Here is a 57,671-nt window from a genome sequence, read left to right on the forward strand (position 1 = left end):
CGACAGAAAACCGGATATCTGCGTCAATAAAAAGCGGTTCCAACAATTGGAACCGCTTACAAACAACTTGATTGTATGGCTAACCTTCATTCAGTTTAATTCCCTGGTAGAAAAAATTTCAAAACCGAGGAAACTTCGTGCATCATCCAGCTCTCCGCGCTTGCAGGCTTGTTACCCCATTTAATGTCCACTTTTTTCGGCGCGGAAAAGATATGTTGAACGACGCCTTCTTCGTCTTCCTTTTCACCCTTTAAAATATAATAGAGATCGAGATCGTCGAATTCGATTTTGCCTTGAGTTAACGGATTGGGAAAATCGACGTTGGGAGTCATGTGCGCGTAAAAGAATAGGGGATCTTCTTTGACAAGCTGAAACGACTCTTCGATTGTGGCGGCATAGAAACTTTCGGGTTCATCCAGATCGATAGCAGGAGTGAAGGTCGTGATGTAATCGCCTGCTTCCAACTGCTTTTCATCGATCTCTTCGCCGTCCTTGTCATACATAACGATCCAACATTTTTCCACTTCGTCCTCGTCATCGAGGTACAGCCACATGTCGCAATTGTATATTACGCTATCTTCCGGGTCGTAATAGTCGACATTGGGCGCCCAATAAACATTATCGTACGCCACGCCGTCTTCCTCGTAATTGGGCGCATAGATTCCGCAGACAAAAAGAGGAACGCCATTGCCCACTTCCATCCAGAAAACTTTTTTATCCCAGCCGGCGGATTTATATTCGTTATTTCCTAAAGAAACCGTCTCCAATCCAATGATGCAAACATAATACTCCTCGTTGAATTTTTCATCCTTGATCTTGACGCAGACGTATCCGACGACATCGGGCCAATCCCCTTCCAGGGTGTTGGTGAAATCAAAGGTCTCTTCCGATTGGACGAAGGGTTTAGAAACTCGATTATTTCGGTCGATGAGAAACTTTTTCCCTGCACTTTGGGGATGGTTCCCTCTCCTAATGATTTTGGGGAGACCCCCCCTTAAACAACCCCCGCCATCACCTCCAACACTGCAAATACTGGAATAACAATCCGGTTCGGAAAGAAAAAAAAGAACCGCCGCCAAAGCCGCTATGGTAAGTCCTATACTCTTTTGATAATTCTTCATCATTTGACAAATCTCCTAAAAAAATGGATTGAAATGCTTCTTTTTCTGAAGAAAAAAAATAGATATAGCCGATCGCATCCTCCAACTTATCCTCATAATATTATAATGAAATAATATAATAATATAATAAAATGAAATAATAAAATAATAAAGCCGCGCTCCTGAGAACACGGCTAATTTTTTTTCGATTGAATTTTATCGGTTTGTTAATAGATGAAATGCGTCTCTTGCGCCTGGCCGTTTTTCTTTTTGGCGGGGCGGGAGGTATCCACCTTGCCGTAAGGAACGTCGAGGTAAGCCGAAGCGATAAATACGTCGTCTTTGGAGAATCCCAGCGCTTCATAAGAGGTGCGCAGGATTTCCAGCGTTTCGTCAACGGTGCGCCGGTTGGGGAAAATTTCGCCTTGAATCAAGCATTGATCGATAAGATATTGCTTGTTCAAAACGTATCCCTGAGAGATAAAGACCTCCGAGACGCCTAACAGGCGGTTGCGGGTTACGGCATCCTCTTCGCACATGACGGCTTCATGCAAGGGGCGAAGGATGCGGATGCGGCCTTCCTTGGAGTTGGGATCGCTTTTACGGGCGATATCGGCGTCGGTGGCGTCCCGCGCTTGCTGCATCAGGTATTGCAAATCTTTTTCCGTCAGAGCCTGGCGTCTTCTCGCTGTACGTTCCAGCGCCATTTCCGTCGCCCGGCGCAGTAAAATCGGGCTGATCCGTTGTCCGTGGGTCCGTTTATATAAAACGCGGTAGCCTTTGGTAACGGCGCGCATATATTCCACCGCTTCGTTCAAAGTCAGGCCCGGCTGTCTTTGCACGAAACGGCGCGAGGCTTCGGGGGACATGCCCCATTCCCGCACAAGATGATTTTCGATCGCTTCGCGGCAATCTCTCGGCGTCAACTCTCTTTTCTTCTCTGCTGATTCCATCGCCATGCTGCTTCTTCTTTCGCTTTTCCGGCTTGGGTACTTTCGATAGGGTAAGCGAAAGCGCCTCCTTTCTACCCGGCGTTCATTCGTCCGGAAACAGAATAATTATTATTAGTTTGCGTATTTGGTTAATCTTCAAAAGGATCGTAAACGGCGAGTCGATTTTTACGAAAACAATTGTTCAGCGATACGCCTGCAAAAACGAACTTTTGAAAATTGTTCGCTAAGTTATGAATTGAAAGCCCGATGAAGGCGATTTCAACGCAACTATGCGTTCCAATACGATTCCATTTCAAATGGCTAAGGTTAAAGCTATGAAACCTTAGATATTCGCCTCTTCCGGCGTCTTCAAGAAATCCTTGAGATTATGGCGGTCAATGGCGATATGTTTATAACGATCAAGAATCTTCTCGGCAACTAATGCGACCGATCTTTTTACTCCGCGCGTCTTAATCGGATCCGTCGCGGGATCAAGTTTAACGGTGATTTGCCGCAAAGCCTCGTTCATCGACAATTTCAAATAGAAAGATTGAGAATGTCCTTCTTCGACTACCACGACGGGAAGGATGGCTCGGCGGCCTTTGCTTTCGCAATACGCATCCTCGATCTTGATCAGCCAATTCTTATTTTCTTCTTGGAAGGGATTGAAAGATTCGCACCAATCCTTTAACGAAATTTCGCCTTTAAAGATAACGTGCGGCAAATATATTTACCTTCTTTATCCCTTTTGTTCTACTCGCATGAGCGGCGTCCAGGCGGCTCCTGCAATTTAAAATTTAACCATAACAAAAGCAGGGCTAATTCAACCATCACACCCTGCGCCCTGCTGACGAGCATTTTAAGAAACCGCAATTCTTCTTGAATTATTAAGTATAATTGGGAGTAATATTAGTTTTCCCTTAATAATTCGTTTTTTACTAGTTTATACATCATTGGAAAGCCGTCAAGAGGAAATTTTCAAAATTTAACACCGCCATGAGCAAAACGCTTAGAATTCATATTAAATGTAAGTATATAACCTATAATTTATAAGCATAATAAGCTAAAGTGGCACGAAACGCCCACCTACCGGAATATTAAAGCCTTAATCCTGGAAATTTTGCAAGATTAACAAACCGCTCCGCCCTTGACAGCCTTCTCAATTTCGAAAATACGCTTATCATCCCTGCATTATGTCCGAAATCTCCACTATATACGGTCCCGTCCTTTCCTGGCGCGTGGGGTTGTCGCTGGGAGTCGATCTTATTCTTGAAACTTCGGTCTGTTCATTCAATTGCATCTACTGCCAATTGGGAAAGATCCAACGCATAACCAATGAGAGAAAATTATTCGTACCTACGGATCGAATTCTCCGGGATTTTTGCGCTTCTCGTTGGCGGGAAGCGGATATTATCACTTATAGCGGCAGCGGGGAGCCTACGCTGGCTATGAATCTAGGGGAATGCGCCAGGGAAATCGGAAAAATCGCCTCGATTCCCCAACTGACGCTGACCAATGGAACGCTATTAGACCATCCCGCCGTTATGGAGGATTTGCGCGTCATGGATAAGGTATTCGTCAAGCTGGATGCGGGCGAGGAAGAGATGTTCCAAAGGATCAACCGCCCCGTCAAAGGAATCTCCTTGGCGAAGATCATAGAGAATATCCGAATCTTCCGCCAGAAATACGACGGCTATTTCGGAATACAAATCATGTTTCTGCCCGCTAACTTGTCGCAACGGGAGAGGTTGGCGCAAATCCTTCTTGAAATTCAGCCGGACGAAGCGCAATTAAACACACCCAAACGGCCCTATCCCAAACATTGGCATGTCTCTTCGCGAGGCGGGCATAACGAGGAATTGCGGGAATACGATTCCGTTCCTTTGCGCACCATTTCCGTAGAAGAAGCGCATTCCGTCGAAGACTACCTGCGGCGCGAGACGGGGCTGAAGATCGTTTCCGTCTATAAGCATTGCGGATGATGACGCCGCATGATCGATCATCTTAAAAACGGGAATTGGTAAATTGTTTGAGAACAATAATCCTCGTTTTAATTATGATGCGCAATAGCATCCTTATCACCCAAAAGGCGAGTGGATTGTATTTTGTAAGTCGCTGAATTTCTTTTACTAATCGCTCGTCACTTTTCACTAATCACAGTTTTTAAGTTCATGGTTCTTCACGGGTGAGTTCCCCAATTAGCCGCGCCGCCGTTTCGCACCAGAGAACCGGGGTTTCCGGAGCGTATTGGGCGCTGGCGTAAGTGGCTTCATAACCGCCTTCCCGATAGCCGCGAGCATGAGGCATATATCCCATATCGCCGCCCACCAATCCAATCGCAAGCGTGGGGCGGAGCAGGGAATGAACTTTTATGTCTCTGGCGTTTTCCGTAAAAACTTCGGCGGGCAATCCCACCAAACCGATAGGCCCAAGGCGGAAAACAACGATCTCGGCGGGATGGCTTTTCTCTTTCGTTTCCGCCAGGGCAATGATTCTTTCCGGGGTTCGTTCGTTAAACTGCCGTTTGGAGGCGGCTTCCGGATTTTTCTCCATCTCTTCTTTCGCCCATTGGTAATCTTCCGGCGCCACTTTACGAATGGGGCATGGGACGGTTTCGCTCTTGGCGCCTAAGACGCCGATCGAAATCGGCGCGGCGTTTTTATGAGCCGACAGAGCCGCCTTAGCGAGGATTCGTCCGATCCGGCGCGACTCCTCGTAACCGCTGCGTTGGTTGGGATCCTTGACGTTAAAATGATTCACATTGCCGCAACAGGCATTTAAAAAAATTACGTTCCATCCGGCGCCTAACGACTCGCGCACGCCCACCGTTAAATGATGTGGATAATCGGCGGAAAATTTGTCGCCGCCGATGCAATCGAGGTGCAGGCCGTAACTGACGAGAAGAATCCTCGCCGTTTCGAAGGCGAGCGCGGTAACGGCGGGATCGATCTCGCCGATGGGACGTACGATTTCAGGATTGGCATGGCCTGGATTCGTCCTCACCGTTCCATCCTTCATGAGATATCGGCGGATGAAGGCGACGGATTTTTCTTCAACTTCCCCTAACGTAACATGCGTCTCCGCGACTTGTCCATCCAAGGCTTTCCCCACCGTCAGCGCCGCCTGAGCGGGAAGCCTCTCCGCTATTTCCGAAACGGTCGCGCCGGTATGGGTATGAGTGGCGTGGAGAAAAACGCAGTGGGCGGGAATTCCGGTCTTCTCTTGCACTTCATGCCGGATGCGCGCAGCGATCGGAGCGTCGATCCCTATCAGATCCATCGCGATGATGGCCAGCGTAACCCCGTCTTTGGTTAATACCAACGCTTTCGCCATCAATGGATCCAAGACGGCGGAGGCTCTGCGTTCTTCGAAATAGCCGGGCATCGTTACGCCCAGTTCCGGCGTAATATCCATTTCGGCGTATCCCGCCATAAGTTTTTCATGGTTGGGCGCCGCTGCTAATGTTCCATCGATAGGCTGAATCCAACAAATCCATAACCAAAATGCTTTTCGTAAAAACCTTTTCATGGAAAACATCGTTCTTCTCCCTATCGCCCTTAAGGTTGCGAAGCGATGGACTGTCGCTTCTTTACGCTGCTTCAACCGTACGCGACTATCTCATGCTGCGTAATAAGGCCATTATCCCAGAAATTTGCCGTCTTGATAATTGTAGTCTCCATAATTGCCGATCTTTTCCCATTAAACGCAGGGATTCAGTCAAGGGCAGAAAAAATCTTGCCCTTGCCACCCCCAATCCCGAAGGGCGAGGGAATGGCAGTGCACGACATGAATTACTATAACGCCCATTCTGCGCATCGGATTGGCGGCATCGAAATGTAGATTTACGGCGATTATTTTTCTATATTTGCTATATCCATGAGTTTTGACAAGCCTATCAACTCGCGGGATAATGCATTTCTCGATGAACAATTTCCTTTAAGAAATGAAGCCGTTTCGAATGAATCCTTTCTATTCTTTTTTTCAACGTTATTCGTTTTTATTCATTTTCGCATCGTTTTTATGGCTTCATCCCGCGATCGCATTATGCCAAACGCCTGAACGCGGCGTTGCAAGCGGGGCAGAGAATTCTCCATCTATCCAACAAGAATCCAAGGAAGCGGCGCCTCCTGCGGATGTCTATATCGGAATCTTCATTCTGCGCATCAATTCCCTCAGTTTAAGAGATAAACAACTGGGAGTGGATTTCTACATTTGGTTTCGCTGGCGCGACGGAAAATTGAAGCCGCAGGAGACCTTCGAACTGATTAATGGAATGATCGACAAAAGAGAGACGATCGACGAGCGCCGATTCGGCGAATGGTTCTACGCATGCGCCCGGGTTCAAGCCAACGTATTGCAATCGTGGAATATGTCCCGCTACCCGATGGATTCGCATCGAATTCGCATCGAAATCGAAGACAGCAAAGACGATATTTCCGTCCTGAAATATATCAGCGATAACGAAAATTGCAGTATCGACCGGAATTTATCTTTGACGGGATGGCAGTTGGGCGATCTTTACACTCAAGTAATAGACTATTCCTATCATACGAATTACGGAGATTTGGAACTTGGAGGAAACAATGCCAGCTATTATTCGCGTTTTACTTGTTCGATCGAAGTGGATCGTCCCAGCATCAAATTCGCATTTAAGCAATTTTACGGTCTTTATATCGCCGTAATGATTGGACTCGCCACGCTTTTAATCAATCCCAAGCATTCCAGCCCCCGCTTCAGCCTTTCCGTCGGCGCCGTATTTACCATCATGGGCAACCATTTCGTCGTAGCGTCCAATTTACCCGAGACCAGTCAGTTGACGTTAGTGGATAAACTGCACATCTACGCCGGATTTATTATTTTATCCTGCATCCTTGCCTCCGTTGCGTCTCTCAAGTTGGACGATAAAGGATACGCCAATTTATCCCGGCGGTTGGACTATATCAGTTTCGGATTGTTTTCGATTCTCTTTATGGCTTTAAATTATATGGCGATAGCGGGTTGAGAGCGGAAACGCGGCTTTCGATTATTCCCTGGAGTAAGAAAAATCGTCATTTCTTTTTATAGCGACGATGGCGCCGCTGCTATCCTCGTCCAGGGAGCGCAATATTTCGCCGACTAATTTTTGAGGCGTAAAACTATTGAAAAAACGCATAAAAATTTCAATGGTTTCCTCCGCATCGCCTGAAAAAGAATGCAAAATCATATTTTCGCCGGATTTCAGCGTTTGTTCCGAATAATGAAGCGTCTTGTCTTCCTCTTTCCATCGCCAAATCCGGCAAAGGCCGTTTTCATTCGTTGCTTGAACGCAATGAAAGTATTCGATGGCGTAAAGGGCGGAAACCATTTCGTAAGCGCTTTGAGGATCGCCGCCTGCAAGTTGCCCCTTCAAGAGAACGGATAGGGAAGCAGATGAGAGCGCCACGTCCAAGTCGCCTTCGTTCAAACGGATCGGCACGGCGCTCAATCCATCTTTCCCGATTACGAGATCGTAAGTCTCCGAATAAACGCCGCTCAACCGGCAAACCACCGCCCAAAGACCGTTCTCGTTGGCGTCGATATCGAAAAATTCCCTGGAGGAACGTCCAAAAACGCTTCCTTTGGCCGTAAACATCCCGCTGGCGCATTCGCGATCGGGCCAAAAAACGTCGCGAAAAGCCCTGGACAATTCCGTACGGGAAAAGAACTGTTCGCTCTGCACCAGGTTGCGTCCGATGCGGCCTTCTGTTTCGTCCAAGACGCAAACCATTGTGTTGTATGTATTGCCCAAGTCGTAAAATTCGCGAATTCTCTCTTGCTCCAAAGAATGGGCATGCCGTCCCTTGATTCCCGCGAGGATTGCGTTCGTCAGTCTGCGAATGGGTTTGGTAATGACAGTAGTGATCGTTTGCACTACAACCAGGCCGACGATGAGAATAAAGACTGCGGCGATGGCCATTTGCACAATAATAGCCTTCGTTTTGCTAGAAATTTCGCTCACGTCTTTTTCCAGGAAGACAATAGCCGCCAATCTTCCCCGGCCATCCGAAACCGGCGCCAAGGCGTCGATCGCATCGAGAGAACCATTTTCTTTACCTTGCGCGATTTCGCCTATTATGGCGTATTCATCCACTTGAGTTTTTTGTTCGGCGTCGGCGGCCATTTTTGCCAGTTCGGGTAAATGGCCGCGCCATAGCTCTTCGGCGGGCCGAAGGGGAGGCTCCCCGAGAGAATAGAACATTCGTTGGCCGTCTCTAGAATAAATCGCTATATGCCGAAGCGAATTCGAAGCGAAGATGCGTTGAAGGGGGAGAAGAAGACGAATCGAAGTTTCCGAATCCGCAGGGACTTCGCTTTCCAGATTTGGCAGCAGCACCGGATCGATAAACTCGGCGATGGAAATGGCGAAGGAGGCAATTTCATGCCGCGCGCTCCATATCATTTCATCGCGCTCGGAAAAATATTTGCTGATTCCTATTATGAGAATGGCGCCCAAGAAAATGGGAAGAATGGCTATTCTATTCCGAGTAATGAGTTTCATCGTCAATTTTCCGCCATTGGCGCGCAGAAGTCCTCTTCATGAAGAAGTTTCATCAATCCCGCCGCGAAAGAAGGACATTCGTGGATCAGCGTGTAGAAATGACCCTTGTTGATGGTCAGACACAACGCGCCGCTTTTCCCCGAAAGCAGATTTTGCGTCAGAGAATAATCGAAAAGCAGCGACGACATGCCAATGATAGGAAGCAAAACGCGTCCGTCTTCCAATTCGAAAAATCCCTCCAATACGACGTAAAGGGAGGAGAGAGAAGAACCGGCGTTGGCGACGATCCGGCCCGGAGAGAATCGGCGCTCTCGCACAACCTTGACCACCAGCCCCAATTCCGCGTCGCGCAGCTCCGTAAACGGAGGGATTTTCTTAAGAGCGAATATTTTTTGCGCGAGATTCATCCAATGGACCTCGACATGATCGTTATCAACATCGGCGTCCGAACGTCCGGCGTTTGAGAATCGCCGCCAATCTTCAAAACGCCGTTCAGGATGGATTGGGCGTCTTTAACGCCGTTCGAGATCAGAGCGTTTTCCGATTTCTTTAATAGAGAAGCATGATGGGCGGAAATCGCTATCAAGGCTTCCCCTTTCCGAACGGCAAGGGGCCAATGGCCGTCTGGATTCCATTCGGACAAACCATCGGAACCATAGAGAAAAACGGAGGCCGGTTGACGAAACGATGCATGAGAACGGCCCGATTCTCCATCGATCAACAAAAACCAAGCGACTTGTTCCGGATAGAGACGGCTTAATCGACGTTCGATTTGCTCCCAATCGTCGCCATAGCGTTGAAGCAGCGTATTGGCGATCATAATGAGCATCCGTTGGGCAATCGTCGCGTCCAAAGTCTCCCCGGCAAAAGAACCAGCCCACATCAAAAACAGACCGACATGGCTGATGCATCCTGAGATATCCGTCGATTTTTTATCTACATTCCACGCGCCCCCCGCGCAAAGACGGCCATCCCAGGATGCAGCGTAGACGCATTCGTTCTTGAGGACATGGATCAATTTCAAACGATTGGATTTGACTTTCAACTGTTCGTCGGTCCGATTTCTTTCCAGGAAGAAATTTTTCAAATCGAGACTGAGACGATTGAACGCTCCGCAGAGTTCCCGCAATTCGACCGGACCTTGAAGCGGCGCTTCGTCTCCATACCGTCCTGCGGCGACGATCAGCGTCTTATCGATGAGCTGCCGGATCGGTTTCATAAGGGCCAAGGTGATGGCGTATCCCACGACTCCCGCCGCCAGGAAAGCGAACAAGCCGATCGAAATCGTTTTCAACAGAGCGATGCGCGTTTTGGTTGCGATGATCGAAACGTCGATATCTGTTCCTGCCACGCCTCGAACGTTTCCGGTTCGATCGTAAATGGGAGCGTATCCCGATTTCAGCAATCCCCATTCTCCCCAATTCACTACGCCGGAAGTATAAACGCCGCCCACGGCGATCTTGCCGTAAACTTTGTCTCCTTCCCCCTCCTCGAACGATTCTACAAATCCAATGGGGACGTGAGATCCGCCGTAATCGACGTCCAGGACGTAAACTTCGTCGTTCGCTCCTCCGCCTTCAGGCCGGCGAAAGGTGCAAAGATACGTAATATTCAATTTTTTCCAGATGCGGCGCATCGGCAAAACGTAATCCAGGTAATTGTCGCTCGTTTCGCTGCGGTACCCCGGCCACCATCCGGCATCCCAACAAACAGCCGCCGCAGGATCGATTTGCGCGAAGCGATCGGCGCTGGCGTACCATTTCTTGGTAATAGGATTCCAGGCCAAACCGTGGAAAACGGCGGTTTTCTCGCCGGATTGTTTTACATCTTCCGCGTCCGTCTCCGCCTTCCTCACTTCATTCGCCGTGTAGAGGGCGATTTTTTCCACGAGACCGCGGAGGACGGCGATTTCATCCGCATCGCCAATACGCCGCAAACGATCGAATTCCTCGATCCGTTTCAGATTTTCTTTCAATTCATCCTCGTGGGTATTGGATTTCGAGGAAATCTCCGTCTCCGCCTTCTCCTCGGCCCATTCTTTCGGCATCGTTTTCATGACGAGAACGCCGAGAACATCGGCGTTTCCCGTGGCGGGATCGATGGCGAGCAGGTTGCCGCCGTCGCCTTCGATCGCTAAAAAACGGCCTTGGGACTCGTCATAATCCATGCCGGCGATGCGCCCGTAAGCCAGGGGTTGAGCGTCGGCGCAGCGCAGAGGATCCAGATCAATGCGAAGCCAATCCGCTCCTGCGGCGTAGAGGGCGTCTTCTCCGCGATGATAAGCGATGGCGTGGTAAACGCGATCGAGAGCGATAAGGGGCGTCGTTTCGCTTGTCATTCGATCGATAACGACAATCCTCCGGCCATCTTCCTGAAGCGCGTAGAGGAGATCGCGTCGGGAATCGTAAGCCAGATCGGCGACTCCGGTAGCGGAGACGCCGATCGGCTGTAAACTGCCATCGCTCATATTGACGGCGGCAAGCCGCTTTCTTTCTTTATCAATGCCGATCAATTGCCTTCGGGAATCGACGTAGGTCAAACCCAATAGAGTATGCGGCCGCAAGAGGTCATCGTGCACGCCGCCGTCGATGAAAGCGCCTACGGCCAAACTGATGGCGGATAGTTTGCGGTTGAACCCCAGTTCGATTTCCTTATAAAGATCGTCATGAATGAGGAGACCCATGACGACCGTCGTTGCGCCTAACGCCGGCAACAAAAGCAACAGATATACGGCTTGGATGCCGATGGTGAAATTCCGCCTCGCCCGCTCTTTCGGTTCGCTCATCGATCTTGTTTGTCTTTCGTCTCCGGTCAAAGAGTGCCGGATAGAATTTTAAAGGGAGAGAGGCTCGCGCGCGGCGGCGCCGCTGAAGGAGCAACCCATCAATTGCCGGCTTCCCTCTCCATAAATCCCATCGCAATGCGGGGATAGGTTTGCACGCAATAGACGAGAAAATCCCGTTTCCAAAAATAACACGTCATCGAATTCGAATAAGCGTCGCTTATTCGCTCTTTGGCGCCGAACAGAAACTTTTCTCCGAAGGTATGGCCCTTGGACAATATCTCTTCGCCATCGCCGCCGCGGATAACCGCTTCGCCGTTTTTGATGTAATACAAACCGTTTGGAGGCTCTCCCTTTCTAAATATGCATTCGTCTTTCTCGAATTCGGCCAGGGATGATCCCGCCGCCAAGATCGCTAAATCCCGCGTCGAAATCTTGCCGAACAACTCCGATTCGGCGAAAAGCGCGATTTTCTCGATCGGATTATCTTGAACGGTCTTGCCCGCTTCGCGTTGGAGAATGGAGAAAACAGTTTTTTTGACGAGATCGGGAGCCTCGCCGATGCCTCCGGCGATTTGATCCAAGACCACCGTTTTGAACATGTCTTTGAACGCTTCGTCTTCCTCTTCATCCTCTTGCGTTAGGTCCCATTTCGCTTGCGCCGCCGCCGCCCGCTCCAAATCCATTTGGCTGCCCCAGGCGGCGTTGACGACTTGGGATGAAGATAAACTTTCCGCTTTGAAACAACGGAAGTAAAAATGGATTTTATCCTCGACCGGCCGTCCATCCACTAAAGGCATCAGCAATTTGAACGAGTCTCGGTTCACGGCTTGTTCCAGCGTCTCGATCGCATTGCCTCTGGTCTTGGCGCTTTTCGAACGAAGGGAGGAAGCGATCATCTCGTGGTTCGGAATCTGGCCGCCTAGCGCCAATATCTCCAAAATGAATTCCAAGGTAGAAGCATGTTCGTCGCGGTAAAATCGGGAGAGAACCTTGAAGCCGGGGGACGGAGTCTTCACCTCCTCCAAGGCCGCCCGATAGAAAAGGATTTGATAGGCGCGAAGGATTTCCTCCGAAATCAACGCCGGCATAAGCGCTTGAAGTTGGGGAAAAGCCAAACGAGCCAACGCTCGGGCGGCGATGGAGCGGCCCGAGTAAGGATAATAAGCGTTTCGAACCACGCTGACGATGGAGGGGACGCTGCGCAAGCCAAAGCCGATGATGACCTGATTGATTTGCCGGCGTTCGAAAGGCGAAAAATCGTCGGCCCGGGCCAGGAGGGAAGGGATGCAATTGGAATCGCCGATGCGAGACAAGGCGCTAAAGCCAAGCGAACGGATTTCTCCGTCGCCGCGTCCGATCATCTCAAGGATAATGGGAAGAAGCGACGTGGAATCCTCATCGACGACTCGGCAAATGGACAATTTGGCCGCTTTGCGCACTTGGGGGGAAGGGTCCTCCAAGAAGGGGACGAGAAAATTGGCGTATTGGCTGAGTCCTGCGCCTCCGATGGCTCGAATTCCCGCCTCCCGCTCTTCCTCGTTTCCTTTGACGAGGATTAAAGCCGTCCACATCGCATGATGGGCGTTCTCGATATCCCAACTATTCCATAACACCGTCGCGGCGGCGGCGCGATCGTTGGGATCGAGCGAATCCAGCATTCTCAGAACGAATTCGCCTTGAATCAAGTGATGCCGCCCTAATTCCCGAACGATGGAAGAACCCGCCTTTTCGCCGTGTGATAGCAGCCAGGAGATGACGATGCGGACGATTTCGTTGTCCCGTTCGCCCAGCATTTCCGCCAAGACTTCCAGCGCCCGGCCTCGGTCTTGCTCTTCGCAGCGGTCGAGAATTTCAAGAATCGTTTTTACGGCCAGAATCCGGTCGTTCAACCACAAAATGCGGCAAGCGGCGGCGATCTCCTCCATGCTTTCCATGCGCGCGATGCGAACCAGTTCGTCTTTTTCTTCCTGGCTCATGCCGGAAAAGATATCGGACTCGGATCGGGAGAAATCGAGCCAATCCGCCCGCAGATTGTGAATCATGGCGCTGACGTAATAATGCCTTAAGCAAAGCGCGACGGCCAGGAGAACCAACGACAGCCCCGCGCCGAAGACGGAGATATGAAGATGGCTGAGAAGCAGGCGTTGGTTCATGACGAATAAAAGCAAACCCGCCAGCGCGCCGCCTAAAGGATCGACGACTCCTTCCGATATGGAGCGGATGGAGGTTTTCACATTGGCGGGAATGGGATTGAGAAGCAGATTCCAGTTGTTTTCGTCGATGGCCGATTGGGTTCCTTGAAGCGCGAAGAATCCCAAAACGGCGGCAAAATACATCGGATTGGCTTGACCGAAAAAGGCGATGTAGGCCATGAACGAAACGAGATAAACAACGGGTTGAATCAGGGCGGCGTTGCGCACTCCAAGAATGACGATCAGCCGGTTGAAAAGAAAGAACGTCGCGAACATGTTGAAAACGTTGACGATCATAAAAAGACGTCCGAACAAATTCGCCAACGATACGGCGTCCGAATGCCGCTCCTCGAAAATCTGCATGTATTGGAATTCGCAAATATTCGTCATCAACATGGCGATGAAGGCAGTCAATGTGATGAACATAACGTAATTCGTATTTTTGTAAGCGTCGCTCAACCGCCGCAGTTGTTCGCGGAAGGAGGGTTCTTCTTCCTCTTCTCCCTTGATGGAATGGAAGGATTCGATCGCGCGCCAGACGGGAAGCATCGCGGCGGCGGATACGGCGGACCAAACGAGAAAAAGCGAACCGACGCTCCACTCGCATCGCATGAAAAGCGTTACCAGTCCGCCGCCGATGGTGGCGCCGATGGCGGTAGCGCCGCTTAAGACGGGAAACAATCGTTTGGCGCTGAGGATGTCGAAATAGGAATCGACGAAATTCCAAAAAATGGTGAAGCCCGCAATGTGCCACAGGCTGGAATACAATTTGATGACGTAATAGAGCCAAACCGCGCTTTCCCCCGCCGCTTCCGCCGCCGATACGCAAAAGAACAGGGCGACGCCGCCGCCCGCCAACAACAAGCTCACGACGATTTGAAAACGGCTGGCGCCGATCTTCTCCGTAAAAAAGGACATGATCGGCGTCGTGAAGATCATGATCGCCGGAAGGATGAAATAAATATAAGAGAGTTTGTCCGCCCCGATATGCGTTAAGAACAAGGAATCGGACGCCACAGCTCCGATCGAGAATCCGGTTTGATAGAGAATGCCGGCGATGGCGAACGTCAATACTTTGACGCCTTCGCCTTCGTAGATTTTGAATAGTTTAAAAAAAAATTTATTCATCATCGACGCAACGCATCTCGATCCGGTTTCGGCGAAACTTGAATCGGCGTCTTCCGTTCATCCGCATTAAAAGAGGAAGCCCGCGCTGAAGGAGGCGTAGAATTCATCCTCTTCATTCATGGTATCCTCGAAGGACCATTGATAATACAATGCCGGAGTGAAATAGAATTGACCGTATTCGAACGTCGTCGACGCGCCGATGGTTGTATGAGTCCAACTCGAATCGGTTTCATAACATCCGGAATTGTAGGCGATATTCCAACTCAAATCGATCGCTTGCTCTTCTTGGGCGGGTATAAGAACGGGAATGGGAATCGCATAGGATAATCCCAAAGTATGAATAAACCCTTCGTCGAAATTGGTTCCCCCTTCAAGGCCATGCCATTCGTAAGCCATTTCGTAACTGGGAACTAAAATTGAGGGGCCAAGCGGGATCAAATTGGGCATGGAAACCGCTAAAGCGATCTCCTCGCCATCGACTTCGGAGCGGTGATGATTGGGATAAGCAAAATAGGTGTAATCGAGAGAAATATCCAGGGCGTATCGTTCTTCTTCCCAAAAGGAACGTTCGTATCCTAAACCGAAATCCAGTTCGAAATGTTCAACGCCGTCATCCCCTTCCGCGCCATCCGATAACAAGCCGTAAAATCCCGCAGAGAAGCCGCGCCAATCAATTACGACGCTCGGCTGAAACAAGGGGCGATCGTCGTAGAACACATCGTAGCCGCGCCAGATATACTTCGTTGCGTACGTGAAATCCACGGTAATTCCGACTTCTTCCCCGCCGATTTCTACGCTGTAGGCGGCGGAAGGAATCGACGCCCCGGCAAGGATCCCGCATCCAACCATAACCAATCCCATCCACAAACTGCCAACGATTTTGCTTTTTTTCATTCTTCTCATTGTTGAATCATCCTTACATTTCGTTTAGCGAAAACAGTACTTTTTCGCTAATCATGGCTTGTTATTCGTTATATTTTCCGCATCCGCTTTAAAGATTGCAGGCTTTGCTTTAATTAAAATAAACCAATCGCCGACCGATGGCTAGATACATAAAAATCATTAGGTTAAATAATCTTGCCGATGTTATTTCAATCCGTCCGGAATTATCCGGCAGGTTAGTCAATGCCAGAATAACGGAGAAATTCAGAATCGAACGCGTCGGCTTTTGTTGAAATCGCCTCTAGGGCTTCATTTCAATTGAAATTTTTCCCTCGCCCTCTGGGAGAGGGTTAGGGTGAGGGGGCTTTTTCAACAGTTTAACTACTAAAATCAATTGAAATAAACCGCTATGGCTAGGGATTGACTCCAGACAGTATGAAGCGAATCATAAAAGACGATGTTTATTTGATACTATTGAGCCTCTTGCAAAATTCTTTTATTCCTCCCCCAAGCTTGGGGAGGTTAGGAGGGGGTTGACGTAAGTCCATTAAAATCAACCCCCCTCTAACTCCCCCCAAGCTTGGGGGGAGAATTTAAGGAAAGACTATGTCAATTTTGCAAGAGCCTCTCTTGTAAAAACGACTCTATAAATTTAGGGGGACGACAAGATGATTTCTGCGCGTTTTAAAATGGGAATTCTGGCATCGATCGGTTTTATTTTGCTCTACGCCAGCGCTTTCGGACAATCCGCATCCGGCCCGTTGCGGGTTTGCGAATCCAATCCGCGCTATTTTTGCGGCGGCGGAAAGGCTATTCTCTTGACCGGCTCGCATGTCTGGAACAATTTCGTCGATATGGGGGAAAGCGATCCGCCCGCGCCCTTCGATTATGCAGCGTATCTCGATTGGATGAAAAAACTCAACCACAATTTTATTCGTTTGTGGACATGGGAACTCGCGAGTTGGAATACTACCGCCAACCAGGAAAACAAAAGGCTCTTCTCCGCTCCTCAACCTTGGCTGCGCACCGGGCCGGAAAAAGCGTTGGACGGCAAACCGAAATTCGACCTGAATCGATTCGATCCCGCCTATTTCGAACGTTTGCGCGATCGCGTAAAAGCCGCAGGAGATAAGGGGATTTACGTTTCGATCATGCTGTTCGAAGGCTGGGCGATGCAGTTTATGGAAGGCGCTTTGAAATCACATCCTTTCCATCCCGCCAACAATATCAACAATATTAACTGCGATCGGAACGACGATGGCAAGGGGTTGGAGATTCATGAACTCGCTATTTCCGCCATCACCGCTTTGCAGGAGAACTATGTTCGCAAAGTCGTCGATTCGGTAAACAATCTCGATAACGTTCTTTATGAAATATCCAACGAAAACCATCCCCCTTCCACGCCCTGGCAATACCACATGATCAATTTCATTCACCAGTACGAAAAAAACAAACCTAAGCAGCATCCCGTCGGCATGACGTTTCAATATAAGGGTGGTTCCAACCAAACCCTGTTCGACAGTCCCGCCGATTGGATATCCCCCAATCCCGATGGCGGCTATCGCGACGATCCGCCCGCCAATGACGGCCGCAAGGTCATCCTCAACGACACGGACCATCTCTGGGGCATCGGCGGCAACGAGGAATGGGCTTGGAAAAGTTTTCTGCGCGGCTGCAATCCAATTTTCATGGATCCTTATGACGGCGTCGTTTTGGGAAAGCCCTTCGAGGACCGCTTTGAAGCATTGCGCCGCAATATGGGATGCGCCTTGAAACTCTCGCAAAAAGTCAATCTGGCCGCCATGACGCCCCGCAACGATCTGTCTTCCGCCAAATACTGCCTGGCCGAGCCGGGACGGACTTACATTGTCTATATTCCCAAAGGAGAAAAAGCCGAAGTCGATCTCTCCGCCGTGAAAGGAAAGGCTTCGGTGGAATGGCTGAATATCAAGACGGGCGATGTCAAGAAAGGCGGCGACATGGAAGGAGGAAAAAAGCAAACGTTTGCTTCCCCCTTCGCGGAAGCGGCGATTTTGCATATCGAAGCCGCCGCATCGTAACGGCGCCGGGCGGCGCTAAAACGAATACTGCAAACCGGTGCGGATGGAGATGTCGTTATTTGTCACTCCTTCGCGCGAGGGTTGGCTGTCGAATTCGTCGGTTAGGTTGAGCGTCCAAGAGAGCGAATTGGAGATTGGCGTCAGAAATGTCGTCTCGGAAATAAACCTTACCGCTCCCAAATCGCCGAGGCTGGGATAGACCGTCAGCAACTGGCTAAGTTTGGATTTCTCGAAAAGGGTTTGGGAATATTCGATGCTGGCGCGCAGCGAGGCGTCGGTGGAATTGTCGCCGCGGCGGTAGATTTCTTCCGTGAGGCCGAAACCGATATCGCCCATCAGCTCGGAGCGTTCGACTTTCCAAAAGCGGTAACCGGCGCCGAGGGTTCCATCCGCGCGCAGGTCCAAATCCTTGAAGCGGTCGTGTTCCAATTTCAAATCGCCGAAAATATAGCGGTCTTTTGCATAAAAGATGCGCAGATTGGATTGTTGGCTGGCTTCCGTCGTATCGACCAATCCTTCGCTCTCGCCATAGCCGAAATTGGCGCGCAAGGTAAGCAATTCCTTTTCCGCGGCGCGTTTGGCCTCGCTCTTGACGAAGAGATTGAACGCCTCCCGGTTTCCCATGCGTGCGCCGCCTAAAAGGGATACGCCTCCCGACCAAAGTTTTTTGATATTCGTCCTATCGGCGGTTTTTTCTTTGGCGGCGCCGAGTTCCTTGGTTGTTGATGGTATTTCCGCTTGCGCCGGTTGTTGTTCCGCAAATTTTGCGGCTTCCGCAGGATGAACGAGTGCGGCGATATTATCTTTTTGGATGGCGATCGAACCTGAATGAGGGGAAGCCAACGTCATCTCGCCGTTCTCGCCGCGATGGAAGTTTCCTATAAACCTATCGCCGTTCGCCGCGATAACGCCGATCTCCTTGTCCGTCTCCAACGATAGAACTTCACTCCAAGACAGCGTGAAATCCCCGGCGTAGGGAGTATGAAGATTCAATTTCCCATCGGTCAGGCGCACGATTTCTCCGCTGAGCCGGTCTCCGTTTTTCATCCAAACATGATCGGCGAAAGATGTCTCCATGAAGTTGAAAACGAAAAAGCCAAAGAAAAATAAGCATAGGCGATAAACGTTCATTCTTGTCATGACTCCATATTTCATTATGCGGGAGAAAATACATATTAACTCATGTTACGCATTTCCATACCCTCGCTCTTTGGGTTGATCTTTCATCGCAAGTCGAGGAGATGCTCAAAGGCAGAAAAAACCTTGCCCTTGCCACCTCCATATTTTCTTTTATAACGATTTACTCTGATAAAGAATGACCTGCCTAGACGGATAAATCCAATTCCCATTTTTCCTCCGTTGTCTTTGTTGACAATTTTTTCCCCCAAAACGCCATTTTTTCGTAAAGAATCGATTCTGCGCCGCCGATAGTAATAGACAAGATGTAAAGGCGAACTTTCAAAACTCGGTACAAGACGTTTCAAGCCAAAGTTTCCTGCGCGAGGAAACTTTAGAAAAGCGAGACGGCGCTATGGTCAATGCTATTGGATTGCTTCAGGGTCAAAGCTCCTTTGGAGCAGGTCTTATCAGCGGATTTCTCAACGGTCAACAAATCGGAAACCAAAATTCCCAAAATCAAAACCAACTTATCAATGCAAGCCGATTGAATCTCAATCCTCTCAATCTCAACCAAAAAACGGGATTGAATCTAGCCTCTCCTTCCAATTCGGCGGCTTCACTTCTGCAAATTCCGAACAAAGAAACCGAAAAATCGGATCAGAACGCAAAAGATAACGATTCCGATAAGGTCGATTTATCGAATTTTGCGCAAGAAGCAGCCCAACAGGCGATCGAACAGGCGCAGCAATCGCCGAAAACCGGCGCTACAAATTCCATAATCGTAAGCGCCGACGGGCGTTATGAAGCATCCATCGATCTGCAAATCAACCAAGATGGCTCATACGATCTGGAATTGGCGGTAAGTTTCGCCCAATCCCGCGCCGCTATGATTAATTCTTCCTCGTCTTCTTCCAACTCATTGGCTTACCAGCAAGACAACAGCGGCGATGAGACTTTAACTCCAACGAATGCAACTGGTTCGGAAGCATCCGCCAATGCGGGCGCTGTTCCGGCTGAGCAGGCGAACGCCGTTCCCGCCAGGAGCAGTTTGAATTCCGCCTCCGCCTCTTATAACCGCTATACTTCCTACGAACAGACGTTGGAGACGCGCGATTTTCAAGCCCGCATCTTCTACGAAGAGGCTAAATCCGTCGCCGTGAGCGCAGAACAAGCCTATGGCTCCGAGGCGGGCAGCCAGTATCTTTCCGTTGCCGGGGAAGTGGCCAACGAATTCACGTTGAATATTTCCATCAGCGGCGCCGATATCAACAATTTTAACAGTGTCGCCCAGGATTTGACTCAGTTTGACGATTCGGGTACGCTTACGGGATTCCTCGACGCTGTGGGTGCGGTTTTGAACTCCGATTCCAGCAACCTCGGCTCCTTCCTCGACGCTGCGCAAGGATTGATGAGCGCAGCGCAGGAGCATGTTTCCAGTAAATTAAGCGGATTCTTTAGCGATATGAACGACAAGTTCGGCGCGACGCTTGAGGATATGGGCTTCGCTCCCGATTTCCTGCAAAACGTGGGGACTGATGTGGAGAACGACCTGCAAACCTTCTTCTCCGCTACGAAGAATTTTCTGCAGAATCTGACGGGATCCTCTCCTGACGCCGTTGAACAGAAAAACGCCGATACGCAGGCGATGGAAGCCTTGAATCAGAACTTGGAGAAGATGCGCGAAGAACGCAAACAACTCATGAGCGGCGATCGGGCGAATAATCCCCAACTCGTGGAAGCGGCCGAACCGCAAACCGCTGAGATAACGGTTCCGGAACCTGCCGAATCCGCCGAAGACGCTGCGCAACCGGAAGTGAATCAAAACAATCTCGTTCAGGATTTAGTATAATCCTCGCCCAATAAACATATTCCAGCGCCTTGGGAACGATCTTCCGAAGGCGCTTTTTAATTTTATGGAATCGTTATATGATCGTTTATGAAAATTATAGCGAAGTCGGTTATCTGGTAGGGAGTAAGTCCATGAAATTCCGGGTTATTGTCGAACAGGACGAAGATAACGTTTTCGTAGCGCAAGTTCCATCTCTTCCCGGTTGCATCTCTCAAGGGAAAACGCGGAGCGAAGCGCTGGAGAATATCAAAGAAGCTATGGAAGGTTATTTGGAAAGCCTTCGAGAACACAACGAACCCATACCTCCCTCTATAATGGAAGAAATAGTAGAGATCAATGCCTAAATTGCCGCTTATATTCGGAAAGACGGCGATAAAAACATTTGAGAAAATTGGTTACGTTTTCGATCGCCAAAAAGGTAGTCATATCGTCTTACGTCATATAGATTCGCCGCACAGACGCCTAACAATTCCTAATCATACAGTTCTTTCCAAAGGAACGCTTCGCGCTATTCTGCGCGAAAGTGGATTGAGCATCGAAGAATTCATCGAAATTTTATAAGTAAAGCGCAATCAATGAACAATCATTAAAACCATTTTTTATTCGTATAAAATACTAAAAATAACAGGAGACAAATCATAATATGGAACGGTTGCGGGACCGGCGCGTATTGGTTACGGGAGCGGGGGGATTCATCGGCTCTCATTTAGTAGAGGCGTTGGTTCCACTATGCCAGCGGGTAACGGCGCTGATTCATTACGATTCCCGGCCCGGCTTCGGCAATCTTGAGTTTCTTACGACGGATATCCGCCGCGATGCGCGCATTCTCTCCGGCAACGTAGCCGATCCCTTTTTTGTGCGGCGGGCGGTGGAGGGGCACGATTTGGTTTTTCATTTGGCGGCTTTGATTTCGATTCCCTATTCCTATATCGCCCCGGCGGCCTATTTCCGCACCAATGTCATGGGAACGCTCAATGTGCTGGAAGCCTGCCGTTCGGAAAAAGTGCAGCGATTGGTTAGCGTCTCCACTAGCGAATGCTACGGCAGCGCCCAGTATACGCCGATGCCGGAAGAGCATCCCCTTCATGCCCAATCGCCTTATTCCGCCTCCAAGATCGCAGCGGACAAAACCGTGGAAAGTTATTATTGCTCCTTCGGCCTGCCCGCCGTCATCATCCGGCCATTCAATACCTACGGCCCACGGCAATCCGCCCGCGCCGTCATTCCTACAATTATTACGCAAACCCTCTCTGATGAATCCATCATTCGCTTGGGATCGCTGACGCCGGTGCGCGATTTGACTTTCGTGGAGGATACCGTCATGGGACTGATCGCCGCTGCCGTATCCGATGGCGTAGAAGGCGAAACCATCAATCTAGGCGTGGGACAGGGCGTGTCCATAGGCGAATTGGCGCGGCGCATTGGCTCTCTCACTGGCATCAACAAGGAAATTGTCTGCGAGGAGGAGCGCATCCGCCCGGAAAAGAGCGAAGTAATCACCCTTATCAGCGACAATTCCAAAGCGGCGCGGCTTCTAGGCTGGAAGCCGAAAATCGCTTTGGATGATGGATTGAAACGCACGATCGATTTTGTGCGCGAGCATCCCGATTTCTATCGTCCGGGGACGTATTTGATTTAAGAATGATGAATGATGAGCCTCCACACCGAAGAAATCAGCGATAGCAGAAAGAAAAAGGATTGAGGAGTTTTGGCTCGGCAGGAGCCTCGCCCTCCCTTCTTGTTCGAAGGTGAATTGCGGGAGGGCGAATCTGCGTTTTTCCCCCTGTGTCCGGCATTGCGGCATGTCATTTCGAGGGAGCGCAGCGACCGAGAAATCTTCAACCCGCGTGTGGAAGGATTTCTCGCTATCGCTCGAAATGACAGAGTCGCAGCATGACAGAGCCATGATGAGCCTGCCAGCCTTCTCTTTTCTTAGGAGCGCCCTACCCGCGCTTCGCGGGCTAAATCAGAAAGAAACACAAAAAAATCGCGCTCAGGAGCCTAGACGCTTAACTCCTCAATTATCAGCGCTTACGAAAAGTGTTTCATAAGAGTGATGAGTGATGAGTGACAGGCTGCGCTTCGCGTTAAGCCTACTCAACGCAACTATTAGAGGAGATGGATTTTTATGCGCGCTGTGATATTGGCGGGCGGCCAGGGGCGGCGATTGAATCCTTATACGCTGGTGCTGCCTAAGCCTCTTGTACCCATTGGCGATCTTCCGGTTATCGAAATTGTCGTGCGGCAACTGGCGCATTATGGCTTCGAGCGGGTTACTATCGCTGTGGGCTATCACTCGGAACTGATTATGGCCGTCATGGGCGACGGCGCTAAATGGGGATTGAATATCGACTATTCCCGCGAAGATCGTCCCTTGAATACCGTCGGCCCTTTGCGTTTGATCGACGGACTCAATGAACCATTTCTGGTAATGAATGGCGACCTTCTCACAGACCTGAACTACAGCGAGCTGGCCGCCGCCCATTCCCGGCATGGAACCATCCTTACAATCGCTTCCTGCAAACGGCGCGTTAAGTTGCAGCTGGGAGTGATTTCCTACGCCACGGAAAACAACCGCTCCATCATTACCGGCTATCGCGAAAAGCCCGCCTTCGAATACGAAGTGAGCAGCGGCATTTATATTTTCGATCCCCGCATTTTTGATTACATTCCCGAAGGCCAACCGTTCGGCTTCGACGAATTGATGCTGCGTTTGCTTGACGAAAACGAACCGGCGGCGCTCTATCATTTCGAAGGCCATTGGCTGGATATGGGAACGCCGGAAGATTTGGAACGCGCCAACGAAGAGTTCATGAACTACCGCCAACGGTATCTGCCTAATGAGTAACTGGAAAATTCCCCTATTCGAACCCGAATTCACCAGCGAAGATATCGAAGCGGCCTGCGCTCCGCTGCGCGAAGGCTGGATATCGATGGGCGAACGAACGTATGCGTTCGAAAAAGCGTTCCGTGATAAAATCTGCGCCGCGCACGTTTTCGCCGTCTGCAACGGCACTGCCGCGCTGCATTTGGCGCTGGCGGCGTTGGGAATCGGGCGCGGAGATGAGGTTATTCTGCCTTCTCTCACCTTTGTCGCTTGCGCGAATGTTATCGTCCAGCAATGCGCAATTCCTGTTTTTACCGATTGCTGCAGCGAAGAAGACTGGACCCTATCGCCTCAAGATATCGAGCGCAAAATCACACACGGCGCCCGCGCCATTATGGCGGTGCATTACGCCGGATTCCCCTGCCGCATGGAAGAGATTGTCCCCATTGCCCGCCGCCATAATCTCGCCATTATCGAAGATTGCGCCCACGCTCTTTTTTCCATTCGTAAAGGAAAACCCTGCGGCCTTTGGGGCGATATCGGCTGTTTCAGTTTTTTCACCAACAAAAATATGACTACCGGCGAAGGGGGAATGTTGACCACAAACGACGACCGCCTTGCCGAGCGCATCCGGTTAATGCGTTCGCATGGGATGACAACTCTTACGCTGGATCGCCATCGCGGCTACGCCCGCTCTTACGACGTAGTCGAGTTTGGATTCAATTACCGCATCGACGAAATCCGCGCCGCGTTGGGATCAAGCCAACTCCAGCGAATGGATTCCCGTCTCTTGCGCCGTAAAGAAATTTATTGGCATTATTTGGAAAAACTAAAAGATATAGACGGAATTATTATTCCATTTCAAGATCGTACTGAGGATAACGTCGGTTATCATATTTTTCCTATTTATATAAAAAAATCATCCATACGCGATCAGCTGATGGATGCGTTGAAGCAGGAAGGCATACAAACTTCCATCCATTATCCCCCCATTCACCATTTCATGGCGTACCGCGAAGCGGGATATTCCGCCGAGTGCCCTCTAACCGAACGCTTGACGTCGGGCGAAATCACCCTGCCTTTTTACCCGTCCATGTCGGAAGAACAAATCTCCATCGTATGCGAATCGCTGCGGCGGAATCTATTGGCGCTTAGTTAGTAAAGCAATAGAAAAATCCTATCCGCGCAAACGCCGCGCCCTCACCACGGAATGGGAGATTTCGCCCCCAAGCCCGGACCGAGGAACACGGCGTTCCATAATAAGCGCGTGGTTTCGGGATAGTAGCCTCGGTCGTCCGGTTCGCAGGGGAAGAGAATAATCTGCCCTTTTCCTTTAGCCTCGCGGGTAAGATAAGCGCTTTTGGCCCAACGGCGGCGGGCTTCCGGCCATACTAAACCGCTTACGCGCAGGTTTTTTTCGGCGGCGAATCGAACCGGCGTTTCCACCGGCGGCTTTGAATAATAGGAGTTGGATGACCGGACTATAACGGCCAAAGGATTGTTGACGCCGAACGCCAACCAATGCTCTTCATCCACTCGCGCCCGCAAGAAAGCGCCGCGCGGGCTGAAACGTTTCTCCCAAGCGTCCTGTCTTTTAAGTTTTTCTATGTCTTCTTTCTTTTTGGCCGTCTCCGTCGCATCCTTGATATCGGATGGTTGATAATCCCATATATCCGCCTGGCTGGCGGACGCCGTTAAGGCTTTCTCTTCTCGATCAACGGCTTCGTCATAGAGTTCCATCTGCGGCAACGCCTCGGAACGTTCGCGGACGGCGGACATTTCCGCCTTGGGATCAGTCAGAAAGGAGACGGCGGAACCGAGAGCGATCAGCGTACCGCCGTTTTCCACCCATACTTTCAAGAGTATAACTCCTCCTTCCGGCAGCGCCGACATAGAAGGAAGAATCAGCGCATTGTATTTCCTCAAATCCAGCGCGGACAACAGTTCGATATCCAAACAGGAAACGCGGGCGCCATAGACGGCGTCGAGCCAATTCCATGTCTGCCCAAAAGACGATGCGCTGACAGTACGGCCAAGAAAAAGACCGATGCGCGGCGGCGTCAACAGGATGAAATACTGCCCGCCGAGATCGGTTCCCTCCAAATCGAGCGCGGAATCGGCGGCGTGAAAGACCGCGCCGCTTTGATGGCTTATTGCGGGAATCTCCGCATGAAGACGGCTGGAATTTTCCACATTGCGCAAAAGAAAACTTCCCTTTACGAATGACTTGCCGCCGCTATGGAAATCCCGCTCCGCCGCCCGTATGGCAAATCCCTTTTCCAACAACGACGATACGGCGAAAGTGGAAGCATCGTCGCTTCCATCCAAAACGTAACCGTACTTCGGATGCGACGGAATGGCGATAGGCTCCTTTGTAAAGGAGCGAATCGGGTCCATCTCCGCATTCACCGGCGCCGTGGCTTGATAGCAAGTTGCGCCATAAGCAATGGGCATAGACCACGCAGTAACGTCGTAAAGGCGCGTCGCGTTCTTTTTCTCCAACTCGCGCCGCTCTTCTGTCAGAAAAGAGTCCTTCATGCGCGGATCGAATTCCATGACGGCGTTGAGGACGTGTTTTTGGGGTTGATTTACGGGAATGATCCAAGCGCCTGCGGGCAGTTCTTTTTCGTTAAACGAATCGCCGAAGGAAGAAGCGAGACCCTTGGCCGTAAAAGGCTTCTGCGCCTGATAGATTTCGATCCCCTGCCATAGCAGGTTTTCTATCAAGCGATTCGTCCGCGCGGCGTTGGTCGCCGGTTCGATGAGGTAAGCGCAAACTTCTTTGTCCGCGGGCGGCGCGACGGTTTTCTTTTTTTCCCGATAATAATCCGTCAATAACTCCTGGCGATTGTCGGCGAGCGTTTGCAGATTGGCGAGGGAACTGACGATGTGATGATGCACGGTCTCGCGGTACGTCATCGTCGTCCCATCGGCGCGGCGCACGGCGGAACCGTCCACGCCCGCCTGTTCGTAGAGAATCATAAGCGCCCCGCTGTAGGCGATCCATTCCGAATAGCCGGGATAAAACATATCCAGCCATTCGCGGGTGTAATAGCTCCAACCGTAGCGGTCGAACGCTTTGGCTTGATCCTCGGCGAAGCGCTTCGACCATTTTTCGTGCATGGGGGTTAGGTTTTGATTGACCGGCTCGCGGGGCGGCGAGAAGAGGTAAGTATCCAGCGGCCCCATTTCGTGCGAATCGACCATCAGCTGTGGGCGCCATTCTAAAAATGTTTTAACGCGGGCGCGGCTTTCCGGTTGGGAAAGGATGAAGAAATCGCGGTTCAGATCGAAGAAATAATGGTTGCCGCGCCCCCACGGCCATAGTCCCGTATGGTTAGCGCTCTGGACGTCGGGATTGAGAATCTTGCCGTTGAACGAACGCATCTGAGCCAGAAACCGCTCGCGCCCGTCGGGATTCTGCAAGGGATCGATGCACACAACGGCTTCGCGCAGGGTTTGTTGCGTGACGCCATCCTGTCCCGCCGCCAATTGATAAGCCAGCCAGACAGCGGCGTCGGTGCTGGATAGCTCGTCGCCGTGGATACTGTAGGCCATCCAGGCGACAGCGGGCGTATTTTGAATAAGGGCGTCCGCTTCCGTTTCGCTTTTAAGCATTCGGGGATCGAAGAGTTTTTGGATTCCCGCTTTGATCTCATCCAATTTTTGCATATTCTCCGGCGAAGAGACAACGAGCAGCAGCAGTTTTCTTCCTTCATGGGTTTCGCCGTAAGGATAGAGGCGGATGTTCTCTTTCGCTTGCGCCAGCGTTTGAAAATAGGAGAATAATTCGGCATAGGAAACGGGATGGCTGCCAACTTCATAGCCGAGAAAAGCGCCCGGTTCGGGAATCGCAGGATCGTAGACGCAGCTTTCGACGAATGGCTTGTCATACGCGGCGTTCTCTCCTGCGCCGCTTAATAAAACGGACATAAAGATTGCAAAATGAATTGTTAATAAGTAAAGAATCGATTTTGCGCTTTGGCGAATCGTCACGGTTAAAATCCTTTCGGTCGAAGATGAACCACTCAAGGGCAAAAAAAACTTGCCCTTGCCACCCATTTTTTATATAGGCTATTTACGTTCTCATAGGAAGAGGGATAAATAAAGTCTATATTAGCGTGATCGAGTATTTCTCGCGGGTGAAATGAAAAACTTGCTTAATAGTGGAGAATCTATTATGAAACAAATTTCATTGGTTGCGTTTCTATTTACTCTTTGCATGGCGGCATTCGGCGCCGAGAGAACCGTTATTGAAAGCGCCCGTCAAATTCCTATCGCTTACGATGTCGACGTCGTCGTCGTTGGCGGCTCTTCCGCGGGCGTCGCGGCGGCGGTGGAAGCGGCGCATAGCGGGGCCAAGGTTTTTCTCGCCGCGCCGAGAACGTATCTGGGCGACGATCTCTGCGGAACCTACCGCTTTTGGCTCGAACCGGACGAAAAGCCTGAATCGGAACTGGCGCAAAAAATGTTCGCCGAACCTCCTGCTGGCTCAGGGCCGATGGGAAAAGGATTGCCATTCACTTACGCGGTGGATATTCCTTCCTCTGGCGTGCATAAAGATACGGATCCCCCCTCGCGTTTGTCGGACGGCCAATGGAAAAGCGCCTCCAACCAAAGCGTTCAATATGATGGAAACGCGAATATCGTTGTCGATTTAGGCGAAGCGAAATCCTTCAAACGCATCCACCTTTTGGTCTTCCAACGAAACGAGGATTTTGAAGTGGAAAAAACCGCTGTTTCCATCAGCGGCGATCAACAACATTGGAAACAGATTGTCATCATTAAAAACGACGCACTCGGCCAGGCGGAAGCAGAAGAAGATGCCATCGATCTTGCCGCGGAAGTCGATGCCAAAGCCCGCTATGTTAAATTTTCCATAAAAAAAGGAAACGGCGCCAAGCGGATTTTATTAGGCGAAATCGTCATCGAAGCCGACGCGCCGCCAAAGGAATCCACGACGCATGTGCGCATCCCACCGACGCCCCAACAAATCAAACTGGCGTTAGATAGAGCCTTGCTGGATGCGAAAGTTCCCTTTTTATACAGCTGCTTCGTTACCGATGTCCTGCGCGATGAGGAAGGCAAACCGGCGGGCGTCGTTATTGTCAACCGCAATGGACGCCAGGCGGTGAAAGCCAAAGTCGTCATCGACGCCATGCCCCGCGCCAATGTTGCGAGAATGGCGGGCGCCGATTTCGCGCCTTACCCCGCCGGACTGCAAACGTTTCAACGCGTCGTCATTGGGGGAGAGATGAAATCCGGCGCGGGAATGACGGCGCGGAAGCTGCTTTCGCCAATTCGGGCTGGCGCCAAGAACGAAGAATACAACGCCTTCGAATATACTCTGACGCTGCCTATGAAAGACGCTTCTTTCGCCTCCTTCGCCGCAGCGGATCAAATCGTCCGCGATAAAACCTTCGACGCGGCGCAAATGGACGCTGCGGAAGTTCTTTTTCAAATTCCTCCCGATCCCATGAAAGGAAAAAAGAGTTTGTCGGGCGCATGGCCGGGCGCGATGAAAGCCGATCTGGACGTTTTTCGTCCAGCGAATCAGGAAAGAATTTTCGTCCTGGGCGGATGCGCCGATATCTCACGGGATGCGGCGGAAAAACTGCTGCGGCCTCTCTCCTATTTGGAAATGGGAACGCGCATCGGACGCGCGGCGGCGGACGAAGCGATGAATATTCCCGGATTGCAAGGCGTTCATTTGCCCGGCGTAAAAGCCAATACGGACATAAAGGGCGAAGTGAAAGAGATTCTCTCCGGCCTTCGCCCGACGGATGAAGGCATCCCCACAATTCCCGCCGAAGAACGCGCCCTGCCTATCCTCGGCGAATACGGCGTCGCCATCATCGGCGGCGGCACCGGCGGCGCTCCCGCCGGAATCGGAGCGGCGCGTCAGGGCGCGAAAACGTTAGTCGCCGAATATCTGTATGGGCTGGGCGGCATCGGAACTATCGGCCTCATCGGGCGTTACTATATCGGCTACCGCGACGGCTTCACGGCGGAAGTGGATAAAGGCGTCGCGGAGATGGGGGCGGACAGCGACCGCCGCATTAACGGCTGGAATGTCGAGTTGAAGATGGAATGGTTGCGGCGAGAACTGCGAAAGGCGGGGGCAGACGTCTGGTTCGGCGTATTGGGCTGCGGCGCGTTCGTGGAAAACGGCTGCGTCAAAGGAGTCATCGTCGCCACGCCGGAAGGCCGCGGCGTGATTCTCTCGAAAACCTCTATCGACGCCACCGGCAGTTCGGATATCGCTATCGCGGCGGGAGCGGATTATATGTTCACTACGGCGGAACACGCCGCCCTGCAAGGGACGGGACTGCCGCCGCGCCAACTAGGCGCCAATTATACCAACACGGATTACACCTTTACCGATGACGCCGATCCTGTGGACATCTGGCGCTCCTTCGTTACGGCGCGGGAAAAATTCCAAGGCGCCTACGACTTGAGCCAGATTATCGATACGCGGGAACGGCGGCGCATTGTTGGCGACTTCATCGTTTCGCCATTGGATATCTTCAACCGCCGCACTTATCCCGACAGCGTCGTCCTTTCGCGCAGCAATTTCGACACTCACGGCTATACGGTGCATCCCTGCTTCATGTTGAAGCCGCCCGATAAAGAAACCGTTCTCGCTTATACGCCCTATCGCAGCCTGTTGCCAAAAGGCTTGGATGGCATCATCGTTACCGGTCTCGGCATCAGCGCCCACCGCGACGCTATGCCGATTCTTCGAATGCAGCCTTGCATTCAGAACCAAGGCTACGCGATGGGCATCGCCGCTAGCATGGCCGCCAAAGAAGGTAAGGGAACGCGAGCCATCGATATCAAAGCGTTGCAAAAAATCCTTATAGAAAAAGGCAACCTGCCGGAAAACGTATTAACCGATGTCGATTCCTATCCTTTCCCCCAAGAAAAAATCGCTCAGGCCGTCAAAGACGCCGCCAACGATTACCAGGGGATTGGAATCATTCTCGCTCAACCGGACGACGCTCTGCCCTTGCTGCGACAAGCCTATGAATCCTTCGGCGCGGCGGAGACGAAAGCGGCTGTGGAAGAAAAAACGCCCCCGGCGCTGAGCCGAACCCTCGATGCCGCCGAAGCGAAAAAAGCCAAATTGATCTACGCGCATATTTTGGGAGTCATGGGCGATGCATCCGGCAGCGCCGCTTTAGTGGAAGCCGTCAAAGAAAAAGAGTGGGATAAAGGATGGGCGTTCACTGGAATGGGCCAATTCGGCGGCAGTCTCAGCCCCGTGGACAGCCTGATCGTCGCCTTGGGAAATACGCATGACAAGCGGGGCTTGCAACCCATTCTCGACAAGGCCAAACAGTTGGAACCGTCAAGCGATTTTTCCCATTTTCGAGCCGTAGCGATGGCGTTGGAAACGCTGGACGATCCCGCCGCCGCCAAGGTTTTGGCGGATTTGCTGAAAAAGACGAACATGACGGGCAACGCCATTGCGGATATCTCCCAGGCCATTCGCATCGACGCCGCCACGCATGGAACGGACAATACGATCCGCGACCGCACGCTGCGCGAATTGATTCTGGCGCGCGCCCTTTATCGCTGCGGCGATGTAGACGGCCTCGGCGAGAAAATTTTGCGAGAATACGAAAAAGACCTGCGCGGACATTTTGCCCGCCATGCTCATGCGGTTTTGAAAAAGAATGATGAATGATGAATGATGAATGATGAATGATGAATGATGAAAAAGGATAGTCCACGGTTGAAAACAATCTTGCCCTTGTCGCTCGAGTCGCGTTGGGAAGGCTCAAAGCGAAGCGTATCCCGCCAGTATCTCTGACGGAAAGTCGCATTCTGTTTACGATTAAACAAATTGCCCGGCGGCGAAACCCGATGCCCAGGCCCATTGAAAATTGTATCCGCCTAAATGGCCTGTCGCGTCGACCGCCTCGCCGATGAAAAACAAACCGGGAACTTTCGCCGCTTCCATTGTCTTCGGCGAGAGTTCCCGCGTATCGACGCCCCCAACCGTCACTTCCGCTTTTTCGTATCCTTCCGTTCCCTCTATTAGAATCCGCCAATGATGCAGCGAGTGCGATATGGCTTGAATTTGTTTTGGGGAATATTGATTGACGGGACGATTCTCTCCATGAATCTCGCACCATTTTTGCGCCACTCTTTTGGGGAGATATCGGCTAAGCAAAGTGCAGAGCTGCAGGGTGGAACCGGGTTCGACGCTATCGGCCAATTCCATCCCCGGCAATAGATCGAGAGCGAGATCGTCGCCTTCGCGCCAATAGGAGGAAATTTGCAAAATCGCCGGACCGCTCAATCCCGTATGCGTGAATAAGACGCTGTCCGTAAATTCCTTTCCTCCGCAGTCAACGCAAGCCGTAAATGAGGTTCCTCGCAATTCGCTCCAAATCCGCCGTTCCGTTTCCGCAATGCGCAAGGGAACCAGCCCCGGACGCAATTCTGTTACCTTCAAACCGAAGCGTTGCGCTGTTTCGAAGGCGAAATCCGTCGCGCCCAATTTAGGAAAAGACAGTCCGCCAGTTGCAATAACCAGCGATTCGGATTCTAACGTTCCCTGGTTTGTTTGTAGGGAGAAACAAAGATTTTTCTCTGCTGCGGCAACGCGGCAATTCAGGCGCATCTCCACTCCCGCGCTCTCGCATTCCTCCCGCAGCATCTGCGCCACGCGGCGGGAGCCGTCATCGCAAAAGATGCGTCCGTCTTTTTCTTCATGCCACGCGAGACGGCGCTTGTCCATCAACGCCAAAAAATCTTGCGGCGAAAATCGCGCCAAGGCCGATAGGCAAAATCGGGGATTGGAAGATATATAGGCGTCCGCATTGGCGTATAGGTTCGTGCAGTTGCAGCGTCCCCCGCCGGAAATTTCGATTTTCCGGCCTATGCGATCGTTATGTTCGATCAATAGAACGGAGCGTCCCCGGCGCGCCGCCTGAATCGCGCAAAACATCCCCGCCGCCCCGCCGCCAATGACAACGACATCCTTTTTCATTGCGGCGCGAGACGAATAACGTCCCCTTCCTCGAAATGGATAGGAATGCCTTCATTGGCGGTTGCAATGCGAACCGTGGATTCCGCTACTTTGTCTCCCGCCGCGTTCGTGCGGCTTATGCTCCATGAACCAGGAACAACATAGACGTAAAACGGTTGTTCCGAATTTCCTTTTCCTGTGAGCGTAATAACATTCCCCTCGGCGAGAATATCCAAAATCATGCGATGAAGATGGATGCGCGTGATTTTCAATTGCGGCCAATCCTTCGGCAATTGGGGCTGAATCTGAAATCCATCGCCGCGCGGACTAAATCCCAAAAAGCCGCGCAGCATGAGTTGCGGGACGAGAAGGCTTTCGAAAAATTCCTGATCCAATCCCAAGCCGCCCGCATGGCCGCCGCCTTGCAGCGTGCCTCGGCTCCCGTCTTTGTAATATTCGCGATAGCCGCCGCCCGCTTGAACCTCGTCGAACCAGCGGATAATTTCTTGCAAGCGTTTCCAGGCGTTATCCGGCCCCAAGACTTTCAGCCGCGACATCAAATCCTGATAGGAGAATCCCAACACGGCCCCGCCGTCCTGCACCTGGCCGCCCCACGGAATCTTTTCCGGCGAGTTCCAGAACCAGCCGTAATATTCGATATTGCGCTTCGTCGTCGCTCGGGGCGCGAAGCGCCAATGATAAATATCCTCTCCTTGCGACGTATCATCCTTAACTATGCGGTCGCCGTTCAACCATGACAGGATCGATTCCGCTTGGCGCGCTGTGGCAAAATCGTAATAGATCGCCTCGCAATTGAGGAAAGTGAATCCATAATCGTAAGCGACGCCGTCGTCGTCGATGCCGCAGAAAAAGCGTCCGGTTTGGTTATTCCAGAAAAGGCGGCCCGCAATCGCCTTGACTTCCTCGGCGTGGCGGCGCAACTCTTCCGGATCTTTGCGCATAGGGCTGCTGGGCAGATTCCATTCCGGATGGGCGGCGATCTCCCTCTCCAGCGAAATCATCGTATTCAGCGCATCGTAATAATGGATCGTAGCGTAAGCGTCCTTGCGTCCCATCGGCAAAAGATCCCAATAGTTATTGCCAATGCCGCGACCGGGGTGGATGATCTTCTTTCCGTCCTCCGTTAATTCCAATCCGCTGCGTCCGTCATGCCCGGCGAAAGGCGTCATGATGCACTTTTCTTTCAAGCCGCCCTGATTTTCCATCAGGTAAAGCAAAGCCAGCCTCATCCGGTTCAAGTTCTGGCGCAGGAAATTCAAATCGCGCGTCCAGCGAAAATATAGGGCGCAACCCCGAACGTAATTTTGATTATTGATATTGTGCCGCGTGTCGTATTGCGTAAACAGCGCCTGGATTCCCGCCGCAGCGCCGGAGGGGGGATTGTCGAATTGTATCCCCAGCCGCGTGATGCGTCCTTTCCAGGCGGGTGATTTGAATACGGGGATCATCGTAAAGACGATTCCCTGATCTTGGCGAATCGGCTCGAAATAAAACCGCCGTTCTGGACCGAAGGCGGGATTTTCTTCCGTCGTCCACTCCAAATAGGGTTGAGCATTGTCCAATCCCGAGGCGCGCCAGCGCAACTGGATGAAGGGCGATTGATCCGGCAAGATCGAAAGCGTCGGCGTGTGAATGCTTGCTCTCTCCTGCGTTAGTTCGATATTCCAAGCGTCATTGGCGATTCCTTTGTCCGCGCCGCCAGTTAATTCCCAACCTTCCTGCGTTTTGACGGACGTTCCATGCCATCCCTGCGGTACGCCCTGGAGGGAGAAATGCCAGCCCCATGTTCCCTCGCCTCCCTGTTTCCAGAATGGAAATGGCCAACCCAATTGATGAGCGATCGAGTTGTGTTGATGCGTAGCGACATAACCGTCGGAGTCGATGATTCGTTCCGAAAGCGCCTTAGCCCAACGCCGCCGCATATCGTTCATGCGGCCGTCCGTCTCCACGGCGGGCCAAAGCGAAGGACCGGAAATCCATTCGTCCCATAACGTCGCCAGCGGCCCGGAGGGCAGATAATGCAAATAATTGAGTTCCCGCAACGACTCCATCGCCTTTTCCTGGCCGGGAACGATATAATGAGGGAAATCGTCAGGAACATTTAAAGGCGCATCCGCTCCAGCGGCGGCAAGAGGGAAGGAAAGCATTATTATAAAAAGAAAATATCGCATAATGGAAGTCGCTTTCTTTACGCAGATTGAATAAATCTTTGGGGATTAGGATTCATAGGAAATTACATGGCGTTTCATTCATTTTTCTCTTGTCTTTTTGTCTAAATCTTATATTGTTTTGACCTATTGCGATTGTCAAGCGAGAGCCGGCGCCGCTAAGAAGCCGAATCTTGACATGTTCATGGTTTCATAACTGCTATCAATTAAAAAGGGGAGATTCGATGCCAAACAATAAATTCGCCACTGTCATTACTTGCATGGACGGCCGCATTCAACTTCCCGTGAACGAATGGATTCGAAAAACATTCAACGTCGATTACGTAGATACGATCACGATGCCGGGACCGAATAAAGTTATGGCTAAAGGATACTTTGGGGAGATGGATTCCATTCGGCAAAAAGTCAGGATATCCGTCGAAGCTCATGGTTCCAAAGTTCTTGCCATCGTAGGGCATTACGATTGCGCGGGAAATCCCGTTACCAAAGAAGAGATCGTTAAACAGATCCAAGCCAATATAATCCGCATAAAAGATTGGGGATTGCCGCTGGATTTGGTGGGATTATGGGTGAACGATCGATGGGAAATCGAGACCGTCGCCGAATCTAAGCGGCGGACGGCGGGATAACCTCACGGACCGAAGATGATAATATCTCCCTGGCTGATCAACCCATTCGTCGCATCGAAAATGGGGGATGCCCGCATGTCCTGGACTTCGGATAAATTATCCGGCCCTTGGCTGGAGAGCAAGTATTCCGCATGAAGCGGCGCGCCGGAGGAATTTTTGATGGTCCAATCCAAGAGAGTGATGGGCCAGCCGCAGGATTTATCGCGATTGATATAGAAATATTCTTTGGATGCGAACGTACTCGTCCGGCTGCCCTCTTGGGAATTGAACGGATCGACGGCGGGAACATTGGCGTAAGCCACCGGCTTGAAAATCTCTCCCGCGCGGAATTGCACGTCGCCCATAATCTCCAACGTACAAGAGGGCGGATAGCCGGACTCGTCAGCCCGATACATCTCGATGGCCGTCTTCATCGCCCGCAAATCGCCTTCCACGCGGGCGATTTTGGCCCGCATCTGCGCATTGAGAAAATTGGGAACTGCGATCGCCGCCAATATCCCGATAATGGCGACGACGATTAACAATTCGATGAGAGTAAATCCCTGATTCCTCATATTCATTCTTCCTTCAACAATTTCTGATAACTCATGTTACGCACGAAGGCCATTTATTAAGGAATTTGCCGTCCTAACAATTCCTCTCCCAAGATTGGGAGAGGTTAGGTGAGGGTTGATTTGTTTAAACTTAAAACCCCTCACCCTAACCCTCTCCCAAAGGGCGAGGGAATGGTAATGCGTAACATGAGCTGATAAATCGTGGTTCTGCGTCCCTATTGTACTTCTATTTTTTATGCTATTTCTATGGCGTAATCATATATTTTTTTAGATTGAAACGTTAGAACGGAGAATTATTATGGCGAATCCACGGCATCCTGACAATAATAAAATTCATCGGCGAACGTTTATTATGGGGTTTTCCGCCGCCAGCATTCATGCGGCCTTTGCGGAATCGTCCGCCGCCCAAAAAATCCGCATCGGCGTCGTTGGCGGTGGATTCGGATGTTCATTCTATTGGCATGAACACCCCAACTGCGTTGTGGCCGCCGTCAGCGATCTGCGCCCGGACCGGCGCGACCGGTTGGTTCAAACCTATCATTGCGATCAGGTCTACGAGTCCCTCGAAAAACTTATTCTCGACAAAACCATCGACGCCGTCGCCGTCTTTACCGGCGCTCCCGATCATGTGCGCCATTGCTCCGCCGTCATGAACAGCGGCAAGCATGCCCTTTCCGCCGTTCCCGCCGCCATGAGCCTGGAAGAATGTCAAACGCTGATCGACGTAAAAATAAAAACCGGCATGACCTATATGATGGCGGAAACGAGCTATTACCGCCAGGAAGCCATCACCGCCCGCCAATGGTACAAGGAAGGAAAATTCGGCAAAATCTTTTCCATCGAAGCGGAATACCACCACGACATGACCCACGACGGCCCCGGCCTCATCTATTACAATGGACAACGCACTTGGCGCTACGGCTTTCCGCCCATGCACTATCCTACTCACGCCTTGGCTTTCGCCGTGAGCGTTACCGGCGAACGCATGACCCAAGTCTCCTGCATCGGCGACCGGGCGGCCGGCAATCCCGTCTATCAAGAGAATGCCTATAACAACAATCCTTTCTGCAACGCAACGGCGCTCTACAAAACCAATAAGGGCAACGCCGTCCGCCACGCCGAATTCCGCCATGCGGCGGCGGGCGTCTGCGAGCGGGCGCAATGGTATGGCGACAAGATGAGTTTCTTCATGCCCACGCCGAACGGAACGCCCGCTACGATTTTCCGCATCGGCGAAAAGCCGGAAACCTACAATCAGCCGATGCACTGGAAAACCGATCTTTTGCCGGAACCCTTGCGGCATGACAGCGGACACGGAGGATCGCACACGTTTATTACCCACGAGTTCATAACTGCCCTGCGGGAAAACCGCAGGCCCGCAGTCGATGTTTATGAAGCCGCGGCCTATACCGCGCCGGGAATTGTTGCCCATCAATCCGCGCTGAAAGACGGCGAACTCTTAACCGTCCCCGATTTTGGATGAACGGATTCCCCTATTCAATCTCCTAGATGGAATCCTTGATCCAGCGTCCGATTGAGGTATTGGCGGAAAGCGAAAATCGTCGTCGTCTTGACGATGCCGGGCACGGCGATCATATCTTCCGTAACCAATTTCGACAACGTTTCGTTTTCCGGGACGCGGACGACGGCGATAAGGTCCCATTCGCCGGCAACGCTGTAGACTTCGGAGATTCCAGGCAGATTGAGAATCTCCTGCGCCGCGCCCGCAATGCGGTTGCGCTCGGCGGATATCAAAATGAATGCAGTCACCATAAGCATCGCCTCTTTCTGCCCATACGGCATATTCTATACGCGCGCATCCTTTCATGATAACGGAGTTGAAGAAAAAGGAAAGGAAAACGGCCATTTCCGTCTTTCATGGCAAAATCTCGTCATTATTCCCAAATCGTTTTTTGTTTATATAGGAAAGATCGGAGCTATGTTAGAATCCTGTTAAAAGTATGAAAAAACGGCGTAATAAATCTTTCTCTCCTTGCCGCTTGTTGTAACGCTTATTAAGCTTGGAGCGATCGATTGGGATTCATGGCGGCATGGTTGCCGATAGGGAACGATCCCAAAAGCAGCGATCGGTTTTCAAAGGCAAGCGGTTGGAAAAAGAAATACATCGGATGGAGCCGCCTTCATTCCCCAGCGCGGACAAGGAAACGAATATGGCAAGGGAAAACATACTGGTCGTCGATGACGAAGAAGATATTCTCAGTTTAGTGGAATACAACCTCGTCAAAGAAGATTTCAACGTCAACTGCGTGATGACTGGCGAGGAAGCATTAAGCCGGACGCGGTCGGCGGCGCCCGATTTGCTCGTACTCGATCTGATGCTGCCTGGCGTAGACGGCCTCGAAGTCTGCCGGATTTTAAAAAACGATCCCCAGACGAAAGAGATTCCTATCGTAATGCTAACGGCGAGAGGCGAGGAATCCGACGTCGTAAGAGGATTGGAACTCGGCGCCGACGATTATATTACCAAACCGTTTAGCCCAAATATTCTCCTGGCTCGCATCCGCGCCGTTCTGCGCCGGAAATCCGTCACCCCCGCCGACGAAAATTCCATCTTGAAAATTCATGGCATCGAAATTCATCCCGGCCGCCACGAAGTTCTCATCCATGGCGCTACCGCCGACTTAACCTTAACGGAGTTCCGAATCCTTCACTATCTGGTTCGCCGCCCAGGATGGGTTTTTACCCGCACTCAAATCATCGACGCCGTACACGGAGACGACTATCCCGTGACGGAACGCTCCGTAGACGTCCAGATCGTCGGCTTGCGCAAGAAACTGGGAGATTGCGGCAAATATATCGAAACCGTACGCGGCGTCGGTTATCGCTTCCAGGATTCGTAAGGATTCGCACGTGCCGAAAAGACGATTGCAGTGGAAGCTTTATCCTTCCTACCTTCTGGTTACGGTCTTCTCTCTTATCGCTGTAGCCGGATATTCTACGATTTCTATGCGCGCCATGTATTTGTCCTTTTTGCAATCGGAATTGGAATCCTACGCCCGTCTCGTAAAAAATCAAATCGAACGCAAAAATCTCCCTTTGGACGCGAGTTGGGTAGACCCCATTTGCAAAGAGGAAGGAGCTTTGATTCCTCCGCGCCTTACCGTAATCAGTTCGACAGGCGAGGTCGTCGGCGAGTCGGAAGAAAATCCTCATGATATGGAAAATCATCTCCACCGTCCGGAAATCCAAGACGCTCTGCGTATGGGCTTCGGCAAAACCGTCCGTTACAGCAACACGGTGGAAAAGGAGATGATGTATATCGCCGTCTCCCTGCAAAAAGACGGCGAGACGATAGGAGTGGCTCGCGCCGCGCTTTCCACGTCCGCCATCGCCAAAACGACGAAGGATATTTTTCGGCAGATTTTTATCGGCGGAATAGCCGCTATTATCATTGGCGCGATCGTCAGTTTCGCCATTTCCCGCCATATCAGCCTTCCGCTCGTCAAACTGCAGGAAGGCGCTGCGCGTTTCGCCAAGGGCGATCTGAGCGCGAAATTGGAAATCGCCCATTCGGAAGAAATCGACGAATTGGCGGAAGCGATGAACCGTATGGCCGCTCAATTGAACGATCGCATCCGCGCCATCGTCCGGCAGCGCAACCAACAGGAGGCGATTCTCTCCAGCATGGTGGAGGGCGTGCTCGCCGTTGACGGCCGCCAGCGGCTGATCGGCATGAATCAATCCGCCGCCGAGTGGCTCGGCGCAGCCTCCGCCGCCATGGAAGGCCAGCCGCTGGACGAAATCGTCCGCAATAAGGAACTCCGGATCTTCGCCGCTAAAGTTCTCTCTTCTCCTCAACCCATCGAAGGCGAAATTATTTTGGATGAGGAAGAAGTCCGCTTTATCCAGTTGCACGGTTCTCCGCTCTGCGATGCGAACGGCGATCAGATCGGCGCCGTCATCGTTTTGGACGACGTTACTCGCCTGAGGCGATTGGAAACCATACGGCGCGACTTCGCCGCCAATGTATCCCACGAGTTGAAAACGCCTATCACCTCCATCAAGGGCTTCGTCGAAACCCTCATCGACGGCGCCATCGACAACCGTGAAGACGCCATGCGTTTCCTGGGCATCATCGCCCGCCAATCCGACCGCCTGCAAGCTATCATCGAAGACCTTCTCAGTCTCGCCCGCATCGAACAGGACGAACAGAAGGAAAACATCCCGCTGGAGTTTTTGTCCCTGCTCCCCGTGATTCAATCGTCCATCGAATTCTGCAAGATGAAGGCTTCGGAAAAGAATATCGCTTTCAATATGGTTTGCTCGCCCGAAATCCAGGCGAAAATCAATCCGCCCCTCTTGGAGCAAGCGCTGGTCAACCTCATCGACAACGCCATCAAATACAGCGAGGAAGGCGGACGCATCAAAATCGAAGCCTTATCCGCCAAAGAGGAAATCCTTCTGAACGTGCAAGACTGGGGATCGGGCATTCCCCAAGAACATCTGCGCCGCATCTTCGAGCGCTTCTACCGCGTCGATAAAGCCCGCAGCCGCAAATTGGGCGGTACCGGCCTAGGCCTGGCCATCGTCAAACACATAGCGCTGGCGCATCGCGGAAGCGTCTCTGTCGAAAGCTCCCCCGGCAAGGGCAGCGTCTTTACTATTTGCCTGCCGTCCCCCAATAAGCCCCATGGAACGAAAAACGGTTAGCCGCCAGATCTCTGCGGGTAAATGGCGAGGGCTGGACTTGTTGTTCATGGCCATGGAAGGATAAAAACGCAGCGAGGCGGACTTTACTACTCTCCATTTTTATCAAGTCCGCTCCTCGAATTCCTAATACCATCGAATGGCAATCGATGATTCTTGGCGCATACGCCGTTCAATTTTTCCAATAGGATTTACAATACAAGGAATAATCTATATAATAATGAGTAATATAAAAGTAAGGAAATCGCAATGCCGCAATCGACCGTAACCGAAAAAGGCCAAACCACCGTTCCCGTCCAAGTGCGCAAAGCCATGAACCTGACGCCGCATCAAAAAATTCAATGGGAAATCCAGCCGGATGGGTCGGTTTTAGTCCGCCCCCAATCCAGCGCTCTCGATCTGTATGGCAGCCTCAAGCCGAAGAAAATCTTTCCCGGAATACGAGAAGAAAAAGAGTCCGTGCGCCGGGCGGTCGCCCATCAAGCAGCCAAAGAAGGGATCGATTGAACCATGGCGGAAAGGATGTTGGCCGATACGAATGTCTTGATCCGCTTTTTAACCGGAGAGCCTCCCGCACTGGCTCAAAGGGCGCGCGCGTTGGTTGCGTCCGCCGATGCGGGGGATGTGGATTTGGTTGTTCTCCCGCTGATTGTCGCCGAAACGGTCTATACCTTGGAATCGTACTACAAAATGAACGCGCCGATCATCGTCGCTAAATTGACGGCTTTTCTTCAAAGCCGGGGAGTCGTTGCCGAAGATGAAAACCTAGTTTTAGAGGCTCTCAAACGCCATGGGTCGAAGAACATTCATTTTGCCGACGCTTACCTGGCAGCCTGCGCCGTTGAAAGGAGTATGCCGGTAGTTTCGTTTGACCGGGATTTTTCCAAGTTTGACGATATCCGCTGGATCGAACCCAAAGGACGCTAAGCGCGGGATCTTTGGCGGACATGGATAACGCTTTGAACCTATCCTGCATTCCTTCCTTGTCTTTTCTTCGCTGTTTCGCAATGGTAAGATTGGTTAGGTAGGCATCATAATTCAGGAATGAGAAAGGATGATGAAATGAAAATATGGCGTATATGGATGTTTGCGGCCATCATAAGTTTGCTTGCGGCGCCCGCGGCGATGGCGGCCGATTCTCGGCCTTTGACGAAGCCTCCCAAAGGCGAGGAATGGAAGCCCCTTTTCGACGGCAAAACCCTTGCGGGATGGCATACGAAAGTTCGGCCCGACGCGCATAACCTGATGAGCTGGGCCGCCGTCAATGGCGTGCTCGTTAACATTCCCCCCGCCGGCGAAGACCTTCACGGCATCGACCTTGTCAGCGATGTGGAGTTAGGCAGCCATGAACTCTACATCGAATTCATGGTCCCCCAGGGCAGCAACAGCGGCGTCTATATTATCGGCCAATACGAGATTCAAGTGCTCGATAGTTTCGAAAATAAGAAGCCTGCGAAAATCGACTGCGGCGGCATATACGACAAGATCGCTCCCAGCGTCTTCGCTTCGCTGCCTCCCGGCTATTGGCAATGTTTTCACGCCATTTTCCATAAGGCAATCGTGAAAGATGGCAAAGTAATTCAGAAACCGCGCATAACGGTTTACTATAATGGCAAAAATGTCATCGACAACGTCGAAATCGAAGGCGTTACCGGCGCCGCGCTGAAAAATGAGGTCGTCGAAACCGGCCCCACCTACCTCCAAGGCAATCATGGCATGGTTTTATTCCGCAATATCTACTACAAACCGTTCGAGTAATTAACCGCGAGAAATAGTGCAAATTACAAACCCCCTGCAAAATCAGGGGGTTTTTTGTTTGGCAAGCCTCTCGCGCCAGTATTCCCGTTTATATAATTCCACGCGCTCTTCGAAAGGCGCGATGGAATCAGCTGGATAATCTTCTTCACGCCATGGAAATGCATTCCACACTTTTGGAGCGCCGGAATCATATTCTACGATAATTCGTTTGCCATCGGGACTGAATGACACGGATTTAACGCTTGAAGAACGCCCTTCTAGGCTGATTAATTCTCTACCCGTATTAGCGTTCCACACCTTTACTGTACCATCTCCCATGCCACCTCCTGTAACAATGCGCCGTCCATCCGGACTGAACGCTAATGAAGCAACCGGACCGGAGTGACCTCTTAGAGTAATCAGTTCCTTCCCGGTTTTTGCATCCCATACTTTCGCTGTTTTATTAATCGCGCCTGTTGCTATTTTTTTTCCGTCAGGACTATAAGCTGCAGGCATATTTCCTTCAAAGATGAAAAGTTCTTGACCTGTTTTCGCATCCCAAACTTTTGAGAGATCTTTTTTGGAATTTTCTCCCCATCCTGAATCCCATCCTGTTGTAACGATATGAGCGCCGCTTGGACTAAATACGGCGGATGAAAACGAAAACTTACCAGTCAAACTCTGGCTCTGGCTATCGATGATTGTTTGGCCGGTTTCAATATCCCATACTTGTGAACCATCAACGTCTTTGGTGATAATACGCTTTCCATCCGGGCTAAAAACCACTGAATTAACCATGCCTGATAAGCCGCTAAGGCTTATGACCTCTTGTCCTGTTCTGGTATCCCATATCTTTACTTCATCGCTTGATTCACCTAACCCATCTAAAAACAATTTGGGTGATTTATTATAACTAACAGTAACAAAATGCTTGCTGTCTGGAGTGAATGCCATCAAGTCAATCGAGCTGATTAAATTGGGCAGTCCCTTTATAGAAATAATTTCCTGACCAGTTCTCGTATTCCATATCTTTTTAGCATGATCCTCATACTCTGTGGCAATACGTTCGCCGTCTTGACTAAAAACTATAGTAATGATACTGGCGGAATACTTTTCGAGGCTGGTTATTTCTTGGCCGGTCTCAGCATTCCATACTTTTACGATCTTAAACATACTCCCCGTTGCAATTTGTTTCCCATCTGGACTGAATGCCATATACAATACTGGAGCGGAATGTCCTTCTAGGCTGAACAGTTCTCGCAAGGTTTCGAAGTCCCATATTTTCACTGTATTGTCCTGACATCCCATAGCTATTCGCTTACCATCCGGACTGACGCCTACAGACAAAAATACGCTCGTAGAATTATCGAGACGATTAATCTCACGTCCCGTTTCGGCATCCCACACGACCAAATTTATTTCGTCTAGATTAAAAACTGTATTATCAGTAAACACTTCTACTTTTTTACCTGGACTTACCGTAACAATGCGATTGCCATCTGGATTGAACAACATCGAATAGACGAAACCGAAAACGCCCTCAAGAGAACTTATTTTTGTGCCGGTCTTAGCATCCCATATTTGTATCTTCTCTTCACTATCTTCCATCCCTGGCCCTGGTTGACCTTTTATCCAACTCCTCGCGGCAATCCGCTTTCCGTCTGGGCTGAATGCCTCAAATACTAATATGTTGGCATGATCTTCAATAGTAGTAATTATTTGGCCTGTCTCAGCATCCCACACTTTAATTATATTGCCCTCGCTCACCGTTGCAATTTGTTTCCCATCCGGGCTAAAAACCGCAGAATGCACCGGTGCGGAATGCCCTTCTAGGCTGACAAGTTCATTCCAGGTTTCGGCGTCCCATACCTTTACTGTATTATCCTGCCCCCCCATAAGAATGCGCTTGCCGTCCGGGCTGAATACTTCTGGGGTAATCCCAACTGAATGCCCTTCGATTTTAGGGATCTCTTGAGCTGTCTCGGCATCCCACACTTTCGCACTTTTGTCCCCATGCCCGGTAACGATGCGTTTGCCATCAGGACTGAATGCCGCCGAAACAACCTTGCCCGCGCGTCCTTCTTGACTTGTAATCTCCCGACATGTTATCTCTCGACCAGTTTCGGAATCCCATATCTTTATTTCATCGGCGAATTTTTCTAACTCATCATTTGACAATTTGTTCAATCCCCCAGAACTCGCAGTGATAAAATGCTTACCATCTGGATTGAATGCCATTAAATGCGTTGAATCAGAAATCCCCTTGAGGCAACGGATTTCATGGCCTGTTTTAGCATCATATATAGTAATAATTTGATCATTTTCTATCTGATTTATTGTTGCAATAAGTTTGCCATTTGGACTGAAAACCGCTGGATAGACCGAGGAAGAACCCCCTGCGAGAGTTAAGATTTCTTCGCCCGTCTCAATATCCCAAACTTTTGTTGTTTTACCCCAACTCCCCGTAACAATACGCGAGCCGTCCGGACTGAATCCCAAAGAGGAAATCCGGCCGGAATGCCCATCCAAACGATGAACTTCACTCCCTGTTTCCGCATCCCGCACTATCGCTGCATTGTCCTTGTCCGATGTAACAATAAACTCGCCTGTCGGACTAAGCGCCGTTTTCTGCTCTGAAAGAGAAGGATATTCTTCGAGGATATTAGCACCTTGGCAATTCTCGAGATCCCACACTTTCGCCGTACTGTCATTACTTACCGTAACGATGCGTTTGCCGTCTGGACTGAATGCGGCTGACCGAATCGCAGCGGTATGTCCTTCAAGACTTATGACTTCTTGTCCAGTCTTGAAATCCCATACTTTCGCCGTTTTGTCCAAACTCCCTGTGACGATGCGTTGACCATCAGAGCTGATTGACACACAAGTAATAATCATTGAATGCCCTTTTAAAGTTTTGATCTCTTGACCAGTCTCAACATCCCACAATTTCATTGCACCTCCTAATCCTGTATAGGTTAAAACGCGCTGACCATCCGAGTTGAACACGGCATAGGTAACCGGATCGGAATCCCTATGTGAATCCCCATGTTTGAGACTAATGACTTCTTGACCAGTCTTGGAATCCCATACTTTCGCTGTATGGTCAAAGCTTCCTGTAACTATTCGTTCTCCATCCGTGCTGAATGAAGCAGTAATAACAGGACCGTAATGCCCTTTGAGGCTTTTTATCTCCTGGCCAGTATCAGCATCCCAAATTTTTGCTGTATTGTCGTTGCTTCCCGTAAGAATGCGTTGGCCGTCCGGGCTGAATGATGCAAATACAACTTGGTTGGTATGCCCTTTGAGGCTTTTCATCTTTTGCCCCGTCTCGGCGTCCCACACTATGGCTGTGAAATCCTCACTCCCTGTAACGATGCGTTTAGCATCAGGACTGTATTCCACTGAGGTTATTGGCCCCGTATGTTTATCTAAAGTGATTACTTCATGCCCTGTTTCTAAATCCCACAATTTCGCTGTGTTGGCATTATTATGAACAACCTGACCCGACATAAATCCTTCTGTTTCAACCATACTAACCATATCCACCATAACAATATGCTTACCGTCTGGGCTGATTGCCATTGTTAAAAAATTACCGGGAAGACGGAACGCCTCCCTGCCAGTTTCAGCACTCAACACTATGCCGCCATCTGCGATAATGTGAGTGCTGTCTGGACTGAATGCCACCGAAGTAACATAATTTGAAATCTTCTCGGAACTCATAATCTCCTGGCCGGTCTCCGCGCTCCACACTTTTACTGTTCCATCCGCGCTCCCCGTGACAATGCGTTGCCCATCAGGGCTGTAGGCGACAGAACTTACCATATTTGAATGCTTATTGAGAGTGAATAAATCCTGGTTGCAAAGCAATTGGTATCTTCCCCACTCCCAATTTCTGAATTGAGAAGGGCAGGCCATCAGCAATTCACGAGCGCGATCGAAACGTAAGTTTTTAATGCACTCGCCAGCAAATCCAATATTCGAATAATATTGCTCGCGTTCGGCGATATGACGTTGAATTCTTTCGCGTCTTAATCCATACCCCAATGCAATGGAAAGTAAAATGATAATTCCCATTAAAAATGAAGACGCCATAGTGATCCTCCGGCGGAATTTCGCTCTGCGTTTTGCTTTTGCTTGTTCGGCTAGTCTTTCTCGGCGGCTGCCCAACGAGCGCAATTGTTGAACCAACTGCCCCGACGCCGTAAAACGATCTTGTGGATTTTCCGCGCAACAATGAGCTATATCCTCTTTCACTAATGGATCGTTGATGTTCTCCGACCACCCCATGGCTAGCGGACGAGATAAATCACCAACTAATAGCTGATATAAAACAACGCCAATAGAGTAAATATCCGACCGTATCGATGCCGGTTTTCCGGCAATCAATTCCGGAGCCATGTAGAGATGCGTACCCGAACGCGAGGCGCTCTCTTCCGCCAATAGAGTCTGCGTAAAGCCCGCTCGCGTAATCCCCGATAGTGATTCGGTCGAGATCACTTGGCCGATGCCGAAGTCCGTTAACTTGACCTGGATATCTCCCGGCGATATTCCCCGGCCGCCTATGAGGATATTCGAGGGTTTTATGTCCCGATGGATGATGCCCGCGTCATGAGCGGCTTGAAGTGCCTGCGCGGCTTGAATGACGATCTCTATGCGGGTTTCCCAAGGGATATTCGTTGCGCCGCCGCGTCCATCCCACCATGTCAACAAATCTCTTCCTTCCACATATTCGGTAACGATATAGTAGGGAGGCTCATCGAAAAAAACATCGTGCAGCCGTACGATGTTGGGATGTTCGCCGATATGTTCTTTCAGAATCCGGAACAGCGTTACTTCCCGTTTGAGAGAACGCACCCGGTCGGCCCGGAAGCAAAACTTGAAGACGCGGCATTCCTTGAGTTTGCGATGGCGCGCTTTCCATACTTCCCCAAATCCTCCTTCCCCCAGTTTCTCTTCCAAAATCCATTCCGTTCCGGGAACCGCAATTTCCAACGCCGGCCGCCATCCCAGCACCGGCTCGCTATCGGGAGAAATGCGGCGATAGGCTTTTTCCGAATCCGGGGGAGGAACGAGCGGCGCAATGCCTTTCTCGCCGACCTCGCAAATTTCCAGCGGCTCTTCCACCCCTTTCAGCGCATAGGGGCCATGATTCAGCCAGGACAATTCGCCAACGCTCTCCAGTTCCTGCCCTTTTAAAACTTGCCGGGCGTTATCGAACACCGATCGAGTCATCAGAATTTGATCGGCATAGCTCAACGACATGACCCGCGCGGCGCTGTCTACTTGAATGCCGAATAAATCTTTCGCCTTCGGCAAGTCTTCTCTTTCCTCGATAATCACCTCTCCCAGATGAATCCCAATCCGGTCATAGAGGGGAAGAGGAGTCTCTTTGCTTAATGCGCGCAGTTTTGTCTGCAACAAGAGCGAGAATTTAACGGCGTCGGAAGGTTTGACGAATACGATGAAAAACGAATCGCCGGACGTATCGATTTCTTCGCCTTCGGGAAAGGAGGAAAGAAGCTCGCGAACCAGAGTATGATGGCGTTGGATCAGCGCTACCCCTTTTTGATCGCCCAAATCCTGCTTGATCTTGGTGGAGCCGACGATATCCGTGAACAGGAGCGTGAGTAGAGCGGTTCGATGCTTGAGCCGGAATTCTTCAACTTTATTGCGATGCTGCGGAGTGATTTGCAGATCCATATTAGCATACCCCTTTCCCGAGCCGGAGAATCAGGCTGCTATACTGATGGCTTGCCAACGCATAAATCCTATTGGTAAATAAGATTATTAATCCAATAACCAGGCGCCTTTATATAGGCGATTGCGCAACAAATGCAATAGCCCGTCCTAACGAGTCCGGGCTATCGGCATTTCGGCGTCCTATTTTTCTTTCCGGCGGAATTAGGCTGATTCAATGCGGGGAAAGTACAGCCATAAGTGGCCGAGATCGTCGTTTTCTCCGAAATAGATTTCCCCGTCTTTTCCCGTAACCGCTCCGCCGAAGAGATAACCATAGCGGCGGCGTTCGATCGTCGAAAGCGCTACGCCCAGGTCGTTGATTTCCTTGCGGCCCGGATGATAAGAGAAGAGATGAGCCATTCCTTCGCCGCAACTGCCGAAAATTCTGCCATCGCAGGTAACGGACAGAGATCCGACGGGGGATAAAGGCGTTTGGCCCAAGCTGGGGCTGAAACCGCTCTCCTCTTCGTAAGCGAAGAGTTGGCCTTCGTCGTCGGTTAAGTAAAGCGTTCCATTGCGATTGTCGTTGGCCCATATCAATTGGGCTTGATCCCATTTTCCTTTGGGAAGTTTAACGGCGCGCCGCTGCAATTGGCGGGAAGCGAGATCGAAGCGCCAAAGCGCATTTTCATCGTCCAGACCATAAAACCGGTTTTGCGAGCTGGAAACGATGCGCCCGCGGCCTAAAAGACTTGCCGCCGGTTCGAACTTCTTCTCGTCGAGATCGACGACGAATAAGGAATGATTGGAGACTCCCACGGCGAAGCGTTTCGACGAATCGGACGCGGCGTGAACGATGGTTTCTCCATCGGGCAATTTTTGGATTTCCTCGAACGGCGAGCGCGAGAATCCCCATTCTTGAATCAAGTCAAAGGGCAATCCTTGCAGTCTGCGGCTTACGATGCGTCCGCCGTTGGCGCCGTTGACGAAAGCGGCGAATCGCGAGGGACCGCAGCAGACGGCGGCGCATTGATTCGACCCATCCACGGCGCCCATATCGAAGACGGCGCCGGTAACTCCGCGAAACATGGCGGCGAAGAGATGCGTTTTTACGCCGCTGGTTCCGCCGTAAACGTCGCCTTCCAGCGAGACGTCCAGCGCCGTAATGCGGCTTTCGTCGGCGGCGATGGGAATGCTGGCGCCGGGAAAGCAGAGGGGAAAGGCGATGAGGCGGCCTTCGGATACGAAAGCGCCGTGATGAATTTCTTGGGCGGATAAGGTTTTGGATTTGTTTTGGCTCATGATTTCACCCCCACATGCGGATGGGCAGATGCGCATTCGGTTTCTTGCGGTCGGCGGGCATGGTCAAGCGGAAAATCCCGACGGGATGCGGATGGCCGACATGGCCGAAAAAGAGGTCGCCGTTACGATCGACGGCGCCGCGCGAGACGTACTGGGCTAAGCCGTCGGGACGTTCGAGCAGGGCGGCTTCCTCCCGCGCCAGAGTTTGAGGATTGAGGCGCCAGACGACGCCCTCCCGCTCCTTGCGGGCGGCGGGCATCGGATTGTAAGCCGGATCGCGCCAGCGGGACGCGACGAAATAGAGTTGTCCGTCGCCCGCAAAAACGAATCCCCCGCAATGGTCGGTGAAAGTATCCACCGGCAAAGTAGGATCGCGGTCTTGAGTGGCGGGGCCGAGGTCTTCCACGCGGCCCCATTCGCCCTCGTTGGGCCAGATGCGCATTAGCCACGGCATGGCGATCCAAGTTCCGGCGTAAATGCACTCGCCGTCGGGCGAGGCGACGGCGTCGTAGAAGACGCTATGCCAGCCGGTTTGAAAATTGGGATTGTGGGGCAGGACGTAGGGCGACGTTTCCAGACGGTCTTTTTCGGGATCGTAGCGGATCAAGCGTCCATAATCGCTAGTCGTCCATATGCGATGTTTTTTATCCATAAATAATACTTGCGCATTGACCGACCCAATTCGCCCCGCGTCGCGTTGCGTGCGTTTCTTCAAATCGAAAATGATAAAATGATCGCGGGGATAGCTGAGGGCGTAGAGCAGGCCGCGCTCCTCGTCATGCAGCAGGCAGCGGCAGCCTTCTTTGGGAATGATCGTCTCCCACCATAGGATTTCGTCGCTCTTGGTATCGTAAGCCAAAAGGGCGCTGCCGCGAAAACAACGCTTCTCGTCGTGCCAGGAGCGCCAGGGAGAGTAGGCGGGCTGGTCGATAGGCGGTCCGGAAAGATGGGTGGCCATATAGAGAATGCCGTCATGCATCGAGGGGGCGAAGCTGTAGTGGATTTTGCACTGCGTCGCCCGTCCCGAATTGCCGGGATCGTCTACGGCTTTATCCAGGTCGAAAAGATAATCCAGCGCATCGGTTTTTTCGTTGTAGCGTACGACTTTTACAATTCCCCCCGGATGCCCCTCGCAGCAGGCGGAAGCGTAGATGCGCCCGTCCGGCCCCACGGATAGGGACCAGCAGGAGTCGGAATCGGGATGTTGCGCGAATGGATGCCAGTGGCAGGTATAAGGCGCTTCGCCGGGAGAAGCGTCTTGCGCCTTGGCGGTTGCGCCCGCCGCCAACGCCAGCGCCGCGCCGCCCGCCATCCTGGCGCCAAACGCCCGGCGGGATATGGCATTATGGCCGAGTTCGGTATTCATCATTCCTTTCCCTTCTTGAAATTTTATCTTCTATTCATGGCTATTATTTGGGCGATGTTTTATCCATTATATCCAGTGGTTTGTCGGCAAATCGCTTCCATTGTTCTTCAATGGCGTCCTTTGGCTTTAAATCGCTGTGAATATAAAGGCCGTAGCGCAAGCGCAATGGCTCGCCCGGCTTGAGTTCGATCGCGCCGTCGAGATTAAGGCAAATTCCCATCCACCCGTCGTTGCGGACGTGAAATTTCGAAGGATATGTTTGATTGGAGGGATGATCGAATAAGGTTATGCCTTCGATGGCGGTATGGCTGATGGCGCCGCTGTAATCCACCCATTTGGCGGGCTTGCGGAAGATTTCTTGTTCGTCCGTTTGTCCTTCGGAATTGCGGATGGTTCCGCCGCCATCGTTGACGCCGATGGTTTTGGCTACGCGGACGCCAATCATGCCAAAAGGCGTTTCGCCCAGCGTAACTTTTTCGTTTTTCGCCGAGAAAGAGAAATCGAGAATCAATAGCCATTCGCGGTTGTCCATCTCTTCGACGGCGATGCGGCGCGTCTCTTCCAACAGGACTTTTTCTGCGCCGCCGATCCAATCGTTTTTAGTTAATAGAAAGGCTTCGTTTTCGCCGTCCTCGATTTGCAGGATTTCCCGATGAACGACTCGCCCTTGGCCTTGATCGCTCCAAAAATCCACTCCATTAACGTTGTTGTGGGAAATCCAAACGGAATTATGATGGCTGTGGCTTTGGGGATCGCGCGGATGTCCCATGCGGGTTAACGAACGGCCTGACGGTCCGATAAGGGGATAGAGAAACGTCCGTCGCAGGTTGGGGCCGAAATGATAGCGAGCAATTTCAACGCCTTCCCGTTGGAAAGAGATTTGGTCGTAAGGCAGAGGGACCGCCTGAATATGGGGAATGGTTTTCAATTTAGGAAATGGGTTTTGCGTCCATCCATCCCATCCCGGCGCCAGCGATAGGATGACGGGAAGAAGCATTCGAAACCGGCGGACAAGATATTTCATCGTAATATAACCTCGTTTTCGATGAATGATTCATACCATAAAAAAAAGCGTTTGTCTCGTGCCTGTTTCAAATTCCTTTATAAAAATGCCGAAGCCAACGCCGATCCTGCGATAAAGATTATCGCGCAGCTCAGATGCCGGGATTGCTATCATTGGAATTATTCGCGTTATTTGGGGATGGTTGCGGCGCATAGACTCCCACAAGGCGTGAGACCAACAGCGCGATGTAAAATAAACCCGTCATGGCCTCCAGAATGACCAAGGATTGGGCTTGGGGCGTGAGCGGAGTGATATCGCCGTAACCCAGCGTGGCGATGGTGACGAAACTGAAATAGAGGAAGTGATACCATTCGAAGCGGCCATCCATCAACGGCATAGGCGATGCGAGATGATACGATCCTGGATATAGCAATTCCACAATGGCGTATAGCGCGCCCCAGGCGATGCCGATGAGGATGAATAAACTGATGGCGGCGAATATGACGTCTTTGTCGACGACGGGAGCGCGGACGATATAAAGCAATAAGGATATAGAGATATAAGCCATAAATACGATGGATATGACATTGGAAAAAATACGAAGGCCGAGACTGATTTCTTGATGAAAATATTCAGCGATGAAGATTTGCATAATCGTGGCGGCGAGCCAGGGCAGACCGAAGAGCAGTCCAATAAGAAACTGGATTTTGTTAATCGCTATAGCATAGAGACTAGTAAAAAGAATCGCTGTGAAGATCGTATTCAATAAAATTTGCTGTTTGTATAGATAGGGATAGACAATCAGTATCGACAACAGATTGGCGAATAAGAAGACGCAATGATGCTTGCGCAATTCCCTCATCGAATAATCATCCTTGTTTTGTTAAAATGTAGTGTATATTCGGCATGAAGAGGATTATAAAACGAGGGCGAAACGAACGATACTCCAATGCTATTGCTGTCGGAGAATTTAGGCAGGGGGAGGATTTCGCTTGGATTCGCCGCTCTCTTTTAGAACGAGGGATTCCTGATGGGTGATGAGGCGCGCCCCGCGATTACGCGTGAAATAATTGTACGCCCATTGAAAGAATACAATGAGGCGGTTGTCGTATTCCACCAAATACATGATATGAACGAATAGCCATAACAGCCACGCCATAAAGCCGGAAACGCGCAGACCTTTGATGTTGGCGACGGCCGACGAACGGCCGATGACAGCCAAACTCCCCTTATCGAAATAGCGGAAGGGCGCCATCGTTTCGCCCTGGATTTTTTTTCGAACCGCTTTGGCGGCGTAGCGTCCCTGCTGCATCGCCACGGGCGCCACTCCCGGCAAAGCTTGTCCGTCTTGTTCGAAATGAGCCAGATCGCCAATGATCAGAATTTCTGGATGTCCCTTGAGGCTCAAATCCGGCTCAACGATGACTCGTCCAATGCGGTCTAGTTGCGCTCCCGCCTTGTCGGCAAGGATTTTGGCAAGGGGAGAAGCCTGCACACCCGCCGCCCACAGCGTTGTCCGGGCGGGAATGCATTCGCTGGTTTCGCCGGTGCGCAGGATCACGGCTTGCGGATCGATGTCGGTGACGATGGTATTTACGCGCACGGTTACTCCATGACGTTCAAGATCGCATTTCGCCTGGGCGGATAGGGATTCGGGATAGGAGGGCAGTACTCGCGCCCCCCCCTCCACTAAAAGAATGCGAGCTTGGGTTGGATCGATGGAGCGAAAATCGTTTTTCAGGGTAAAGCGGGCCAATTCGCCTAATGCGCCCGCCAATTCCACTCCCGTAGGGCCGCCGCCGACGATGACGGTATTCAACCACGCACGCCGCTTTTCGGGATCGGTCTCTCGTTCCGCCGCTTCGAAAGCCAGAAAGATGCGCCGCCTTATTTCCGTCGCGTCCTCGATGGTTTTAAGGCCGGGCGCCGATGCTTCCCATTGGTCGTGGCCGAAATAAGAATGTTTGACTCCCGCGGCTACGATGAGGAAATCGTATTCTATTTCTTCATCCTGAAGAATCACTCGCCGATTGATAGGATCGATATCGATCACTTCGCCCATCAATGTTTTAATGTTCTTATGGCGTTTTAAAACGGCTCGCAGGGGAGAGGCGATATCTCCCGGCGATAAGCCGCCTGTCGCCACTTGATAGAGAAGCGGTTGGAAAAGATGAAAATTGCGTTTGTCAATCAATGCCACATCCGCTTTCGCTCTTTTCAACGCCTTGGCGGCGTAGAGGCCGCCGAATCCGCCGCCGATTATGACGATGCGAGGTTTAGCATTCATATTCATTTCCCAAAACTAGCAGCCTATGGATTTTGAAATTCCATTTTGCGAATGCGCGCCAAAACATTCGATCGTCTTCTCTATAATTGCATGAGCCAAACATTTTCTTCAAATTACTGCTACTCTATGACATTTGTAATTGTCCCCTCGCCATCCGGGAGAGGGTTAGGGGGCTTATTCAACATTGCAACGTTCAAAATCAAATGTCATTGAATACTACTGTCCCGGCGTTGAAAAAGAAAAATATTATAACGCAATGAATCGCTTCTGGCATCCTATTGAGTTACAAAACATATTCGATACAATTCTTAGAGAAATTGGAGAAGAAGAACATGAGCAAGGATCCTAAAAAGCTATCCCGCCGCGAAGCCATACGAAAAACGGGAGCCGCCGCCGCATTAGGCGGCGTCGTTGGTTCCTGGACGGCGCCCGCCGCTGCGCAGAGTCATCCAAACAACATCTGCGAAATCCTCGAAAAACGGATTGGCGAAACCCCCTTCATCGACACCCACGAGCATCTCATCGAAGAAGAGGAACGCCTGCAAGTCAACCATCCGCGCATCAAAGCCAACGATTGGTCTTTTCTCTTGAGCCATTACATCGACTCGGATTTGATCGTATCCGGCATGTCTTCCAAAGATCGGGACGCCTTCCTCGCTTCCGAAGTCGATCCTATCCGCAAATGGGACCTGATCGAACCCTACTGGCCCGCCGTGCGCGACAGCGGCTACGGCCAGGCGGTCGAAATCGCCATGCGCGAACTCTATGGCGTCGGCGAACTCTCCCGCCGAAATATCCCGCGCATCCAGGAAGAATATCTTAAACTCATCCGGCCTGGATTTTATAAAGAGGTATTGGGAAAAATCGCCAATATCGAATCCTGCCAGGTCAATTGCCTTTCCTCTCCTTTCAGCGAAAGCCAGCAGCCGCTTTTGCTCATGCAGGACATAAGCTTCCTTGGAATGCATATGGGACCCAACATCAACGCTTACGCCCCCAAGGCGGGCATTGAAGTCAAAGACCTCTCCGATTGGTATTCCGTCATCGATTGGTGGTTCGAGCATTACGGCCCTTACGCCGTCGCCATCAAATCCCAGGCGGCCTACAGCCGCAATCTGGATTATGAAGACGTCCCCGCCGAACGCGCCGAAGCCGTTTTTAAAAAACGCCTCGACAACACTCCCTTAAGCGACGAAGAAAAAAAACGCCTGGAAGATCATCTTTTCTGGTATTGCGTCCGCAAGGCCGTGGAATGGAATCTTCCAGTGAAACTCCATACCGGCTATTACGCGGGATGCAACCGCATGCCCCTCTCCCGTCTTCAGGGCAATCCCGGCGCCATCACCGGCTTGTGCCTTAAAGCGCCGGACGCCAAATTCGTCTTCATGCACATCTGTTATCCCTATTATGAAGAATTAATCGCGGCGGCCAAACAGTATTCCAACGCTTACATTGACATGTGTTGGGCCTGGATCATCAATCCCAGCGCCAGCGCCGATTTTCTTCAGCATTATCTCGGCGCGGCGCCTTCCAATAAACTGCTTACTTTCGGCGGCGACTATATTCCCGTCGAACCCGTCGTTGGCCACGCCTTCCTAGCCCGCCTGGGCATCCGCAACGCCCTGTCGCGCATGGTGGACGAGGGCTGGCTGACGTTGGATCGAGCGCTGGCGTTGGTGGAACCAATCATGAACGGCAATGCCCGCCGCCTTTTCCAGTTGGAAAAGAAAACAGATGCGCTGCGCAAGGCTCCGTGGATTAAGTAAAATGATGAATGATGAATGATGAATGATGAATGATGAATGATGAATGAAAAAGGCTTCTCGGATAACAATTTATGAATCAACCGCTTCTTTCCATCGTCACCCCCTGCCTGAATCGCGCCCGCTTCATCGAGGAAGCGATTCAAAGCGCCGTCGAACAGGATTACCCCCGCGTCGAACATATTATCGTTGACGGCGGATCCACCGACGGGACATTGGATATTCTTAAGAAATATCCCCATCTCCGCGTTATTAGCGAACCCGACAAGAATCTCTACGACGCTCTAAACAAAGGCGTACGCGCCGCTCAAGGCGAAATCGTCGGCCATCTGAACAGCGACGACGTTTACGAGAAAAATATCTTCGCCTTCGTCGCCGAATCGTTCGTAAATAATCCCGCCGCCGAAGCGCTCTACGGCGCCGCCGCTATTTTCGACGACGGCGATCCCGAACGCCGGTCCATCATGGCGTTCCGGGAAGAACGCTACCGTGAACTCTCGTTTTGGAACCTGCTGTTCGGCGCCATGAATATCAATGCCCGCTTTTTCCGAAAATCTGTTTACGATCGCTTGGGACTATACGATATTCGCTATGCCATCGCGGCGGATCGGGATTTCCTTCTCCGCGTCTCCTTAGCGAATATCCGCTATCTTTCCTCCGATCGCTTCTTCTACCATTATCGCCAGCACGCCGGTTCGCTTACTATCAACAAGCCGGACAATCCATTCGTCTTAAGAAAAGCGGAAGAAAATATCTTCTTGTGCGAAGAGTATCTGCGGCGTGCCGATGTTCCCCGCGAATTGAAAATCTATCTCAAACGCCTGCACTCCAAAGAGTCTTTAATGGCGATTCTTTGGCATTCCCAACGCCGACAGTGGCGCGAGGCGGGAAAGAGTATGGCGCGCGCCTTCTCCTCCAACGCAGCTTTTCCCCTTGAACTGGCAAAACGCGCTGGTGAAAGCCTGCTCCATAAAATACGGCGGAATTCATCCCGCCCTTAAACCTGGATTTTTACTTTTATTTCTGTACAATTTAAAGAACCGCCTCGTTGGCATCGTATTGTTTCAGAAAAGGTGTCTCGGGAATCTAGCATTCATAGGGGTATGTCATGATTACCGTTTCGAAAGGTTTTTGATGTTTCCCGCAATTACCATCCGCAACTTGCCTTCCATTTTCAATCAATTCGTTCTCGAGAAATTTCTCAGCGCCAATCGAATTCAATGGAAATTCGTTACGCTTTGCGCCGTGGAGAACGGAGCGGAACCTTCCCAGGAAGCGCATGTTTTGTTGAATAAACACAGCGAAGTCCATAAGGCCATCCAGATTCTCAACGAATGCGAAGCCTCCGACCGCCTCGTGAAAGCGGCGGAAGCGGACGAGGCGGCGGTCGAACTCCTCTTGGCGGAACAAGAAGAAGGCCAAGACGACGAGAAACCAAGCCGCAAGAAGCGGGGCAAAACCGTGGAGGAAGCGCCGCTTCCCCAGGAAGCGGGCCCCGCCATCTCCGAGGAAGACGACGAAGTGGATGATCTTCGCGTTCCCTTCGCCTCCTTGGGCTTGTCGCCCGCTATTTTGCAGCGACTAGAACATTTGGGCTTCGAAAACGCCATGCCTATTCAAGCGTTGGCGATTCCCCCGGCAATGGAAGGCTGCGATCTAATCGGCCAGGCGCGCACCGGCACCGGCAAAACCCTCGCTTTCGCCATTCCGATGGTGGAGCGATTCCTATCGCAATCGGTCCGCCGCCTGAGAGGATTGGTGCTGGCGCCGACGCGAGAGTTGGCGATTCAAATCAAAGAGGTTTTCGACAGCCTTATCGAAGGCTCCCATCTCCGCGCCGTCGTTGTTTATGGAGGCGACAGCATCATCGATCAAACTATCGAATTGCGCGAAGGGGTGGACATTCTCATCGCCACGCCGGGACGGCTGCTCGATATGCGCGAGCGCGGGCGGCTGCGCTTCGACGCCGCCGAAATCATCGTCCTCGACGAAGCGGACCGCATGTTGGATATGGGATTCCTGCCCCAAATCGCCGCCGTTTTGGGATGCTTCCACGATCATCCCCAGACGCTGCTGTTCTCGGCTACTATCCCATCGGAATTGAACAAACTGACCGGCGT

The 57,671-nt window shown here is 51.3% G+C and carries 42 protein-coding genes (1 of these 42 running past the window's edge); 20 read left to right on the forward strand and 22 right to left on the reverse strand.

Annotated elements, in window-relative coordinates:
- Positions 1 to 95: 95 nt before the first annotated feature.
- The 3 genes from AB1656_10685 to AB1656_10695 all read right to left on the reverse strand — a co-directional run bounded on the left by AB1656_10685 (position 96) and on the right by AB1656_10695 (position 2,756).
- Complete coding sequence (locus AB1656_10685) at positions 96 to 1,124, reverse strand: hypothetical protein (protein MEW6235842.1); 1,029 nt, start codon at positions 1,122 to 1,124, stop codon at positions 96 to 98.
- A gap of 203 nt (positions 1,125 to 1,327) precedes the next feature.
- On the reverse strand, positions 1,328 to 2,059 hold the full coding sequence (locus AB1656_10690; protein MEW6235843.1) for a hypothetical protein: 732 nt from the start codon (positions 2,057 to 2,059) through the stop codon (positions 1,328 to 1,330).
- 316 nt (positions 2,060 to 2,375) lie between these two features.
- Positions 2,376 to 2,756 (reverse strand): hypothetical protein, encoded by a 381-nt coding sequence (locus AB1656_10695; protein ID MEW6235844.1) that lies wholly within the window; start codon positions 2,754 to 2,756, stop codon positions 2,376 to 2,378.
- A 469-nt stretch (positions 2,757 to 3,225) separates the two neighbouring features.
- On the opposite strand from AB1656_10695, the gene AB1656_10700 reads away from it, so the two are divergent.
- Entirely contained in the window at positions 3,226 to 4,014 is a 789-nt protein-coding gene (locus AB1656_10700) for a radical SAM protein (protein MEW6235845.1), read from the forward strand.
- Between the two features lie 187 nt (positions 4,015 to 4,201).
- Here the strand turns inward: AB1656_10700 and AB1656_10705 are convergent, their stop codons facing one another.
- A complete protein-coding gene (locus AB1656_10705) occupies positions 4,202 to 5,560 on the reverse strand; it encodes a hypothetical protein (GenBank protein ID MEW6235846.1) in 1,359 nt (452 codons plus the stop codon).
- Between the two features lie 430 nt (positions 5,561 to 5,990).
- Between AB1656_10705 and AB1656_10710 the strand changes: the two genes are divergently transcribed.
- Positions 5,991 to 7,034, forward strand: coding sequence for a hypothetical protein (locus AB1656_10710; GenBank protein MEW6235847.1), 1,044 nt, complete (start codon positions 5,991 to 5,993; stop codon positions 7,032 to 7,034).
- Positions 7,035 to 7,055: 21 nt separating this feature from the next.
- On the opposite strand, the gene AB1656_10715 is transcribed toward AB1656_10710, so the two are convergent.
- From AB1656_10715 to AB1656_10735, 5 genes are all read right to left on the reverse strand, one after another.
- Positions 7,056 to 8,549, reverse strand: a complete 1,494-nt coding sequence (locus tag AB1656_10715) for a hypothetical protein (GenBank protein MEW6235848.1) — start codon at positions 8,547 to 8,549, stop codon at positions 7,056 to 7,058.
- A 2-nt stretch (positions 8,550 to 8,551) separates the two neighbouring features.
- Positions 8,552 to 8,956 (reverse strand): cyclic nucleotide-binding domain-containing protein, encoded by a 405-nt coding sequence (locus AB1656_10720; GenBank protein ID MEW6235849.1) that lies wholly within the window; start codon positions 8,954 to 8,956, stop codon positions 8,552 to 8,554.
- Positions 8,953 to 11,334 (reverse strand): HAMP domain-containing protein, encoded by a 2,382-nt coding sequence (locus AB1656_10725; protein MEW6235850.1) that lies wholly within the window; start codon positions 11,332 to 11,334, stop codon positions 8,953 to 8,955. The genes AB1656_10720 and AB1656_10725 overlap by 4 nt, the downstream gene beginning before the upstream one ends.
- Positions 11,335 to 11,432: 98 nt before the next feature.
- On the reverse strand, positions 11,433 to 14,657 hold the full coding sequence (locus AB1656_10730) for a cyclic nucleotide-binding domain-containing protein (GenBank protein ID MEW6235851.1): 3,225 nt from the start codon (positions 14,655 to 14,657) through the stop codon (positions 11,433 to 11,435).
- Positions 14,658 to 14,720: 63 nt separating this feature from the next.
- The gene (locus AB1656_10735; protein ID MEW6235852.1) at positions 14,721 to 15,557 is read right to left on the reverse strand and encodes a hypothetical protein; all 837 of its coding nucleotides are present in this window, start codon (positions 15,555 to 15,557) and stop codon (positions 14,721 to 14,723) included.
- Positions 15,558 to 16,204: 647 nt separating this feature from the next.
- On the opposite strand from AB1656_10735, the gene AB1656_10740 reads away from it, so the two are divergent.
- Positions 16,205 to 17,596 (forward strand): DUF6298 domain-containing protein, encoded by a 1,392-nt coding sequence (locus AB1656_10740; protein ID MEW6235853.1) that lies wholly within the window; start codon positions 16,205 to 16,207, stop codon positions 17,594 to 17,596.
- A 15-nt stretch (positions 17,597 to 17,611) separates the two neighbouring features.
- Here the strand turns inward: AB1656_10740 and AB1656_10745 are convergent, their stop codons facing one another.
- The gene (locus tag AB1656_10745) at positions 17,612 to 18,727 is read right to left on the reverse strand and encodes a DUF481 domain-containing protein (protein ID MEW6235854.1); all 1,116 of its coding nucleotides are present in this window, start codon (positions 18,725 to 18,727) and stop codon (positions 17,612 to 17,614) included.
- Between the two features lie 92 nt (positions 18,728 to 18,819).
- Positions 18,820 to 19,080: a hypothetical protein gene (locus AB1656_10750; protein ID MEW6235855.1), complete on the reverse strand. Its 261-nt coding sequence runs from the start codon at positions 19,078 to 19,080 to the stop codon at positions 18,820 to 18,822.
- A 47-nt stretch (positions 19,081 to 19,127) separates the two neighbouring features.
- On the opposite strand from AB1656_10750, the gene AB1656_10755 reads away from it, so the two are divergent.
- The 6 genes from AB1656_10755 (at position 19,128) to AB1656_10780 (ending at position 24,550) form a co-directional block, all read left to right on the forward strand.
- Positions 19,128 to 20,564, forward strand: coding sequence for a hypothetical protein (locus AB1656_10755; protein ID MEW6235856.1), 1,437 nt, complete (start codon positions 19,128 to 19,130; stop codon positions 20,562 to 20,564).
- 131 nt (positions 20,565 to 20,695) lie between these two features.
- Positions 20,696 to 20,908, forward strand: a complete 213-nt coding sequence (locus AB1656_10760; protein ID MEW6235857.1) for a type II toxin-antitoxin system HicB family antitoxin — start codon at positions 20,696 to 20,698, stop codon at positions 20,906 to 20,908.
- Positions 20,901 to 21,125 carry a type II toxin-antitoxin system HicA family toxin gene (locus tag AB1656_10765; protein MEW6235858.1) on the forward strand — a complete coding sequence of 75 codons (225 nt, stop codon included), beginning with the start codon at positions 20,901 to 20,903 and terminating at the stop codon, positions 21,123 to 21,125. Before AB1656_10760 ends, AB1656_10765 begins: the two co-directional genes overlap by 8 nt.
- Before the next feature lie 82 nt (positions 21,126 to 21,207).
- The gene (locus AB1656_10770) at positions 21,208 to 22,203 is read left to right on the forward strand and encodes a GDP-mannose 4,6-dehydratase (protein ID MEW6235859.1); all 996 of its coding nucleotides are present in this window, start codon (positions 21,208 to 21,210) and stop codon (positions 22,201 to 22,203) included.
- A 489-nt stretch (positions 22,204 to 22,692) separates the two neighbouring features.
- Positions 22,693 to 23,412: a sugar phosphate nucleotidyltransferase gene (locus AB1656_10775; protein ID MEW6235860.1), complete on the forward strand. Its 720-nt coding sequence runs from the start codon at positions 22,693 to 22,695 to the stop codon at positions 23,410 to 23,412.
- The gene (locus AB1656_10780; protein ID MEW6235861.1) at positions 23,405 to 24,550 is read left to right on the forward strand and encodes a DegT/DnrJ/EryC1/StrS family aminotransferase; all 1,146 of its coding nucleotides are present in this window, start codon (positions 23,405 to 23,407) and stop codon (positions 24,548 to 24,550) included. The genes AB1656_10775 and AB1656_10780 overlap by 8 nt, the downstream gene beginning before the upstream one ends.
- 41 nt (positions 24,551 to 24,591) lie before the next feature.
- Here the strand turns inward: AB1656_10780 and AB1656_10785 are convergent, their stop codons facing one another.
- Positions 24,592 to 27,324 carry a M14 family metallopeptidase gene (locus tag AB1656_10785; GenBank protein ID MEW6235862.1) on the reverse strand — a complete coding sequence of 911 codons (2,733 nt, stop codon included), beginning with the start codon at positions 27,322 to 27,324 and terminating at the stop codon, positions 24,592 to 24,594.
- Positions 27,325 to 27,571: 247 nt separating this feature from the next.
- Between AB1656_10785 and AB1656_10790 the strand changes: the two genes are divergently transcribed.
- Positions 27,572 to 31,081: an FAD-dependent oxidoreductase gene (locus tag AB1656_10790; protein MEW6235863.1), complete on the forward strand. Its 3,510-nt coding sequence runs from the start codon at positions 27,572 to 27,574 to the stop codon at positions 31,079 to 31,081.
- Between the two features lie 150 nt (positions 31,082 to 31,231).
- Here AB1656_10790 and AB1656_10795 read toward each other — a convergent pair whose 3' ends face one another.
- Complete coding sequence (locus AB1656_10795; protein MEW6235864.1) at positions 31,232 to 32,392, reverse strand: NAD(P)/FAD-dependent oxidoreductase; 1,161 nt, start codon at positions 32,390 to 32,392, stop codon at positions 31,232 to 31,234.
- Entirely contained in the window at positions 32,389 to 34,563 is a 2,175-nt protein-coding gene (locus AB1656_10800; protein MEW6235865.1) for a hypothetical protein, read from the reverse strand. The genes AB1656_10795 and AB1656_10800 overlap by 4 nt, the downstream gene beginning before the upstream one ends.
- 221 nt (positions 34,564 to 34,784) lie before the next feature.
- Between AB1656_10800 and AB1656_10805 the strand changes: the two genes are divergently transcribed.
- Positions 34,785 to 35,189, forward strand: a complete 405-nt coding sequence (locus AB1656_10805) for a carbonic anhydrase (protein MEW6235866.1) — start codon at positions 34,785 to 34,787, stop codon at positions 35,187 to 35,189.
- Positions 35,190 to 35,191: 2 nt separating this feature from the next.
- Here the strand turns inward: AB1656_10805 and AB1656_10810 are convergent, their stop codons facing one another.
- A complete protein-coding gene (locus AB1656_10810; GenBank protein MEW6235867.1) occupies positions 35,192 to 35,743 on the reverse strand; it encodes a prepilin-type N-terminal cleavage/methylation domain-containing protein in 552 nt (183 codons plus the stop codon).
- A 298-nt stretch (positions 35,744 to 36,041) separates the two neighbouring features.
- On the opposite strand from AB1656_10810, the gene AB1656_10815 reads away from it, so the two are divergent.
- Positions 36,042 to 37,226, forward strand: a complete 1,185-nt coding sequence (locus tag AB1656_10815) for a Gfo/Idh/MocA family oxidoreductase (GenBank protein ID MEW6235868.1) — start codon at positions 36,042 to 36,044, stop codon at positions 37,224 to 37,226.
- A gap of 14 nt (positions 37,227 to 37,240) precedes the next feature.
- Here the strand turns inward: AB1656_10815 and AB1656_10820 are convergent, their stop codons facing one another.
- Positions 37,241 to 37,516: an Lrp/AsnC ligand binding domain-containing protein gene (locus tag AB1656_10820; protein MEW6235869.1), complete on the reverse strand. Its 276-nt coding sequence runs from the start codon at positions 37,514 to 37,516 to the stop codon at positions 37,241 to 37,243.
- A gap of 398 nt (positions 37,517 to 37,914) precedes the next feature.
- Here AB1656_10820 and AB1656_10825 point away from each other — a divergent pair, with 398 nt between their 5' ends.
- The 5 genes from AB1656_10825 (at position 37,915) to AB1656_10845 (ending at position 42,169) form a co-directional block, all read left to right on the forward strand.
- The gene (locus tag AB1656_10825) at positions 37,915 to 38,604 is read left to right on the forward strand and encodes a response regulator (GenBank protein ID MEW6235870.1); all 690 of its coding nucleotides are present in this window, start codon (positions 37,915 to 37,917) and stop codon (positions 38,602 to 38,604) included.
- Positions 38,605 to 38,614: 10 nt separating this feature from the next.
- Positions 38,615 to 40,414 (forward strand): ATP-binding protein, encoded by a 1,800-nt coding sequence (locus AB1656_10830; protein MEW6235871.1) that lies wholly within the window; start codon positions 38,615 to 38,617, stop codon positions 40,412 to 40,414.
- Between the two features lie 246 nt (positions 40,415 to 40,660).
- Entirely contained in the window at positions 40,661 to 40,918 is a 258-nt protein-coding gene (locus tag AB1656_10835) for a type II toxin-antitoxin system PrlF family antitoxin (protein MEW6235872.1), read from the forward strand.
- Between the two features lie 3 nt (positions 40,919 to 40,921).
- A complete protein-coding gene (locus AB1656_10840) occupies positions 40,922 to 41,338 on the forward strand; it encodes a PIN domain-containing protein (protein MEW6235873.1) in 417 nt (138 codons plus the stop codon).
- Between the two features lie 135 nt (positions 41,339 to 41,473).
- A complete protein-coding gene (locus tag AB1656_10845; GenBank protein MEW6235874.1) occupies positions 41,474 to 42,169 on the forward strand; it encodes a DUF1080 domain-containing protein in 696 nt (231 codons plus the stop codon).
- Positions 42,170 to 42,211: 42 nt separating this feature from the next.
- On the opposite strand, the gene AB1656_10850 is transcribed toward AB1656_10845, so the two are convergent.
- From AB1656_10850 to AB1656_10875, 6 genes are all read right to left on the reverse strand, one after another.
- Positions 42,212 to 47,851, reverse strand: a complete 5,640-nt coding sequence (locus tag AB1656_10850) for a protein kinase (GenBank protein ID MEW6235875.1) — start codon at positions 47,849 to 47,851, stop codon at positions 42,212 to 42,214.
- A 201-nt stretch (positions 47,852 to 48,052) separates the two neighbouring features.
- Positions 48,053 to 49,132, reverse strand: a complete 1,080-nt coding sequence (locus AB1656_10855) for a hypothetical protein (protein ID MEW6235876.1) — start codon at positions 49,130 to 49,132, stop codon at positions 48,053 to 48,055.
- Between the two features lie 4 nt (positions 49,133 to 49,136).
- On the reverse strand, positions 49,137 to 50,501 hold the full coding sequence (locus AB1656_10860; protein ID MEW6235877.1) for a hypothetical protein: 1,365 nt from the start codon (positions 50,499 to 50,501) through the stop codon (positions 49,137 to 49,139).
- 40 nt (positions 50,502 to 50,541) lie between these two features.
- Positions 50,542 to 51,522 (reverse strand): PmoA family protein, encoded by a 981-nt coding sequence (locus AB1656_10865; protein ID MEW6235878.1) that lies wholly within the window; start codon positions 51,520 to 51,522, stop codon positions 50,542 to 50,544.
- A 130-nt stretch (positions 51,523 to 51,652) separates the two neighbouring features.
- Positions 51,653 to 52,363: an ion channel gene (locus tag AB1656_10870; protein ID MEW6235879.1), complete on the reverse strand. Its 711-nt coding sequence runs from the start codon at positions 52,361 to 52,363 to the stop codon at positions 51,653 to 51,655.
- A 108-nt stretch (positions 52,364 to 52,471) separates the two neighbouring features.
- Positions 52,472 to 53,788 carry an NAD(P)/FAD-dependent oxidoreductase gene (locus AB1656_10875; GenBank protein ID MEW6235880.1) on the reverse strand — a complete coding sequence of 439 codons (1,317 nt, stop codon included), beginning with the start codon at positions 53,786 to 53,788 and terminating at the stop codon, positions 52,472 to 52,474.
- A 332-nt stretch (positions 53,789 to 54,120) separates the two neighbouring features.
- Between AB1656_10875 and AB1656_10880 the strand changes: the two genes are divergently transcribed.
- From AB1656_10880 to AB1656_10890, 3 genes are all read left to right on the forward strand, one after another.
- The gene (locus tag AB1656_10880) at positions 54,121 to 55,554 is read left to right on the forward strand and encodes an amidohydrolase family protein (protein ID MEW6235881.1); all 1,434 of its coding nucleotides are present in this window, start codon (positions 54,121 to 54,123) and stop codon (positions 55,552 to 55,554) included.
- Between the two features lie 71 nt (positions 55,555 to 55,625).
- Positions 55,626 to 56,552: a glycosyltransferase family 2 protein gene (locus tag AB1656_10885; GenBank protein ID MEW6235882.1), complete on the forward strand. Its 927-nt coding sequence runs from the start codon at positions 55,626 to 55,628 to the stop codon at positions 56,550 to 56,552.
- Between the two features lie 133 nt (positions 56,553 to 56,685).
- A protein-coding gene (locus AB1656_10890) for a DEAD/DEAH box helicase (protein ID MEW6235883.1) crosses the window boundary here: on the forward strand, positions 56,686 to 57,671 show its 5' portion. Its footprint extends 505 nt past the window's final position; the window shows 986 of its 1,491 coding nt (coding positions 1-986); its start codon is at positions 56,686 to 56,688; its stop codon lies off the right edge, out of view.

This window comes from Candidatus Omnitrophota bacterium (assembly GCA_040755155.1).
Lineage (GTDB): Bacteria > Hinthialibacterota > Hinthialibacteria > Hinthialibacterales > Hinthialibacteraceae > JBFMBP01.

What these genes read in the sequence shown, in the direction of transcription:
- AB1656_10880 (MEW6235881.1), top strand. Translation starts at nt 54,121, where the DNA reads ATGAGCAAGGATCCTAAAAAGCTATCCCGCCGCGAAGCCATACGAAAA.
- AB1656_10690 (MEW6235843.1), bottom strand. Translation starts at nt 2,059, where the DNA reads ATGGCGATGGAATCAGCAGAGAAGAAAAGAGAGTTGACGCCGAGAGAT.
- AB1656_10795 (MEW6235864.1), bottom strand. Translation starts at nt 32,392, where the DNA reads ATGAAAAAGGATGTCGTTGTCATTGGCGGCGGGGCGGCGGGGATGTTT.
- AB1656_10740 (MEW6235853.1), top strand. Translation starts at nt 16,205, where the DNA reads ATGATTTCTGCGCGTTTTAAAATGGGAATTCTGGCATCGATCGGTTTT.
- AB1656_10865 (MEW6235878.1), bottom strand. Translation starts at nt 51,522, where the DNA reads ATGAAATATCTTGTCCGCCGGTTTCGAATGCTTCTTCCCGTCATCCTA.
- AB1656_10730 (MEW6235851.1), bottom strand. Translation starts at nt 14,657, where the DNA reads ATGATGAATAAATTTTTTTTTAAACTATTCAAAATCTACGAAGGCGAA.
- AB1656_10715 (MEW6235848.1), bottom strand. Translation starts at nt 8,549, where the DNA reads ATGAAACTCATTACTCGGAATAGAATAGCCATTCTTCCCATTTTCTTG.
- AB1656_10755 (MEW6235856.1), top strand. Translation starts at nt 19,128, where the DNA reads ATGGTCAATGCTATTGGATTGCTTCAGGGTCAAAGCTCCTTTGGAGCA.
- AB1656_10825 (MEW6235870.1), top strand. Translation starts at nt 37,915, where the DNA reads ATGGCAAGGGAAAACATACTGGTCGTCGATGACGAAGAAGATATTCTC.
- AB1656_10685 (MEW6235842.1), bottom strand. Translation starts at nt 1,124, where the DNA reads ATGATGAAGAATTATCAAAAGAGTATAGGACTTACCATAGCGGCTTTG.
- AB1656_10705 (MEW6235846.1), bottom strand. Translation starts at nt 5,560, where the DNA reads ATGAAAAGGTTTTTACGAAAAGCATTTTGGTTATGGATTTGTTGGATT.
- AB1656_10875 (MEW6235880.1), bottom strand. Translation starts at nt 53,788, where the DNA reads ATGAATGCTAAACCTCGCATCGTCATAATCGGCGGCGGATTCGGCGGC.
- AB1656_10780 (MEW6235861.1), top strand. Translation starts at nt 23,405, where the DNA reads ATGAGTAACTGGAAAATTCCCCTATTCGAACCCGAATTCACCAGCGAA.
- AB1656_10770 (MEW6235859.1), top strand. Translation starts at nt 21,208, where the DNA reads ATGGAACGGTTGCGGGACCGGCGCGTATTGGTTACGGGAGCGGGGGGA.
- AB1656_10870 (MEW6235879.1), bottom strand. Translation starts at nt 52,363, where the DNA reads ATGAGGGAATTGCGCAAGCATCATTGCGTCTTCTTATTCGCCAATCTG.
- AB1656_10885 (MEW6235882.1), top strand. Translation starts at nt 55,626, where the DNA reads ATGAATCAACCGCTTCTTTCCATCGTCACCCCCTGCCTGAATCGCGCC.
- AB1656_10700 (MEW6235845.1), top strand. Translation starts at nt 3,226, where the DNA reads ATGTCCGAAATCTCCACTATATACGGTCCCGTCCTTTCCTGGCGCGTG.
- AB1656_10720 (MEW6235849.1), bottom strand. Translation starts at nt 8,956, where the DNA reads ATGAATCTCGCGCAAAAAATATTCGCTCTTAAGAAAATCCCTCCGTTT.
- AB1656_10735 (MEW6235852.1), bottom strand. Translation starts at nt 15,557, where the DNA reads ATGAGAAGAATGAAAAAAAGCAAAATCGTTGGCAGTTTGTGGATGGGA.
- AB1656_10835 (MEW6235872.1), top strand. Translation starts at nt 40,661, where the DNA reads ATGCCGCAATCGACCGTAACCGAAAAAGGCCAAACCACCGTTCCCGTC.
- AB1656_10725 (MEW6235850.1), bottom strand. Translation starts at nt 11,334, where the DNA reads ATGAGCGAACCGAAAGAGCGGGCGAGGCGGAATTTCACCATCGGCATC.
- AB1656_10840 (MEW6235873.1), top strand. Translation starts at nt 40,922, where the DNA reads ATGGCGGAAAGGATGTTGGCCGATACGAATGTCTTGATCCGCTTTTTA.
- AB1656_10710 (MEW6235847.1), top strand. Translation starts at nt 5,991, where the DNA reads ATGAATCCTTTCTATTCTTTTTTTCAACGTTATTCGTTTTTATTCATT.
- AB1656_10855 (MEW6235876.1), bottom strand. Translation starts at nt 49,132, where the DNA reads ATGAGCCAAAACAAATCCAAAACCTTATCCGCCCAAGAAATTCATCAC.
- AB1656_10760 (MEW6235857.1), top strand. Translation starts at nt 20,696, where the DNA reads ATGAAATTCCGGGTTATTGTCGAACAGGACGAAGATAACGTTTTCGTA.
- AB1656_10800 (MEW6235865.1), bottom strand. Translation starts at nt 34,563, where the DNA reads ATGCGATATTTTCTTTTTATAATAATGCTTTCCTTCCCTCTTGCCGCC.
- AB1656_10785 (MEW6235862.1), bottom strand. Translation starts at nt 27,324, where the DNA reads ATGTCCGTTTTATTAAGCGGCGCAGGAGAGAACGCCGCGTATGACAAG.
- AB1656_10745 (MEW6235854.1), bottom strand. Translation starts at nt 18,727, where the DNA reads ATGAACGTTTATCGCCTATGCTTATTTTTCTTTGGCTTTTTCGTTTTC.
- AB1656_10810 (MEW6235867.1), bottom strand. Translation starts at nt 35,743, where the DNA reads ATGAGGAATCAGGGATTTACTCTCATCGAATTGTTAATCGTCGTCGCC.
- AB1656_10820 (MEW6235869.1), bottom strand. Translation starts at nt 37,516, where the DNA reads ATGGTGACTGCATTCATTTTGATATCCGCCGAGCGCAACCGCATTGCG.
- AB1656_10845 (MEW6235874.1), top strand. Translation starts at nt 41,474, where the DNA reads ATGAAAATATGGCGTATATGGATGTTTGCGGCCATCATAAGTTTGCTT.
- AB1656_10860 (MEW6235877.1), bottom strand. Translation starts at nt 50,501, where the DNA reads ATGATGAATACCGAACTCGGCCATAATGCCATATCCCGCCGGGCGTTT.
- AB1656_10850 (MEW6235875.1), bottom strand. Translation starts at nt 47,851, where the DNA reads ATGGATCTGCAAATCACTCCGCAGCATCGCAATAAAGTTGAAGAATTC.
- AB1656_10815 (MEW6235868.1), top strand. Translation starts at nt 36,042, where the DNA reads ATGGCGAATCCACGGCATCCTGACAATAATAAAATTCATCGGCGAACG.
- AB1656_10805 (MEW6235866.1), top strand. Translation starts at nt 34,785, where the DNA reads ATGCCAAACAATAAATTCGCCACTGTCATTACTTGCATGGACGGCCGC.
- AB1656_10775 (MEW6235860.1), top strand. Translation starts at nt 22,693, where the DNA reads ATGCGCGCTGTGATATTGGCGGGCGGCCAGGGGCGGCGATTGAATCCT.
- AB1656_10790 (MEW6235863.1), top strand. Translation starts at nt 27,572, where the DNA reads ATGAAACAAATTTCATTGGTTGCGTTTCTATTTACTCTTTGCATGGCG.
- AB1656_10765 (MEW6235858.1), top strand. Translation starts at nt 20,901, where the DNA reads ATGCCTAAATTGCCGCTTATATTCGGAAAGACGGCGATAAAAACATTT.